At 61.3% G+C, this 57671-nt stretch carries 46 protein-coding genes, 1 other RNA gene and 2 pseudogenes (1 of these 49 running past the window's edge); 36 read left to right on the top strand and 13 right to left on the bottom strand.

Annotated features, from left to right (window positions below; all coding sequences use genetic code 11):
• From RNA01_RS03780 to RNA01_RS03765, 4 genes are all read right to left on the bottom strand, one after another.
• Positions 1-1513, bottom strand: partial view of a thiamine pyrophosphate-binding protein gene (locus RNA01_RS03780; protein WP_147178633.1) — the 5' portion only. The gene continues 140 nt to the left of window position 1, outside the view; only the first 1513 of its 1653 coding nucleotides appear in the window; its start codon is at positions 1511-1513; its stop codon lies beyond the left edge, outside the window.
• A complete protein-coding gene (caiB, locus tag RNA01_RS03775) occupies positions 1510-2712 on the bottom strand; it encodes a succinate--glutarate CoA-transferase (protein ID WP_147178632.1) in 1203 nt (400 codons plus the stop codon). The genes RNA01_RS03780 and caiB overlap by 4 nt, the downstream gene beginning before the upstream one ends.
• A gap of 11 nt (positions 2713-2723) precedes the next feature.
• Positions 2724-3686: a DMT family transporter gene (locus RNA01_RS03770; RefSeq protein WP_147178631.1), complete on the bottom strand. Its 963-nt coding sequence runs from the start codon at positions 3684-3686 to the stop codon at positions 2724-2726.
• Positions 3687-3814: 128 nt separating this feature from the next.
• Positions 3815-4792: an alpha/beta hydrolase gene (locus RNA01_RS03765; RefSeq protein ID WP_147178630.1), complete on the bottom strand. Its 978-nt coding sequence runs from the start codon at positions 4790-4792 to the stop codon at positions 3815-3817.
• 111 nt (positions 4793-4903) lie between these two features.
• On the opposite strand from RNA01_RS03765, the gene RNA01_RS03760 reads away from it, so the two are divergent.
• From RNA01_RS03760 to metF, 5 genes are all read left to right on the top strand, one after another.
• Entirely contained in the window at positions 4904-5158 is a 255-nt protein-coding gene (locus RNA01_RS03760; RefSeq protein WP_147178629.1) for a hypothetical protein, read from the top strand.
• Between the two features lie 123 nt (positions 5159-5281).
• Positions 5282-6931, top strand: a complete 1650-nt coding sequence (ettA, locus tag RNA01_RS03755) for an energy-dependent translational throttle protein EttA (protein ID WP_147178628.1) — start codon at positions 5282-5284, stop codon at positions 6929-6931.
• Positions 6932-7145: 214 nt separating this feature from the next.
• Positions 7146-9440, top strand: coding sequence for a methyl-accepting chemotaxis protein (locus tag RNA01_RS03750; RefSeq protein ID WP_147178627.1), 2295 nt, complete (start codon positions 7146-7148; stop codon positions 9438-9440).
• Between the two features lie 193 nt (positions 9441-9633).
• Entirely contained in the window at positions 9634-10653 is a 1020-nt protein-coding gene (locus RNA01_RS03745; RefSeq protein ID WP_147178626.1) for an ArsR/SmtB family transcription factor, read from the top strand.
• The gene (gene metF / locus RNA01_RS03740) at positions 10643-11557 is read left to right on the top strand and encodes a methylenetetrahydrofolate reductase [NAD(P)H] (protein ID WP_147178625.1); all 915 of its coding nucleotides are present in this window, start codon (positions 10643-10645) and stop codon (positions 11555-11557) included. Before RNA01_RS03745 ends, metF begins: the two co-directional genes overlap by 11 nt.
• Positions 11558-12009: 452 nt before the next feature.
• Here metF and RNA01_RS03735 read toward each other — a convergent pair whose 3' ends face one another.
• From RNA01_RS03735 to RNA01_RS03715, 5 genes are all read right to left on the bottom strand, one after another.
• Positions 12010-12927: a DMT family transporter gene (locus RNA01_RS03735; RefSeq protein WP_147178624.1), complete on the bottom strand. Its 918-nt coding sequence runs from the start codon at positions 12925-12927 to the stop codon at positions 12010-12012.
• Between the two features lie 180 nt (positions 12928-13107).
• Complete coding sequence (locus RNA01_RS03730) at positions 13108-14292, bottom strand: lytic murein transglycosylase (RefSeq protein ID WP_147178623.1); 1185 nt, start codon at positions 14290-14292, stop codon at positions 13108-13110.
• Between the two features lie 215 nt (positions 14293-14507).
• Entirely contained in the window at positions 14508-15293 is a 786-nt protein-coding gene (locus RNA01_RS03725; RefSeq protein WP_147178622.1) for a glycoside hydrolase family 25 protein, read from the bottom strand.
• A 133-nt stretch (positions 15294-15426) separates the two neighbouring features.
• The gene (locus RNA01_RS03720; RefSeq protein ID WP_147178621.1) at positions 15427-16089 is read right to left on the bottom strand and encodes a class I SAM-dependent methyltransferase; all 663 of its coding nucleotides are present in this window, start codon (positions 16087-16089) and stop codon (positions 15427-15429) included.
• Positions 16089-17336 carry a BtaA family protein gene (locus RNA01_RS03715; RefSeq protein ID WP_147178620.1) on the bottom strand — a complete coding sequence of 416 codons (1248 nt, stop codon included), beginning with the start codon at positions 17334-17336 and terminating at the stop codon, positions 16089-16091. Before RNA01_RS03715 ends, RNA01_RS03720 begins: the two co-directional genes overlap by 1 nt.
• A gap of 231 nt (positions 17337-17567) precedes the next feature.
• Between RNA01_RS03715 and RNA01_RS03710 the strand changes: the two genes are divergently transcribed.
• Entirely contained in the window at positions 17568-18941 is a 1374-nt protein-coding gene (locus tag RNA01_RS03710; RefSeq protein ID WP_147178619.1) for a serine hydrolase domain-containing protein, read from the top strand.
• Positions 18942-18988: 47 nt separating this feature from the next.
• Here the strand turns inward: RNA01_RS03710 and RNA01_RS03705 are convergent, their stop codons facing one another.
• The 4 genes from RNA01_RS03705 to RNA01_RS03690 all read right to left on the bottom strand — a co-directional run bounded on the left by RNA01_RS03705 (position 18989) and on the right by RNA01_RS03690 (position 22924).
• Positions 18989-19948 (bottom strand): lytic transglycosylase domain-containing protein, encoded by a 960-nt coding sequence (locus RNA01_RS03705; RefSeq protein ID WP_147178618.1) that lies wholly within the window; start codon positions 19946-19948, stop codon positions 18989-18991.
• A 106-nt stretch (positions 19949-20054) separates the two neighbouring features.
• The gene (locus tag RNA01_RS03700) at positions 20055-20690 is read right to left on the bottom strand and encodes a LysE family translocator (protein ID WP_170253345.1); all 636 of its coding nucleotides are present in this window, start codon (positions 20688-20690) and stop codon (positions 20055-20057) included.
• 49 nt (positions 20691-20739) lie between these two features.
• Positions 20740-21954 (bottom strand): pyrophosphate--fructose-6-phosphate 1-phosphotransferase, encoded by a 1215-nt coding sequence (locus RNA01_RS03695; RefSeq protein ID WP_147178616.1) that lies wholly within the window; start codon positions 21952-21954, stop codon positions 20740-20742.
• Positions 21955-22048: 94 nt separating this feature from the next.
• Positions 22049-22924, bottom strand: a complete 876-nt coding sequence (locus RNA01_RS03690) for a DMT family transporter (RefSeq protein ID WP_147178615.1) — start codon at positions 22922-22924, stop codon at positions 22049-22051.
• A gap of 212 nt (positions 22925-23136) precedes the next feature.
• On the opposite strand from RNA01_RS03690, the gene RNA01_RS03685 reads away from it, so the two are divergent.
• The 30 genes and pseudogenes from RNA01_RS03685 to RNA01_RS03545 form a co-directional block, all read left to right on the top strand.
• Entirely contained in the window at positions 23137-23874 is a 738-nt protein-coding gene (locus RNA01_RS03685; RefSeq protein ID WP_147178614.1) for a J domain-containing protein, read from the top strand.
• Positions 23871-24632 carry an N-acetylmuramoyl-L-alanine amidase gene (locus tag RNA01_RS03680; protein WP_147178613.1) on the top strand — a complete coding sequence of 254 codons (762 nt, stop codon included), beginning with the start codon at positions 23871-23873 and terminating at the stop codon, positions 24630-24632. The genes RNA01_RS03685 and RNA01_RS03680 overlap by 4 nt, the downstream gene beginning before the upstream one ends.
• Positions 24633-24899: 267 nt before the next feature.
• Positions 24900-25424: a lytic transglycosylase domain-containing protein gene (locus tag RNA01_RS03675; RefSeq protein WP_147178612.1), complete on the top strand. Its 525-nt coding sequence runs from the start codon at positions 24900-24902 to the stop codon at positions 25422-25424.
• Positions 25425-25692: 268 nt separating this feature from the next.
• On the top strand, positions 25693-26880 hold the full coding sequence (locus tag RNA01_RS03670) for an FAD-dependent oxidoreductase (protein WP_147178611.1): 1188 nt from the start codon (positions 25693-25695) through the stop codon (positions 26878-26880).
• Positions 26881-26962: 82 nt separating this feature from the next.
• Positions 26963-27361: RNase P RNA component class A (rnpB, locus tag RNA01_RS03665), an RNA gene on the top strand.
• 417 nt (positions 27362-27778) lie between these two features.
• A complete protein-coding gene (mraZ, locus tag RNA01_RS03660) occupies positions 27779-28219 on the top strand; it encodes a division/cell wall cluster transcriptional repressor MraZ (RefSeq protein WP_147178610.1) in 441 nt (146 codons plus the stop codon).
• A gap of 14 nt (positions 28220-28233) precedes the next feature.
• Entirely contained in the window at positions 28234-29259 is a 1026-nt protein-coding gene (gene rsmH / locus RNA01_RS03655; RefSeq protein ID WP_147178609.1) for a 16S rRNA (cytosine(1402)-N(4))-methyltransferase RsmH, read from the top strand.
• A 3-nt stretch (positions 29260-29262) separates the two neighbouring features.
• Positions 29263-29637 (top strand): cell division protein FtsL, encoded by a 375-nt coding sequence (gene ftsL / locus RNA01_RS03650; RefSeq protein WP_147178608.1) that lies wholly within the window; start codon positions 29263-29265, stop codon positions 29635-29637.
• Positions 29637-31388, top strand: coding sequence for a peptidoglycan D,D-transpeptidase FtsI family protein (locus tag RNA01_RS03645; RefSeq protein ID WP_147178607.1), 1752 nt, complete (start codon positions 29637-29639; stop codon positions 31386-31388). Before ftsL ends, RNA01_RS03645 begins: the two co-directional genes overlap by 1 nt.
• A 61-nt stretch (positions 31389-31449) precedes the next feature.
• A complete protein-coding gene (locus RNA01_RS03640) occupies positions 31450-32910 on the top strand; it encodes a UDP-N-acetylmuramoyl-L-alanyl-D-glutamate--2,6-diaminopimelate ligase (RefSeq protein WP_147178606.1) in 1461 nt (486 codons plus the stop codon).
• Complete coding sequence (locus RNA01_RS03635; protein ID WP_147178605.1) at positions 32907-34340, top strand: UDP-N-acetylmuramoylalanyl-D-glutamyl-2,6-diaminopimelate--D-alanyl-D-alanine ligase; 1434 nt, start codon at positions 32907-32909, stop codon at positions 34338-34340. The genes RNA01_RS03640 and RNA01_RS03635 overlap by 4 nt, the downstream gene beginning before the upstream one ends.
• A gap of 24 nt (positions 34341-34364) precedes the next feature.
• Positions 34365-35465, top strand: a complete 1101-nt coding sequence (gene mraY / locus RNA01_RS03630) for a phospho-N-acetylmuramoyl-pentapeptide-transferase (RefSeq protein ID WP_147178604.1) — start codon at positions 34365-34367, stop codon at positions 35463-35465.
• A 7-nt stretch (positions 35466-35472) separates the two neighbouring features.
• On the top strand, positions 35473-36882 hold the full coding sequence (gene murD / locus RNA01_RS03625; RefSeq protein WP_147178603.1) for a UDP-N-acetylmuramoyl-L-alanine--D-glutamate ligase: 1410 nt from the start codon (positions 35473-35475) through the stop codon (positions 36880-36882).
• Between the two features lies 1 nt (position 36883).
• Positions 36884-38038, top strand: coding sequence for a putative lipid II flippase FtsW (gene ftsW, locus RNA01_RS03620; protein WP_147178602.1), 1155 nt, complete (start codon positions 36884-36886; stop codon positions 38036-38038).
• A 6-nt stretch (positions 38039-38044) separates the two neighbouring features.
• Entirely contained in the window at positions 38045-39166 is a 1122-nt protein-coding gene (gene murG / locus RNA01_RS03615) for an undecaprenyldiphospho-muramoylpentapeptide beta-N-acetylglucosaminyltransferase (protein WP_147178601.1), read from the top strand.
• Positions 39163-40575 (top strand): UDP-N-acetylmuramate--L-alanine ligase, encoded by a 1413-nt coding sequence (murC, locus tag RNA01_RS03610; RefSeq protein ID WP_147178600.1) that lies wholly within the window; start codon positions 39163-39165, stop codon positions 40573-40575. The genes murG and murC overlap by 4 nt, the downstream gene beginning before the upstream one ends.
• Positions 40575-41549: a UDP-N-acetylmuramate dehydrogenase gene (gene murB / locus RNA01_RS03605; RefSeq protein ID WP_147178599.1), complete on the top strand. Its 975-nt coding sequence runs from the start codon at positions 40575-40577 to the stop codon at positions 41547-41549. The genes murC and murB overlap by 1 nt, the downstream gene beginning before the upstream one ends.
• A gap of 156 nt (positions 41550-41705) precedes the next feature.
• Complete coding sequence (locus tag RNA01_RS03600; RefSeq protein WP_147178598.1) at positions 41706-42560, top strand: GGDEF domain-containing protein; 855 nt, start codon at positions 41706-41708, stop codon at positions 42558-42560.
• A 225-nt stretch (positions 42561-42785) separates the two neighbouring features.
• A complete protein-coding gene (locus RNA01_RS03595) occupies positions 42786-43712 on the top strand; it encodes a D-alanine--D-alanine ligase (RefSeq protein ID WP_147178597.1) in 927 nt (308 codons plus the stop codon).
• Between the two features lie 20 nt (positions 43713-43732).
• Positions 43733-44632, top strand: a complete 900-nt coding sequence (locus tag RNA01_RS03590) for a cell division protein FtsQ/DivIB (protein ID WP_147178858.1) — start codon at positions 43733-43735, stop codon at positions 44630-44632.
• Positions 44629-45960: a cell division protein FtsA gene (ftsA, locus tag RNA01_RS03585; RefSeq protein ID WP_147178596.1), complete on the top strand. Its 1332-nt coding sequence runs from the start codon at positions 44629-44631 to the stop codon at positions 45958-45960. Before RNA01_RS03590 ends, ftsA begins: the two co-directional genes overlap by 4 nt.
• A gap of 101 nt (positions 45961-46061) precedes the next feature.
• Positions 46062-47822 (top strand): cell division protein FtsZ, encoded by a 1761-nt coding sequence (gene ftsZ, locus RNA01_RS03580; RefSeq protein WP_147178595.1) that lies wholly within the window; start codon positions 46062-46064, stop codon positions 47820-47822.
• 285 nt (positions 47823-48107) lie between these two features.
• The gene (lpxC, locus tag RNA01_RS03575) at positions 48108-49064 is read left to right on the top strand and encodes a UDP-3-O-acyl-N-acetylglucosamine deacetylase (RefSeq protein ID WP_147178594.1); all 957 of its coding nucleotides are present in this window, start codon (positions 48108-48110) and stop codon (positions 49062-49064) included.
• A 300-nt stretch (positions 49065-49364) separates the two neighbouring features.
• Positions 49365-50174: an outer membrane protein assembly factor BamD gene (locus tag RNA01_RS03570; RefSeq protein WP_284727821.1), complete on the top strand. Its 810-nt coding sequence runs from the start codon at positions 49365-49367 to the stop codon at positions 50172-50174.
• 32 nt (positions 50175-50206) lie between these two features.
• On the top strand, positions 50207-51880 hold the full coding sequence (gene recN, locus RNA01_RS03565; RefSeq protein WP_147178592.1) for a DNA repair protein RecN: 1674 nt from the start codon (positions 50207-50209) through the stop codon (positions 51878-51880).
• Between the two features lie 64 nt (positions 51881-51944).
• Positions 51945-53393 carry a phospholipase D-like domain-containing protein gene (locus RNA01_RS03560; RefSeq protein ID WP_147178591.1) on the top strand — a complete coding sequence of 483 codons (1449 nt, stop codon included), beginning with the start codon at positions 51945-51947 and terminating at the stop codon, positions 53391-53393.
• Positions 53394-53508: 115 nt separating this feature from the next.
• Complete coding sequence (locus RNA01_RS03555; RefSeq protein ID WP_147178590.1) at positions 53509-54318, top strand: endonuclease/exonuclease/phosphatase family protein; 810 nt, start codon at positions 53509-53511, stop codon at positions 54316-54318.
• Between the two features lie 90 nt (positions 54319-54408).
• Positions 54409-56826, top strand: a complete 2418-nt coding sequence (ligA, locus tag RNA01_RS03550; RefSeq protein ID WP_147178589.1) for an NAD-dependent DNA ligase LigA — start codon at positions 54409-54411, stop codon at positions 56824-56826.
• A gap of 45 nt (positions 56827-56871) precedes the next feature.
• Positions 56872-57042, top strand: a pseudogene (locus tag RNA01_RS24410) (hypothetical protein); the annotation flags it as partial.
• Positions 57043-57252: 210 nt separating this feature from the next.
• A pseudogene (locus tag RNA01_RS03545) lies at positions 57253-57477 on the top strand (BRCT domain-containing protein); the annotation flags it as partial.
• Positions 57478-57671: the final 194 nt, after the last annotated feature.

The raw sequence follows: 57671 nt of genomic DNA, 5'->3' as shown, positions 1-57671 counted from the left end.
TCTCGCCATGCCCGCCATAGGCGCGGGCGAAGGCGGCGAAATCGGGGTTGGTCAGGTCGGTGGCGCTGACGCGGCCGGGGTATTCGCGCTCCTGATGCATGCGGATCGTGCCGTAGATGCCGTTGTTCACTAGGCAGACGATGATCGGCAGGTTGTAGCGAATCGCGGTGGCGAATTCCTGGCCGTGCATCATGAAGCAGCCGTCACCGGCAAAGCAGATGACTTCGCGGTCCGGATGCAGCGCCTTGGCGGCAACCGCGGCCGGCAGGCCATAGCCCATCGAGCCCGACGTCGGGGCGGCCTGCGTAGCGAAGTCGCGAAAACGATGGAAGCGGTGAACCCAGGTGGCGTAATTGCCGGCGCCATTGGTGAAGATCGTGTCCTCGGCCGTGTTGGCCTCAATCCAGTCCATGATCGGCCCCATGCGGACCGGGCCGGGGCCCTGCGTCGGCGGGGTGGACCATGAGAGATAGGCGGCGTGCATGGCCTCCGTGCGCGTGGCCCAGACAGGATTTTCCGGGGCCTTCAGCGACTCCAGCGCCGTGGTGAATTCAACCGGAGCGGCGCAGATGGCGAGATCCGGGCGATAGACACGGCCGAGTTCGGACGGGTCCGGAAAGACATGGACGAGTGTCTGCGACGGATAGGGGACATCAAGCAGCGTGTAGCTCGATGACGGCATTTCGGAGAAACGGCCGCCGATCAACAGCACGAGGTCGGCCGCCTTGATTTCCTTGGCAAGTGCCGGATTGATGCCGATGCCGACATCGCCGGCATAGGAGGCGTTCAGGTGGTCGAACAGCATCTGGCGGCGGAAAGAGCAACCGACCGGCAGCTTCCATCGGTTGGCGAAATCCTCGAATTCGGTGACGGCCTGCTTGGTCCAGCGCGTGCCGCCAAGAATGGCGATCGGCCGCTTGGCGGAGGATAGCATTTCGTCGAGTCTGGCGATCTGCGATGGGCCGGGATGCGCTTCCACGGGTGAGGCGGGTTTTGCTGCCGGTGCCTCCACCTCATCCAACAGCATGTCCTCCGGCAAAGACAGCACGACGGGGCCGGGGCGGCCGGAGGTGGCGACGGCAAAGGCGCGGGTGACAAATTCCGGAATGCGTCGCGCGTCGTCGATCTCGCCGACCCATTTGGCGAATTCGGTGAAGGCGCGGCGGTATTCGACTTCCTGGAAGGCCTCGCGCTCGCGCATGTCGCGCCCGACCTGGCCGATGAAGAGGATCATCGGGATCGAATCCTGCTTGGCGATGTGCAGGCCGGCGCTGGCGTTCGTGGCCCCCGGACCGCGCGTGACCATGCAGATGCCTGGCTGGCCTGTCAGCCGTCCCCAGGTGTCGGCCATCATCGCTGCGCCACCTTCCTGGCGGCAGACCATGGTCTCGATGCCGCTGTCGCGCAGCGCGTCGAGTACCGCCAGATAGCTTTCGCCGGGCACGCAGGAAACCCGTTCGACTCCATTGGCCTTCAGGGCGTCGACGATCAGTTGTCCGCCGGTCTTTTTCATGTGTCTCTCTCCCTTTCGATCTCTGCCAGTTCGGCGAGAATTTCTTGCTGGTGCTCCCCGACTCGCGGGCTCGGGCGCTCGTAGCGCAGCGGTGTCTCGGAAAGGACGATGGGCGTGCGTACGCCCGGAATGACGTTGCCGTCGGCATCATCCAGTTCGATCCGCAGGCCTCGCGCCTTGACCTGCGGGTCGTCGAACATTTCGGCGATCGAGTTGATCGGGCCGGCCGGCACGGCATTGCTTTCGCAGGCGGTCAGCAGGTCGCGCTTGGCCCACTTCACCGTCTCGGTCGTAACGATGCGGCGGACCTCGACCTTGTTGGCGACGCGGGCCTTGTTGGTGGCGAAGCGCTGGTCTTCGGCCACAGGCTCGATTCCGAGAATTGCGCAAAGCCGCTTGAACTGGCCATCATTGCCGACCGCGAGGATCAGGTGGCCGTCGGCGGTCGGGACCACCTCGTAGGGGCTGATGTTCGGATGGGCGTTGCCGAGCCGGACCGGCGCCTTGCCGGAGATCAGGTAGTTGAGATTCTGGTTTGCGAGTACGCCCGACATCACGTCGAGCAGCGCCATGTCGACGAATTGGCCTTCGCCGGTTCTCATCGCATGGATCAGTGCCGCTTGGATGGCGGTCACGGCATAAATGCCGGTGAAGATGTCGGCAATCGCCACACCCGCCTTCATCGGCTGGCCGTCCGGCTCGCCGGTGATCGACATGAAACCTGACATGCCCTGGACGATGTAGTCGTAGCCGGCAAATTCGGCGTAGGGCCCGTTCTGGCCAAAGCCGGTGATCGAGCAGTAGATCAGCTTTGGATTGATCTTCCTCAGGCTCTCGTAGTCGAGGCCGTATTTCTTCAGGCCGCCGAGCTTGAAGTTCTCGATCACCACGTCGGAGGTCGCCGCGAGCCGACGGACGATGTCCTGGCCTTCCTCGGTCTTCAGGTCTACGGCGATCGAGCGCTTGTTGCGGTTGGTCGAGTGGTAATAGGCTGCCGAGAGGTTTTCACCGTCCTTGCCCTCGACGAAGGGGGGGCCCCAGGCGCGCGTGTCGTCGCCGCCCTCGGGGTTCTCCACCTTGATTACGTCGGCGCCCATGTCGGCGAGCATCTGTCCGGCCCACGGGCCTGCAAGCACCCGGGCCAGTTCGAGAACGCGGATGCCGGCAAGCGGCGGTTTTTTCGACTGCGTATCGGTCATTGAATGTCCTGTCATGGCGCAAGCGTGGCGTTGTCGGAGACTGGCTTCGAGGTGAAGCGGCGTTCCCGCCAGATGATGAAGAGGCCGGAACCGATGATGATGGCGATGCCGAGCCATTTGATCGGATCGGGGAAGTCGCGGAAGACCAGCCATCCAAAGATCGTCGTGGTGACGATCTCAAGATACTGCAGTGGCGCGAGCGTCGATGCGGGGGCGGTGCGATAGGCGTAGACGCTGAAAATGCCGGAAATCGCCGCCGCAAGGCCAACGCAGGTCATCCATGCCATGCTCGTCACATCCGGCAGGCTCGCCGCGAATATCGCCGGTGCGCTCCAGCCGAACAGCCCGATCGCTGCCAGCGAGATAAGCATACCCCAGAAGCCGGTCTCGATCTGCATTGACCAGGGATCCTCGCGATGGGCGAGCTTGCGGGTGAGTATGGCGAAGACGGCGACACACAGGGCCGAGACGGCCGGAAGGAGCGCGATGAAGCCGACCTGCTCGAAGCTCGGCTGGATGATCAGAAGGGACCCGCCAAAACCCACGGCGCAGGCGGTATAGCGGCGCCAACCGATGGTCTCCTTGAGAAAAATGCTGGAAAGCACGGTCAGGATTATCGGTTCGATGAAGAAGATCGCCACCGCGTCGGCAACCGACATGACCGAAAGTGCCGTGACATAGCAGACCACGGAGAGGGCAATGAGTCCGCCGCGCGCGACGTGAAAATGAGTATTGGTTCGCGAAAAACGCGGAACTGTTCGCCGCCAGACGAAAATCGGCAACATGAAGACCATCTGGAAGAAGAACCGCACCGCGGTGATCTGCATCGGTGACGTGGTCTCGGTGGCGAGCTTGGAGAAGATGTCGATGAACGGCGCGATCAGCACCGCTGTCACCATCAGCAACAGGCCGACCGTTACATCCGCGGACGGGGCGGGCAGGGCCGGCGCGGGGCGTCCTTGTGGGGTGGTCATCGCGGGCTTCGCTCTTCTGCGGTGCGGAACGCCGACGGCCGTGCGCTCGCGTTTCTTACGAACAGGATTCTGTTGTTCTATCTATAGCTTCGGCCCCTGCCGCACGCACTTGAATTTCTCTCATGGGATCATTCCGTTTCGGCATCGCCAACCGCTTGCGAGCCAGTGGCGGTGGGGCGTGCTGATACCGCATCGCACCAGTGGATGAAGTCTTGCGTGGCTTCATTTCTGCCTGTCTCGTTCAGCGTTTCGTGCCGCATGCCGGGGTAGATCCGCGTCGTGACAGCGGCGAAACCTGCCTTAGCCAACCGCCTGCCCAGCCATTGCATCGCCCTGGCCTTTTCGGTCGCAGGGTCTTCGGCGCCGCCGACGAGATGGATCGGCATGTTCCTCGGCAGCCGGTCCAGTTGCTCGGGAGTGGCGCCGCGGAATGTCAGCGTGAAGACGTCGCTCCATAGCGAGACGCTGGCATCGAAGCCGCACAGCGGGTCGTTTACATAGGCATCGACTTCTGCCGGATCATGGGAGAGCCAGTCGGCATCGGTCCGGCGATTTGGGATCTGCCTGCCCCAGGCAAGGAAGGTCGCGCGAGGCAGGATGAGGCTCGGCACGTCGGAGCCCTTGAGCATACGCTCGAGCGCCAGCACCCCTTGGGCAAAGCGTCCGGCTGGTCCGGGGTGGAAATTGGAGTTCCAGACGGCTAGGCCGTCGAAGGCACGCGGATGGTCGGTCGCAGTATTGAGCGCGATGAGACCACCCATGGAATGGCCAAAAAGGATCACCGGCAGTCCTGGATACTGCTCGGCCGCGAAGTCGCGCATGGCCAAGGTATCGGCAATTACCACCTTCCAACCCTCGCGTCTGGCGAAGCGGCCGATCGGGGCATCGACAGCTGTCGTTTCTCCATGGCCACGATGGTCATGGGCGAAGACGTGATAGCCCGGGCTTGAAAGAGCCTCGGCAAAACGACGGTAGCGGCGCGAATGCTCGGCAAGCCCATGACAGACGACGACAATGCCTCTTGCCCGGCCGGATGCCACCTCATGGTGGTAGCTGAGTTCAGCGCCCGTCACTGCGACGAGCCGCCTGCTGGTTTCGAATGCCATATCCGTCCTCCCGAGCCCGCTTCAAGGGTTAGATGGCTTCAGCGCTGGCCGCAAAGGAAATATTTAGACCGATCATTCAGAATGCGCCCGATACCAAAAGGGACGGATTTCATGAGCGGCACGAATGCAGACGTGACGAAAAGCCTGCTCGCCTTCACGACGCGCGACCCCGCCGTGCGTCGCCAGGTGCTTGCGCCTTTCGACTATGTCGCGGTATGCCGATTCCCGCTCGATCCAGCCAGTAACGATGTCTCGCTCTTTGCCGCACTGGCCACCGGACAGCCTTGGCCGGGGCTTGTGCCGATACCGGTTTCCACCGCGACGCGATTGCAACTCTACCGGATCGATCACGCGGCGCTGAAATAGGCCGGGCGAAGCTCGCGCAAACCAGAAAAGAGCCTTGTTTCACAGCCTGCTGCATTGCCCCGGCCGGCGCTTTCGCCTACATAGCGGCAAATTCCCTTCACGCCCGCGGAGCAATGCAACACGATGGCACGTCAGTTCATCTATCACATGGCCGGCCTCAACAAGGCCTTCGGCGCCAAGAAGATCCTCGAAAACGTCAACCTGTCCTTCTATCCGGATGCCAAGATCGGTATCCTTGGACCGAACGGTGCCGGTAAGTCGACGGTTCTCAAGATCATCGCCGGTCTCGACAAGGAATACACCGGCGAAGCATGGCTCGCCGAAGGCGCGACGCTCGGCTATCTCGAGCAGGAGCCGCATCTCGACCCGACCAAGACTGTGTTCGAAAACGTGATGGAAGGCGTAGCCAAGAAGACGGCGATCCTCGAGCGCTACAACGAACTGATGATGAACTATTCCGACGAGACGGCCGATGAGGGCGCCAAGCTCCAGGACGTCATCGACAGCCAGAACCTGTGGGACCTGGAAAACCAGGTCGAAATGGCGATGGACGCCTTGCGCTGCCCGCCCGGCGATGCCGATGTCACGAGCCTGTCCGGCGGTGAGCGCCGCCGCGTGGCGCTCTGCAAGCTGTTGCTCTCGCAGCCCGACCTGTTGCTTCTCGACGAACCGACCAACCATCTCGACGCCGAGACGATCGGATGGCTGGAAAAGCACCTGCGCGAATATCCCGGCGCCGTGCTGATGATCACCCACGACCGCTACTTCCTCGACAACGTCACGGGCTGGATCCTTGAGCTCGACCGTGGCCGCGGCATTCCCTATGAAGGCAATTACTCCGCTTACCTGCAGGCCAAGGCCAAGCGTATGCAGCAGGAAGCCCGCGAAGACGCTTCGCGCCAGAAGGCGATTTCCCGCGAGCAGGAATGGATCGCATCCAGCCCCAAGGCACGCCAGGCCAAGTCCAAGGCCCGTATCAAATCCTACGAACAGTTGGTCGAAGCCGCCGAGAATGTCCGTCCCGGCGATGCGCAGATCATCATTCCGGTCAGTGAGCGTCTCGGCCAGGTGGTCATCGAGATGGAGGGAATCACCAAGGGCTATGGTGACCGCGTCCTCATCGACGATCTGACGCTGAAGCTGCCGCCGGGTGGCATCGTTGGCGTTATCGGTCCGAATGGTGCCGGCAAGACGACGCTGTTCCGCATGATTACCGGCCAGGAAAAACCCGATTCCGGCACCATACGCATCGGCGACAGCGTCCACCTTGGTTATGTCGACCAGAGCCGCGACGCTCTGGATGGCAACAAGACGGTCTGGGAGGAAATCTCCGGCGGTGCCGAAATCATCAAGCTCGGTAAGTTCGACATGAACTCGCGTGCTTATTGCGGCGCCTTCAACTTCAAGGGTGGCGACCAGCAGCAGAAGGTTGGCAACCTGTCCGGTGGCCAGCGCAACCGCGTCCATCTGGCCAAGATGTTGAAGGCTGGCGGCAACGTGCTGCTGCTCGACGAACCGACCAACGACCTTGACACCGAAACGCTCGGCGCACTGGAAAGCGCACTCGAGAACTTCGCCGGTTGTGCGATCATTATCTCGCATGACCGCATGTTCCTCGACCGTCTGGCGACGCACATGCTCGCCTTTGAAGGGGATGGTCACGTCGAATGGTTCGAGGGCAACTTCGAGGATTACGAGAAGGACAAGGTTCGTCGCCTGGGCGCGGACGCGCTTAACCCGACTCGGATGAGTTACAAACGCCTGACGCGTTGAATATAACAAAGACAGAAAAACCCCGGTTTACCGGGGTTTTTTGTTGCCTTGCGTCGCCAAGGGTATCCGGCTGGTTGTTTCATCTGCGGATTGCACTGTCGCATAAAGACTATTTCAAGGTTTGCGCAGCATGCTTCCGATCGGAGTGCCATGTCCCTTTTCCGGTCACTCGCCACCGTCATGACGACCTGGAAATATTATCAAGAGGATTTGGATGCGCACTTTACTTGGAACCCTGTCTTTCCGCGCTCTTCTGACCAGCCTTGCGGCAGTGCCCTTGCTGGCCGTACTCGTACTCGGTGGTTGGTTGAGCCTGATTTCCTATCGCGAAAGCGATGAACTGCATCGGGCTACGCGGCTTGCCGACCTTGCCGAGAGTGGCATTGCTATGGGGCTGGCCGGGCCGGCCGAGACCGGTGCCGCTGTGGCCCAGCGGGCGGAGTACCGTGCCCGGACAGACGCGGTGGCGGCCGCGATCGAGGCCAGTTATCGCGAGGTTCTGGCCCAGGGCTACGACGATCCGGGCCTGCAGTCGCTCAAGCGGCTGTACGACGAAAAGCTGTCGCGGCTGGCGGAGTTTCGCGCCAAGACGGATGACGGCACTGCGCCGCCGCTGCTCGCTCTTGAGATCGTGCAGCCGATCGTTGCGTCAAGCTCTGAACTGACCCGTCGCGCCGCCACCCTTTCCGAGGATCATGAACTTTCGGCTGCGATCTCCGGCTATTTCGCCTTTATGCAGGTGAGCGATGCCTACCAGGTGCTCAATCGTCTCGGTCAGGCCTATCTCAAGGCGGGCACACTGGAGCCGCCGGCTTTTGCCATGGTCCAGCGCAGCGACATGCTGCTCAAGACTTTTGGCAAGGTGGTTGATGAAGCCGTGCCGGCCGATCTTGTTTCGAGCCACCGGGCTTACTTCGAACAGCCGACTGGCAAGCGGATCGAAACGCTGCGCCAAGCGATGCTGAAGAATGAGCCCTACACGGCATCGGAGGGCGAACTAGAAGCCTGGATTGCCGCACATGACGACAGGCGTGCCTTCGTCTCCGATTTGATTGCCAAGACTGGCGAACGGATGACGCAGTTGATCGATGAGAAATCGGCCGCAGCCCAGACGCGCTTGATGATTCTGCTGGCCGGAGTGGCTGCTGCGGTGCTGGTCGTCATCGGCCTTGCCGTGGTCATTGCCCGGGTTCTGTCCGGTTCGATCAACCGTATCGGTGAACGAATGAAGTCGCTGGCCGAAGGCGATACACAGAGCGCGATCCCCTATGCCGACCGCCGCGACGAAATTGGTGGCATGGCACGCTCGGTCGAAGTGTTCCGCCAGGCTGCGATTCGCAACGCCGAGCTGGAAGCAAGCGCCGAGCAGAATCGCATGGTCGCCGAGCGCGAGCGTGCAGAGATGCAGGCCCGGGCAGAGGCGGAGGCCGAGGAGCGTCTGAGCCGTGCGACTGGCTCGTTGGCTGCTGGTTTGCAGCGGCTCGCCGCTGGTGATCTCTTGACCGAGATTGAGGAGGAGTTTGCGCCTCAGTTCGAGGCCTTGCGCCATGATTTCAACACATCGCTACGCCAGTTGCGCGAGGTCATGCAGAGTGTCGGCCAGGTTGCTGGCACCGTGACCAGCGGATCAGGCGAAGTCTCGCAGGCGTCGGACAGCCTCGCCAAGCGCACCGAGCAGCAGGCTGCCTCGCTTGAGCAGACTGCCGCTGCTCTGGAAGAGATCACCGCCAATGTCGTGTCCACGTCGAAACGTACGGCGGAGGCCCGTGATCTGGTCGAAACCACCCGCCAGAGAGCGGAAAAGTCCGGCGAGGTTGTCAACAATGCCGTCTCGGCCATGGGGCGCATCGAGCATTCGTCCCGCCAGATCGGGCAGATCATCGGTGTGATCGACGAGATCGCCTTCCAGACGAACCTTCTGGCGCTGAACGCTGGTGTCGAGGCGGCGCGTGCCGGTGACGCGGGCAAGGGCTTTGCTGTTGTCGCCCAGGAAGTGCGCGAACTGGCGCAACGCTCGGCCAATGCGGCTAAGGAGATCAAGGCGCTGATCAGCAGTTCCGAAGCCGCTGTCAGTGAAGGCGTTCGCCTGGTCAACGATACGGGTGAGGGACTTTCATCCATTGCCGAACTCGTCCTGTCGATCAACAGTCACATGGGAGCGATCTCGACGGCAGCGCAGGAACAGTCCGTCGGTCTCGGCGAAGTCAACACCGCCGTCAATCACATGGACCAGGCGACGCAACAGAATGCGGCGATGGTTGAGGAGATGAATGCGGCTGGTGCAAGCCTTGCCCAGGAAAGCGGGAGGTTGGTCGAGCTTCTGTCGCGCTTTCGTACCGGTCATGTCCTGCAGCGAACCGTTCAGGTTGCTGGTGCCGCTGCCGCTCGCCCCACCTCGCGGGCGGCCCCCGAAGCTGCGCGACCGGTGCCGAGCCGAGCCCGCCCCGTGTTCGCCAGCCAGGGTAATGCGGCGCTGGCCCAGCAGGGCGAGGATTGGCAGGAGTTCTGACAATCCATCCTCACTGATCATTTCTGAAAGGCGGCCGTCATGCGCGGCCGCCTTTTTTTGTGGCCGGAAACCTAGGTGCAGATCTTCTGCTGCATTTACCATTGCCAGCGGCGAATGATTTGCTCTTGCATAGATGGCTCAATTGACATAAAGACATCTTTATATCTTGATTGGGTTTGCTATGGCTGACGGCATGAAATTTGGAGTCGATGCACTGGTGGAGCTGCTCAAGGCGGCGGGTGAACCGACGCGCCTTCGACTCCTGGCGCTGCTTGCTGCCGGCGATCTGACTGTGACGGACCTCACCGACATCCTTGGACAGTCGCAGCCACGTATTTCCCGCCACTTGAAGCTACTCACCGAGGCCGGTCTGATCGACCGCTATCAAGAGGGGGCATGGGCCTATTTTCGTCTGAAGCGGGACGGTGACGCTGCGGGGCTCGTCAATACTCTGCTGGCTGCCACGAACGAGAACGATGCCGTGCTCCTGCGCGACAGCGAGCGTCTGGCTGCGGTGAAGCGTGCTCGTGCCGAACGCGCGCAGGAGTATTTCAAGCGCAATGCGTCTGAATGGGACGAACTGCGCCGCCTGCATGTCGATGACACCGCCGTCGAGACCAAGCTGCTTGAACTGGTTGGTCCGAAGGTGGTCGATGCTTTGCTCGATCTCGGCACCGGCACCGGCCGTATTCTCCAGCTTTTGCAGAACAGCTATCGCCGTGCCACCGGCATCGACGCCAGCCGCGACATGCTGGCCGTGGCGCGCGCCAATCTGGACAAGGCGGGCGTGCTCAAAGCCTCGGTCCGCCACGGCGACATTCTTAATCTGCCGCTCGATGCCAACGAGTACGACGTCGTCATTATCCATCAGGTGCTGCACTTCCTCGTCCAGCCTGAACTGGCTCTGGCCGAGGCGAGCCGCATGCTGAAGCCGGGCGGTCGGCTGGTGATCATCGATCTCGCCCCGCACGCCCTCGAATATCTGCGCGACGAGCACGCTCATGTGCGGCTGGGCTTTTCGCGCCAGACCATGGCCGAGTGGCTGGCCAAATACGGTCTGACAGTCGAGCAGACTGTCGACCTGCCGCCGGACGATGCGGCGAGCAAAGGATTGACGGTGACCATCTGGTTGGCCCGCCAGGGCGGCGAGATTACCGCGGAGCAGATCAGCGATACGAGTGTAGTGAAGGGGGAGCAGGAAAATGGCGACTGAGGAGCAAGAGAGCGTGACTACCAGGCGCCTGCGCTTTTCCTTCGAGTTCTTTCCGCCGAAGTCGGAAGATATGGCCGACCAGCTATGGAAGACGGTCGAGGCGTTGTCGCTGTGGACCCCGGATTTCGTGTCCGTCACCTATGGCGCGGGCGGTACGACCCGCGAGCCGACTCTCTCGACCGTGAAGAGGCTCATTAGCGAGACGGCGCTGCCGACCGCGTCGCACCTGACCTGTGTCGGGGCGACGAAGGATGAGGTGCGGCAAGTGGTCGAGCAGTTCCGCTCTGTGGGCGTCAAGCATTTCGTCGCATTGCGCGGCGATCCGCAAGGGGGCATGGGGAGTGCTTATCAACCCTATCCGGGCGGCTATTCCAATGCGGCAGAACTGGTCGCTGGTCTGCGGGAGATGGGTGGTTTCGAGATTTCCGTTTCGGCCTATCCGGAAAAACACCCCGAAAGCCCCGACGTCGCGGCTGACATCGATATGCTGAAGCGCAAGGTCGACAATGGCGCCTGCCGGGCGCTCACCCAGTTCTTCTTCGACAATGATGTTTTCGAGCGCTACCTCGAGCGGGTCAGGGCCGCCGGGATTTCCGTCCCGATCGTTCCCGGCATCATGCCGATCCAGAACCTCACCCAGCTCAAGCGTTTCGCTTCGATGTGCGGCGCGACCATACCGGGTTTCCTCGATGACCGTTTTGCCGGTCTGGACGACCAGCCGAAGGCCCGCGCCGAGGTTGCTGCGGCGGTCGCTGCCGAACAGATCGAGGATCTTGCGCGACGTGGTATCAGCGATTTCCATCTCTACACGATGAATCGTTCTGCACTCGTGACAGCAACGCTTGGCAATCTGGGTCTGCGCCCTAGGGCTTTGGCGGATGATGGAGCCGGCGCAGCGGCCTGATACAGCGACCATCCATGCAATGAAAAAGGCGCATCTCCAATCGGACGATGCGCCTTTTTTCTTCAAACTGGAAAGCTCTGATGGCTTATTCGGGCCTGATCGCTTGCGGATCCTTCAAGGCCTCTTGTTCAACTCATTTCGGTTAGATGAACAGCATCGTTGCGATAAACACAAACGCCGCACCGACGATCAGGACATTGAGAGAGTTTGTAAGTCCCATATCTGCCTCCTTGTGTTGACTGTTAGATAATATGTCGGATTTGTGTCGCAAGGAAAGCGATTAATGTGCTGCACCGCCGTTGAAGATGGTGGAAAACTTGTCGCACCCCCGTTGATTTGTAGAAAAATCAACCGCTTGCTGAAAATCAGCGGTTGTTAATGTTGTTTAACAAGCGTGATCAAGTGGAGGCTTGGCCGGTCCTGATCAATACATGCCGGCCTCGAGAGGTGGTTCATACCGCGCTGCGTTGTGGCCAGCGAACCCTCCCATCGAGGACGAGCAGCGCGACGGCGATCAAAAGCATGCCGGCCAGATCCGTCAGGGTCAGAGTCTCACCGAGGAACAGTGCGCCAAGCAGGATGGCGCTTGGTGGAACCAGGAGAGTGACGAGGGAAGTGTTGGTCGCGCCGGCAAGGGCCATGATACGAAAAAATAGAATATAGCCGAAGGCAGTGGAAAGGAGGGCGAGCGCCAATATGGCGGCGACGGCATTCAGGGGTGGGAAGGGGATCTGCCAGGACTGATCGACGATGAGTGCGGTCGGCAGCATGATCAGCGCGGATGCCGTCAACTGGCCGGTGGCGGTGACCGGTGCCGGCAGGTCGCGGAACCGTTTGCCGTAAGTCGCGGCGAAGCCGTAGGATATTGCGGCCATGACCGGCAGGATCATCGCCCAAAGCGGTATGTCACTTGCCTGAAAAGCGCTTGGCCCGACCAAAACCGCGGTTCCGGCAAGCCCGAGCAAAGTGCCGCCGAGTTTGGCCGGCGAGAGCTTCTCGTCCGCCGTGAGACGGTTGGCGATCAGCATCGTCCAGATCGGCGTCGTGGCATTGAGGATGGCGGCGAGACCGGCGCCGATCTGAGTCTGGCCAAAGAGGATCAGCGTGTGCGGAATGGCATTATTGATCAGCCCGAGCAGCAGGAAGGGTGCCCAGCGCTGCCGCAACGAGCGATAAAGGTCCATCCGGCCGTGCAGATAGAGGTGTAGCGCCAGGGCTGCGATTGACAGGCGCAGAAAGGCAAGCGTCAGTGGCGGCACATAGGGCACGGCGACCCGGCCGAAGAAAAACGATCCACCCCAGATTAGTCCGAGAAGGGCAAGCAGCGACCAGGTCGTGACGTTCAGGCGTTGCTGTGTGGTGGTTGGCATTCGTGGGCTCCAGCTCGAAGACGTGCAGCGAGACATAAGCGCGGCGTGTTCGGCTGACCACCCGAAAAACGCCACCCGGACAATTCCGACTCTTTCGCAGCGACGGTGCTTGTGGATTCCCTTGATCTGCCTGCGGGCGGCGGCAGAAAGCGCCGCCCGCAGACAAGTGGCGAAGGGGCGTCAGAGCGCGTTGAGAAGCGCTGGAGTGGCCCATCCGTCGGCCGGCATGCCGAGGCGCTGCTGTTCCTTCTGGATCGCGATTCGCGTGCCGGAGCCGAGGATGCCATCGATCTTGCCGACGTCGTGGCCGATGGTATTCAGTTTGGTCTGCAGTGCCTTCATCTCCGCGTCGGCGAGACCCGGCTCCGGATTGCCCTTCTGGTAGGGTGCCGCGCCCATCAGGCGGGTGGCGAAATAGGCGGCCGACGTCGTGTAGATGAACGACTGGTTCCACTCGAGATAGATGTTGAAATTCGGATAGGTGATGAAGGCTGGCCCCTTGCGCCCCTGCGGCAGCACGACGGATGCGGGCAGAGCGCCGAATCGGGTGTCACCGTCGCGTGGCTTGACGCCCAGGGCGAACCAGTCCGATGCCGTCATGGTACTGCCGAGGCCGGTCTTTTCCCAAGGCAGATTTTCCGGCAGGACGACCTCCTGGATCCAGGGTTCGCCGCGGCGGAAGCCGAGATGCTCGATGAACTTCGCCGCGGTCAGAATGGCGTCGGGCGAGCTCTTCTTGACATTGATGTGCCCGTCGCCGTCACCATCGACACCGAAGGCGACGATGTCCTTGGGAAGCATCTGGACCTGGCCGATTTCGCCGGCCCAGGCGCCCGTATTGGTCGCCGGATCGAGGTCGCCGTGCTGGACCATGGTGATCAGGTTGAGGAGCTGCGGACGGAAGAGTTCCGGACGGCGGCAGTCATGGGCCAGCGTGACGAGCGCATTGCGTGTGTTGAAGTCGCCCTGTACCGCGCCAAAGTCGGTCTCCATCGCCCAGAAGGCGGTAATGACGCCGGCCGGTACACCGTATTCGCGCTCCGCACGGGCAAAGGCGTCGGAAAACTGCTTCATCTTCTGACGGCCGATGTCGAGCCGTGACTGGCTGACGGTGCGCTGGGAGAATTCAAGGAAGGTCTGCTTGAATACGCCCTGCGAACGGTCGCGGGAGAGAACCTTCTGGTCGATCTGCGCGCCGGCGAGTGCGGCATTGGCAGCCGCAGCGGAGGCGCCGGCGGAGATCGCCTCAGCCTTCACGCCATCGAGAAAGGCTCCGAGATCGCCTCCACACTGCTGCGCGGAGGCCAGCGAGGAGGTGGCGAGAAGGGCGGTGAGGGCAAGAGCGATGCGGGTGGCGGTCTTCATGAGTCATCCTTGCAAGTTTCGGTGATGTTCCGGCGTGCCACGCGAGGAGATACCCCGAACGTGACGGCGCCGTGAAAGGCTAGATGAAATTCGCCCGGTCGCCTGAGGCGGCCGGGCCGAACCGTATCGAAGCGATATTGGCTGACTTTTTGACGAAAGCGAGGTGGACCTCGGAAAACACGCCAATCCGGTGTGTGCGGGTGTGACACCTTCCGTCAGCGCTTCGAAACGGCCGCGACCCAGTTCTTCCAGTTCTTCTCGGTGCCGGCAAAGACGTTGATGTCCGTCTCGCCCTTGATGCCCGGGACAACGCCGGTCGACGTATATTGCCAGAAGGCCCAGCGGCGCTCCGGATAGATTTCCTCCGGATGCTGGGCGACGGCACGGACCCAGAAATGATAGTTTTGGAAGCTGCCCTGCAGATTGTCGCGATGGAAATCGACCGAGGTATAGATGATCGGCCGTTTGCCGTAATAGGCCTCGATCCTGTCCATGAAGCGCTTCATCTCTGCTCGGACCGTCATAGCGCTCGGGCGATAGTTGCAGGTCTTGGACGAATGGTTCCATTCGACATCGAGCACCGGCGGCAGATGCATGGAGGCTTTCGGCACGTTGCTGATGAACCAGTCGGCCTGTTCGTCCGCGGTAGAGCAGAAATAGTAGAAATGGTAGGGCGCTTGCGGGATGCCGGCGGCTGCGGCCTTGCGCCAGTATTCGTCGAAGCGCGGGTCGACCCTGTCTTTACCCTCGGTCGCCTTGATGAAAGCGAAAGCGACGCCGGACTTGCTCACCTTTACCCAGTCGACATCGCCGTTCCATTTCGATACGTCGATGCCATGTATCTTGTGCTTTTGTGGGGTCTTGCCGTCGAAATCCTGCGGATCCGTGTCCTGGAAGCGCGGCGTCTGGATCGACGCCGTTTCCATCAGGTCATAGCTGGCAGAGGTGCAGCCGCTGAAGGTGAGCGTGATCGGCAGGAGCGAGAGAATAAGCCACCGCATGGAATATCCATAAAAACGAATTCTGGGTTTAAGCCCCTGATGCGGCGCGCGCACAAGTTACAAGAGAGGCGCAAACCTCTTTGTGCGTCCATCATCCTTAATTATCGGTTATTTTCAACTGGCCTTATGCAATTCAGATGCGAATCACCGCATGCCAGGCGTAGCCACGCCCGATCGGCTCGAACTCCAGACTCCCCTTGACCATCTCGGCCTTGGCCCCGAGTACCGCCTGAAGCGTCGCGCGCGGGGTCACGTGGAATCGGGCGAGCCAACCTTGCAGCATGCGGCGTGACCAGCCTGGAAGGCCTTCCTGCTGGCCAAAATCGACGATGTGCAGCGATCCACCGGGTCTCAGGGCCGCAAGCGATGCGTCGATCGCTTTCTCCCAATCGGGGATCATCGAGAGCGCATAGGAGATCATGACGCGGTCAAAACCCTCGACGCCGAACACGGTCGGGGTAAAGGCCGTGGCGTCGGCCACCTCCAGCTTCGGCATGACCGGCATGCCACGAAAATTGGCCCTGGCCGAGACTAGCATCTCCGCGGATATGTCGAGGCCGTGAAGCCGGGCCGTTGGATAGATCCGGTGGGCCAGCAACAGATTGCGGCCAGTGCCGCAGCCGACTTCCAACAGGGAGCCGTCGCGCGGCACATCAAGGCGCGCAATCATCCGGTCGCGGCCGAACAGATAGTATTTCCGCGTCAGGTCGTAGATGTGGCGCTGGTAGCGATACATGCCGTCCATGCGCGCGGCATGGTCGCGGTCGAGCTGCGGCTCGGTCGAACCGAGGGCCATCAGGCCTTCCTTTCGTATATGTGGAAGCCGCCGTAGATCGCCGAGCGGTCACGCTTGTTCAGTTCCTCGGAGCGCCCGGCATGGTAGGTCCACTGGTCAAGCAGCGCGTCGGAGAGACGGCCGTCGAGCACGCTCTTTTCAGCGGCGGTGCGGAAGATGACGCGTGCGTCAGGGGCCGCTGTCCGGGTGATTTCGCCCCATAGGTCGTTGAGTTGCGCGTCATTCATCCAGTCCTGCGCGTCCAGCAGGATGTAGCGATCGACGCTTTCGGCGGGCTTCACCTTCAGAAGCTCGGTGAAGTTTGCGTGGTGGACGGTCACGCGGTCGGCGTTGGCGCGGATCGCCGGATAGTTTTTCTCCTGCAGATAGGTCGGCAGCAAACCCTCGTGCGGCTGCGGATAGCGTCGGACAAAGGCCTGCCAGGCGAAATAGTTTTCCTTCAGCGGAAAGTGGCAGGTCAGCTTTTCCAGCCGATGACGAAGCACCGGGGCGATCGTGCCGCCTCCCGAAAGGCTGGCCAGTTCGTCATATTGCTGTGGTGGAATGCCCAGGCCGAAGAGCGAACTTTTGCGACTGGTCATCCAGCGGACCAGCGGCTTTTCAAACAGCGGCGCAATGCGCGTATCGAAGAAGTGGCGCTGATCGCGCAGGGATTTCGTCTCGACGATCTCGGTCAGATCGACGCCATGCAGGCGCGCCATCAGATGACCCGCGCCGATGAAGCGGCCTAGCAGGCCGGTGCGGCAGAAATTGCCGTCGAAGGCGGCGATCCGGCGTTTGCCGTCGATGCGGCGTCGGTTCCAATAGGCGCGCGTGGAGGCGTCCAGATTGGGGGCGATATAGCGGTCGAAGTTGCGGCTGTTGGTGCGGTTCCTTTCGCCGGCGAACTTACGCACGACCGTTTCGTGATCCGGCAGATGGCGGAAGGCGGCGAGTTTGAGCCGATTCAGGGCAACATGATTGGGATTGAGGTCGACCACGTCGATGTGTGACGGATGGCGGGTGAGGTAGGCGAGCATGTTGCAGCCGCCGGAGCCGATCGTCACGATCGAATGGCCCTCGGCCAGCTCCATGGCTTCCATGTCGACTTCCGGGTCCTCCCAGATCTGCGCATAGACAAGTCCGGAAAACAGCAGTTCAAACAACCTTTCCGACAGGCCGTCGCGGCTCAACGGCTTGTGCTGCAACAGGGCATTCTTCAGCTTGTGGTTCTTGCGAAAGCCGGCATCAGGGGCAACATCGGTCATCTTTGTCAGCCATCCATTGAACGTTGATGGCGTGTAGCCGGGCACTGCTACAGTTTGATGACGCGGCCTGTTCGTACGCGCGCGGGCGTTGGTAGAACCCGGCGAACGGCGCTCAGCCTCCAGCGTGCGGTGGATAAAGCGGTGTGCAGGCGCTAAGGCCCGAGGCTTTCTGGCTTTCGCTTGCCGACAATTTTTGCTTGCATGGCCGGCAGTTCGATGGAGGGGAGCCAAATGCGATTGCTGAGGAAGATACTGAAGGGGCTGGCGCTAGCCGTCGTCGTGGTGCTGGCGGGAGCCAGCGGCTGGCTCCTGATTGCTCCCCCGGACCTGCTGCGCGTTGGCACAGGCTACGCTGCGAAAATGGTCTGTTCCAATGCCTTTCTCGCCGGGCGTGATCCGCAGGAGGTGCTGGCGCTCGACGTTCAGGCGCCCGGCCATCCGTTGCTCCGGCTGGTTGGTGTTGTGGTCGATACGGCCGACCATACGGTGACTGCGCGGATGCTCGGCGTCTTCGCCCCAAGCATCGCTGTCTATCGCGAAGGTCTCGGTTGCGCCAGCGTGCCGGATGGAGACGTAAGGGCGGCGATGGCGGTCGGTGTGCCGACAGTCCCGACTTCATCCCAGGTCGATCCCGCCAGCCCCTGGCCACAAGGGGAGGCGGTTGATGCGGCTGACAGACGAATTGCCGCGCTGCTGGCCGATCCGGCCCTCGTCGGTCCTGGCATGCGTGCTGTTGTCGCTGTTAAGGATGGGCGGATCGTTGGTGAGGTCTATGGGGAGGGGTTCTCCGCCTCGACGCCGCTGCTCGGCTGGTCGATGGCCAAGACGGTCACGGGCGCGATCATCGGTCATCTCGTGGTGGATGGCCGGCTCGGCCTCGACGATGATCGGCTTCTGCCGCAATGGAGTGAGGGGCCGCATGCGGCAATCCGTTTGCGCGATCTGCTGGCGATGGAGAGCGGCCTTGAGTTCAACGAGGACTATGGTGATGTCACCGACGTGACCCGTATGCTCTATCTCGAGCCGGACATGGCGGCTTTCAGTATGGACAAGCCGATCGTGGCTAAGCCGGGCGAGACTTTCAACTATTCCTCCGGCTCAAGCGTTCTCTTGTCGCGGATATGGATGAGCAGGCTCCCTGACAAGGCCGCCGCGCTGGCCTATCCCCGCGCGGCGCTGTTTGACCCGCTCGGCATGAGAAGCGCCGTGCTCGAGGCCGATTCCGTTGGTACTTTCGTTGGCAGTTCCTACCTCTACGCGACCGCGCGGGACTGGGCGCGGTTCGGGCAATTTCTGGTCGAAGACGGTGTGTGGAACGGAAAACGGCTGCTGCCGGAAGGCTTTGTCGCGGCGATACGACGGCCGACCGTCGCTTCCGGTGGACGCTATACGGAGATCCAGGCTTGGGATGTCGGGCCGGGCGACGAGCCGGACGAGCGGTTTGGCCTGAATCCCGATACTTTCTGGCTTCAGGGGCACGACGGACAGGTCGTCGCGGTCATGCCATCCGAGCGGCTGGTCGTGGTGCGCATGGGCCTCACGCCTTCAAAGCTCGGCTATCGGCCGCAAAAACTGGTGAAGGCGCTTGCTGACGCGCTGCGCTGAGCGACCCGTATGGCGAAGCTTTGCGTCACGATCATCGGCAGAGGGGCTTACATGAAGCCGGGCTGGAGTACGTGCAGCATGCCTTTGCGCTTTGCGTCGTAATAGAAACCGCGGGCATAATGGCGCACCGCGCCGTCATGGTCCTTGTCGGCGACGAGCCAGGCGCCCTTCAGGTATTTGATCGCATATTTCAGATTGGTTTCGGCATCGAACAAACCAGACGCCGGGCCTTCGTAACCCATCGATTTGGCTGTCGCGTACTTGATCTGCATCAGCCCGTAATGGCCGTTGTTATAGGCTGTCGGCTTGTAGGTGCTTTCGCGATTGACGACGCGGTGGATCAGGGCTTCCGGCACCTGATAGATCGCGGCGTATTTCTTGATGAGCGCGTTGATGACGGTCGGACCTGAGGTCGCAGGCTGGATCGGGTTGATTCCCGGGACCGGGCGGGGCGAGGTGACGTCGAACTGGCTGTCGAGGGCGGACAGCGATGTGGCGGCGGAAGGGGCGGCATAGGCCAGCGCATCGGTGCCCGGTTTGGCCAGCGGAACAATCGCCTGTTGTGCGGTCACCTCGGCTGGCAGGACTGCGGGGTCGGCCGTATCCGTCGACATTGGCAGCGTCGTCACGGCATTCCCGGATGCAGGCATGGCCGCGGTCTGGATGGCGACGTTCTCCTGGCCAGCGGCCATCGCCATCGCGGCAGGCGTCGCCCCGGATGCTGCAAGCGCGACTGCCTTGAAGGTTGGAATCGGGGCGACGGTGGTTGTTCCAGGAATGATTGGCGCAGGAACGACAGGAGCATTAGGGTCAACAGGGGCCGGAAGTGTGCTTGCCGCAATCGCTGCCTGTTGCTGTTGCTGCGTCTGGACGGCAGTGCCAGCGACCGGATTGGCCTTCAGCTCCTGCTTCGCTGCATCTTCCATGCCGCTGGTGCAGCCGGCCAGGGTGGCAAGGAGGACGGCTGCGAGGCCGAGGTGCAATCCGTGGTCTCTTTTCGCGATCATGCCGATTCTTCCGATTTATCCCAAGGCGACAAGCGAAGCGGGCGCCCTCCATGAACATTCAACTGTCATAATGGATGGGCTAAATTGCGGCAAGCTGACCAGGGTGTCAGGCGGCAATCTTGCGATAGCCCGCAGTCACCGAGCCCGACGCGATCAGCACTGGATGGTGACGCGGGCTGGTTACGCCCTTTGGAATGCGCCGGCGCATATGGCTGTGGATGCGCGGAGCGGCAAGTGCCGCGAGGATCCAGATGGAAACAGCGAGAGCAAGGAACACCCCGACAAGCCACAGCGCATGGTCAAGCGCAGGGGCGGGCAAGGGCATGAATTGTGTCAACACGGCGACGGCGAGAACATAATTCCACCGATCGAGCGCGCTTGCCGCGAAGGCATGGCGCATGATTCGCAGCGGCTTGTCCTCCGGCAGGTTGTCGTTGTCCGCCACGGGCGCACGGCTGCCAGGGCTACGCCAGAGGCGGATCAGCACAAAGAGGAGGTAGGCGGGGCCGACCCAGCGCACCGGATCGAGAATCTCCGGGACAATGTCGTCCAAGACGGTCAGCGCCAGCAGCGCCGCGCCCATGACGACAAGTACACCGAAGATCAACGCGGGTAGCGTGGCCAGCACCGATTTTCGGCCCTGTCCCCGTGCGTAACGCACGACAAGCATTGTCAGGCGGTTCGGCGACGCCAGAAATACCACCGAAACAGCGGCGAAAGCCAGCCAGGTCTCAATTGACATCGGTCCTACTCCTCCACCTGAAGTAGCAAGCCAGCTTTCGCCCGTGGCGTCAATTGGCCGGGTGGAATTTCTGGCCCATGTAGTCCATGACCTCATGGAACCACGGGGTGTTGAGATCGAAGGCCTTTCCGCCCTTGATGCGCGGGAACTCGATCGTGCGCAGCCTGCCGCCCTGGTCCTCGTCATGCCCAGTGACGCCGGACACCTTGTTGAGGCCGCTTTCGACGGCCAGATCGACCATGCTCTGGATCAGGCGCAGATCCTCGTAGTTGGCCGGGGCGGAGCGGGCATAATAGCCCGACTTCTGCACCATCGAACGGTCAGCCTTCAAAAGCTTGGCAAAGTGCTTCTGGAACCAGCTGCCGACATTGATCGTGTCGATTTTCACATGGCCGAAGGCGTCGCGCTTGACTTCCTCGCCGGCGGCTTCCCGGTCGGCGACGATTTCCTGGAGGCAGGCGCCTTCCGAGACGAAAAGCGTCACGTAGCCGCTCTTGTCCATGATTTCCTTCAGTCGATCGGCCTCGGCTTCGAGGTCGAAATGGGTTTCCGGCAGGTAGAGGCCGTCGATGTTCTTGAGTTCGGTGTTCATCATCAAGCCCTCGACATATTCATTGTTGCGAGTGCGGTTGATGTAGGCGCGAGCGGTTGCGGCGGTCAGCCAGCCGCAATGGCGGCCCATGACTTCATGGATGACCAGCGTGCGCGGTGCGGCGCTCTGCTCGTTGGAGACGTGGTCGAAGAAGCGGGCGCCGACTTCGGCGGCCGTCCAGGCACCGAGGGTCTGCTTGATCGGCACAACGTCATTGTCGACGGTTTTCGGCAGGCCGACGACGGTCAGGTTGTAACCGTTGGCGCCAAGGTAGGCTGCAAGGTCAGCCGCTGTCGTGTTGGTATCGTCGCCACCAATAGTATGGAGGATGGTGACCCCGTCCTCGGCCAGGCGCTCGGCTGCAATCCGCAGCGGATTGTCGCCTTCCTTCGTCAGACCGCGCTTGGCGCAGTCGGCGGCATTGGTCAGCTTGACACGGCTGTTGCCAATCGGGGAGCCGCCGTAGCGGTGCAGGAGGTGGGCCTTCTCGCGCATCTCCTTGGTGATCTCGATGCTATCGCCGAGCAGCACGCCCTGATAGCCGGAGCGATAGGCTATCATTTCGATCTCGGGCGCGATGTCGGTATAGCGCTCGATCAGTCCGCCAACAGCGGACGAAAGGCAGGGCGCCAGGCCTCCGGCGGTCAACATTGCAACTTTCTGTTTGGCCATCGATCCTCCTTCGGCACCGCCTCGGGCACCGTTGTCATTCAGCTTTTCCGGGCGAATGGATGCGACAGTCGGAGGAGGGTGTAAAGCGAAAAGTTCAGGAAATACGGGCCTTTCGCCCCAGCCACACAACGAATGCCACGGCAACGGCGAATATAATCGTTTCAATGCCGATATGTTCGCCGAGCAGGATTGTGGAAAAGAGAAGCGTGACGAAAGTCTGCATCAACTGGATTTGCGCGACGCGTGAAATCCCGCCGATCGCCAGCCCGGCATTCCAGAAGACGAAGCCGCCGAACATCGACAGCAGGCCGTGATAGGCGAGGGCGCCGATCGCCGCATGGCTCGGGGATGTCACCCCGATTGAGAAGGTCAGTGCCGCGCCGGTGAGTGACAGGGGCATCATGATGACCAGGGCCCAGGAAATGACCTCCCGGCCCGACAGCCGGCGTGTGAGCCGGGCGGAGAGCACGTAGCCGAGCGAAGCGGAGATGACGGAGGCGACAAGCCACAGATCGCCGCTCCCGATCTGAAAGCCGCTCTGGCGGGCGGAGAAGGCGACCACCAGCGCCGCTCCGGCGATGCCGCAGAACCAGAATAACGGGCTCGGCCGTTCGCCGTCGACGATGATGGCGAAGATGGAGGTCAAGAGGGGCAGCAGGCCGAGCACAACCCCGCCATGGGCGGCCGGCAGGCTCTGCATGGCGATGGAGGAGAAGATCGGAAAGCCGAAGACAAGACAGAGGCCAGCCAGGAAAAGAGCCGGAAAGGCGCCTTTGGGCCAGCGCTTGCCGAGCGCGAACAGAGTCATTCCGGCTACGGCCGAGGCGATGACCGCGCGCCCGAAGGTGATGAACAGCGGGGAGAATCCGGTGAGCGCGATCCGCGTCATCGGCAGGGTGAGCCCGAAGATGGTGACGCCGATAGCGCCGAGAATGAGCCCGAGCGCGGGTGAGGAGATTGCCGGTTTCATGCGGGCTCCGCTGGGAGTAAGGGCGCCGGTGGTCGCATGAGCGACAGGAATAGTCCAAATCAATCCGAGAGATGGCCGATGGGCGCCGATGCCGCCGGTATGGTCATTCCCCTTGCGGATTCAGCATTTCGCAACCGAAGGTGAAGAAAGTTTAATGTCGCAGGAGGCCGGCTCGGCTTGCTTTTCGCAGCGATATTTGGTCAAGCTCTTTCATGATTTTCGATTTCGCCTGCGAACAGATTTCGTCGTTGTGGGATCGTCTGCTGGGCGCTATCGGCGATGCGGCGGGCAGTGTCCTGTCGGGTATGGTCGAGGCGGTGCGCACCGTCTTCGAAGGTGACCCGGAAACGCGGCGTCGTGTTTCTTTTTCCGTGGCAATCATCGCTCTCTCCGCCAAGATGGCGAAGGCGGACGGTGTGGTGACCACGGCTGAGGTCGATGCCTTCCGCAGCATTTTCGATTTTCCTGAAGCCGAGGCGAAAAACGTTGCTCGCCTCTATAACCTCGCGCGCCAGGATGTCGCCGGTTTCGAAGCCTATGCCGAGAAGCTTGCCAGGCTATGCCGCACTTGCGACAGTTACTGTCCGGTGCTGGAAGACATCATTGATGCGCTGTTCCACATCGCCAAGGCCGACGGTCTGGTGCATGAGAAGGAAATGGACTTCCTGTCGCGTATCGCGGAGATCTTCGGCATATCCGAGGAGCGTTTCCAGGCGATCATCGAGCGGCACGTCCATCTGGACGGCGATCCCTACGGGGTACTGGGCGTTCAGCGCTCCGATGATTTCGCCACGATCCGCAAGCGCTATCGCGCGCTTGCGGCAGAGCATCATCCAGACCGGCTGCACGCCCGTGGCGTGCCGTCGGAATTCCATGCGGTCGCTCATCACCGTATGGCCAAGCTTAATGCCGCTTATTCGGCGATCGAGAAAGAGCGCCGCGCCGCATGAAGCCATTCATCGCCGATTTCGCCGGCGCCGACGTCCGGCCATCGCCCAATCATGGCGAGCGCGTCGGCGGATGTCGGCCCGACATGATAATTCTGCACTATACCGGAATGGCCGAGCATGACGGCGCGCTCGCCTGGCTTTGCAATCCGGAGAGTCAGGTCTCAAGTCACTATTTCGTTCACGAGGATGGTCGCGTCGTTCAGATGGTGCCGGAGGAGCGGCGCGCCTGGCATGCGGGAAAGAGCTTCTGGGCGGGCGAGAACGACATCAATTCCCGTTCAATCGGTATCGAGATCGCTAATGCGGGCCATCCGGCCGGATTGCCGGTTTTTCCTGATCGGCAGATCGAAGCGGTCATCGAATTGTGTCGCGATTGCGGCCGCAGGCTCGAAATCGCTCCGGAACGGGTGTTGGCGCACTCCGATGTGGCTCCGATCCGCAAGGTCGATCCGGGTGAAAATTTCCCTTGGGGACGGCTCCATTCGGCGGGCGTCGGCCATTGGGTCGAGCCAGTGCCGGTGCAGGGAGGGCGGTTCTTTCACAAGGGCGACCATGGTCAGCCGGTAGAAGCCCTGCAGTCGATGTTGTCGCTCTACGGCTACGATGTTGATATTACCGGAGAATATTCCGAAAAAACCGAGGGAGCCGTGGCGGCTTTCCAGCGTCATTTTCGCCCTGAGCGGGTCGATGGGATCGCCGACATGTCGACCATCGAGACCCTGCATCGCCTGCTATCAACGCTGCCGCGATACGCCTGAAATCAGGGGGCAAAGCGATCGCCTTTTGGGCGGCCGCTATAACGCGCGAAACCGCAATTTGTTGCATTGCCACATCAATTCCCAATTTCACGGCTCTAAAGAACCCACTGAACGGCGGCACAACAGCCTGTTTTGCGGGCGGTGATCGCAAATATCAACGATGAGCGCAGGTGCGGCGCCTGACCGGTAAGCGGTGGGCGAACGGAGAAGATTTGCGTCCTTCAAGGACGTCCGCCATGCCCTACTGGTTCGGAGACTGACTTTTTTATGATGAAGCGAATTGTTGCTGCTGCGGCATGCCTAGGTATTCTTTTGTCCTCGACGATCGGCGTGTCTGCCGGCGGGGAGGCGACCACTTTCAGGGCCAAGCTGAAGACTGTGGAGCGCGAGGCGGGATATCCCGTGGCTCCCTCCTTCTCGAAAAGCCCCTATACACAGATCATCTCCAAATACGCGAAGTCCTACGGTGTGCCGGTGGCGCTTGCCCATGCAGTCGTGCGGGTCGAGAGCAATTTCAATCCCAAGGCCCATGGCAGTGCCGGCGAGATCGGTCTGATGCAGATCAAGCCGTCAACGGCACGGATGATGGGCTATTCCGGTTCGGCCAAAGGACTCTACGATCCGGAGACCAATATTCGCTACGGCATGAAGTACCTGTCGATGGCGCATGAGCTGGGTAACGGAAAAACCTGCACCACCATCCTCAAGTACAATGCTGGTCATGCGGCCAAGCGTATGAACCCGGTCTCCAAGCGCTATTGCGGCAAGGTGCTGGCGCTGATCGCCTCGTAGTCTCAAGGCGGGCCGGGAGTGTTGTGTTTTCCGGCCGCCCTTTCACAGGCCGGCGGTACGTTGCGGCGCGGACAAGGCAGCTGGGACGCTTCAGGATGTTCAAGTGAATCCGATGACCTCCGTGAGTGCGGGTTTGTCGAAGGTGAACGGCCTGGTGCCGATCTTGCGATGGAATTCACGTCGGGCGCCCTTCAGAGAGTGATTCCGTACTTGTCGACAAGGCCTTGATCTGGAAAACCTATCGTCGGCGCTGCGACAGGGGACAGGTATGGCTGAGAGGTACAGGTACATCATTATCGGCCGAGGCATGATGGGAGCGGCGGCGACCCGCCACCTTGCCGGGAAATCGGACGGTGTGGCACTGATCGGTCCTGACGAACCGAAGGATCTCGCCCGGCATACAGGCGTGTTCGCCAGTCATTACGACGAGGCCAGAATTACCCGCACGATTGATAGTGATCCAGTCTGGGCGCTGCTCGCCAAGCGCTCGATCGCCCGTTACGGCGCGATCGCCAAGGACAGCGGCATAGACTTCTTTGACGAGACCGGTTGCCTGATGGTCGGACCGAAGCGTGGAGGGGGTGATCCCTATGTCGCTGACATCTGCGATGCGGCCGAGCGGGTGGGGGCCGATGTCGCACTGCTCGGTGCAGCCGAGCTGGCCGACCGTTTCCCTTATTTCTCCCTGGGTACCGGCTGCGAGGGCGTCTACGAGGCGGCCGGCGCCGGCTATGTCAATCCGCGTCGTCTGGTCGAGGCGCAATCGGTGCTGGCGCGCAAGGCTGGCGCGAAGGTGATTTCCGAGACTGTCGTCAGTATGCGTGAGATGGCCGATGGCGTGCTGGTGGCGACCTCCGAGGGGCGGGAGGTCATCGCCGATAAGGTTCTGGTGGCGGCGGGTGGATTTTCCATTGCGGAGAATCTCTTGCCGAAACCTGTCGATCTGTCGGTCTTTGCACGCACCGTCGCCTTCTTCGAGATCGCGGACGATGAACTCGTTCGCTATGCCGGGATGCCCTCGCTGATTCACCAACCCGACGAACCGCTTGACCATATCTACCTGCTGCCGCCGGTCCGCTATCCGGACGGCAAGATCTATCTCAAGATCGGTGGCGATCCGGACGACTATCGGCTGGCCAGCGAGCCCGAGATCCGCGCCTGGTTCAGAAGCGGGGGGCGGCAGGGTACGCGAGATCACCTCAAGCGAATCATTGGGGGACTTATTCCCGCCCTTGCCGCCGCTCCGCTCAGCATGGCGGCTTGCGTCACAACGTTTACGCCGACCGGTTATCCTGCCATCGGCTTTGCCAGTGACCGCGTCGCGGTGCTAACGGGCGGCTGCGGCGCTGCGGCCAAGAGTTCCGACGAGATCGGCCGATTGGGCGCCGAACTGCTGCTCGGAGGAGACCTTGAAAGCGATGTCTACGGTGCGGTGTTCGAGCCCGCCTTCCGCTGATCGTTCACCATCCGCGAATGGCCTTTCGTGGCGCACCCGTTTTTTGTGGCAATCGCCGGGTGTCTCGTTTATGCACGCGGTGCCAGTTGGCCGGGCAGCCGCGCTTTACCAATGCCGAAAGGCGGTAGGGTGAGGAAAGTCCGGGCTCCACGGAAACACGGTGCCGGATAACGTCCGGCGGGGGTGACCTCAGGGAAAGTGCCACAGAAAGCAAACCGCCTCGCTTGCGAGGTAAGGGTGAAAGGGTGGGGTAAGAGCCCACCGCGTCGCTGGCGACAGGGACGGCACGGTAAACCCCACCGGGAGCAAGACCGAATAGGGATGACGCGGGTCGCGCGCAAGCGCGGCCACAGCCTGTTTCCGGGCCAGTCATCCGGGTGGGTTGCGTGAGGCAGCGTGCAAACGCTGTCCCAGATGAATGGCTGCCACGTTCCGGGAAACCGGGGCCATACAGAACCCGGCTTACAGGCCAACTGGCGTTTTTTCTTCGAGGCTCGGTGCTGTGCGCCGCCTTGTTCAGCGAAAAGCGCAATCCTTTGAAAAGGCGCCGCAATCGCGGATCGCCGGCGTTCGGATTCGCTTCGGTTCGAGCGTGAGAAGGCGTTGATGCGACAGGCGTTTCTAACCATTCGTTAAGCCTAACCGCTTATCAATATTCGAATCCCTTGCGGGGTTGTGAAGCCTCTGTCCCATTGACGCCCATATATTCCCATGTTATCCCATAATCGTACCGTTGAGGGGTCGATCAAGGCTCCGGAAATCGCAGTCGAAAGCGGATCGGTCGCCGGGGCTCAGGTGTGGCTTTCGGTTCTCGGTGTCGGTTCGGCAGTACGAGTGGCGTTGAGTTCGCGGAGGCGGTCGGGACGCCTTCTGGCAGAAGGGAGTGCGGTCGATTGTCATGAGCCGCTTCCTGTCCAATGCGATAAACAGGATCGATGCGAAGGGGCGGGTTTCCGTACCTGCGGCGTTCCGTGCTGTTCTTGCTCAGCGCGATATTCAGGAGCTCTACTGCATCCAGGATTTCGTCTTTCCGGCCATCAGTATCGGTGGGCCGGAGTTGCTGGAGCGCTACGAGCGGCAGATTTCGGTGGAAGATCCGTTTGCGCGCGAGGGCAACGAGATGTCGCTGCTGGTTCATGGTGGCGGCGTCTTCATGAAGCTCGACGCCGAGGGGCGTCTTATGGTTACGGATTTTGTTCGGGGCTTCACCGGTATCACGACGGAGGTCTGCTTCGTCGGGCGATCGGATCATTTTCAGCTTTGGCAGCCGCAGGCGTTTCACGAGGCGCAGGCGGCGGCAAGGGAAGGGCGCAGGCTACGGGGCCTGCAAACTTCATAATACGGGGAAACGGAATGGTGGCGAATCCAGGCGGAGGTTCTTCTGATGCCGGTGGCGGACCGGTTCGCCACATTCCGGTCCTCCTTGCCGAGGTTCTGGCGGCGCTCGAACCGGGTGCGGGCAAGGTTATTCTCGATGGTACTTTTGGTGCCGGCGGTTACACGACGGCGATCCTGAGGGCGGGTGCTGATGTCGTCGCGCTTGACCGCGATCCGACCGCTATTGCCGCTGGGCAGGCGCTTGTCGCGGCGCATGGTGGCCATCTGACGCTCCATCACACGCAGTTTTCTCATCTGGCGGACTACGCCCCGGAAGGCGGGCTTGATGGTGTCGTGCTCGATATCGGTGTGTCCTCCATGCAAATCGATGAGGCCGAACGCGGCTTTTCCTTTCAGAAGAACGGGCCGCTCGACATGCGCATGTCAGGTACCGGTGTTTCCGCCGCCGATGTGGTCAATCGCGCCAAGGTCGGCGATCTCATCCGCATTTTCGGCTTTCTTGGCGAAGAGAAGCAGGCCGGGCGTATCGCTCGCGCCATTGAGAAGCGGCGGGCCAAGGAGCCTTTCCAGACCACGCGCGATCTCGCCGGGCTGATCGAAATCGTCACTCCGCGTAAGGCCAAGGACAAGATTCATCCGGCGACCCGCGTCTTTCAGGCGCTGCGGGTCTTTGTCAATGACGAACTCGGCGAGCTTGCGCAGGCGCTTTTCGCTGCCGAACAGTCGTTGAAGCCCGGCGGGCGGCTGGTGGTTGTCACCTTCCATTCGCTGGAGGACAGGATTGTCAAGAAATTCTTCTCCGAGCGTTCCGGCAAGGCCGCCGGCTCCAGGCATCTGCCGATGGTACACGAGCGGGCGGCAACCTTCGAGCCGATTGGCAAGCCGATGGTCGTTGCGAGCGAGGCAGAAGCGGAGATCAATCCGCGGGCGCGCTCGGCCAAATTGCGGGCGGGATTGCGAACCATCGCGCCGGCCGAGCGCCCCGACATGTCGATCTTCGATCTGCCGGATCTCGCAAGCCTCGAAAAGATCGGAGTTTGACCGATGATTAGGCCCTTCGATTTTTTGCTGATTGGTTCCATGGCCGCAGCTGCGGCCGTTACCTACCAGATCAAACATCACACCGATAACAGACTCGAGGAGGTCCGGCGCCTCGAAGCCGAGATCAAGCTCGAGAAGGATACGATCGACCTGCTCAAGGCTGACTGGGCGCTGTTGACCCAGCCTAACCGGTTGCAGCGCCTGATCAATGTCTATGGCGAAGAATTGCAGCTCCAGCCCACCGCTCCCGAACAGTTGGTGCGTCCGGTCGAATTGCCGATGCGGAAGGATCAGCTGCCGAAGCCGGAAGTGGCTGAGGGTGGGCAGGGCAAGGATCCCGTCAAGGATCTCATCACAACCGGATCGGTGAGGCGCTGATGACTTTCCTGTCACGAATCATGGTGTTGAAGAGCCGGGCGCATTTCTCGACCGATGTGCAGCGCGGCGGGGCGACGATCAACGGTGCCGCCTTCACGGGGACCGGCAAGCGCAAGGCGGAACTCGCCCGCAAGCGTGTCGGCATGATGATCGCCGGTTTCGTCGTGGCCTATGCCGTCATTGGCGGTCGTCTCGTGCAATACGGTTATGCCCAGCCGGAAGTGACATCGAGCATTCTGCCGGCCGATCGACTGATGGCGTCGCGTCCAGACATCCTGGATCGTAACGGCGAGGTTCTTGCGACCGACATCCGCACCGTCTCGCTGTTTGCCGAACCGCACAAGATCGTCGATCCGGACGAGGCGGTCGAGAAACTGGCGACCGTGCTCACCGATCTCGACATCAAGGGTACATACAAGAAGCTCTCCAACCCCAATTCGCATTTCCAGTGGCTGCGCCGCCAGCTTACCCCCAAGCAGCAGAGTCAGGTGCTGGCGCTTGGCATTCCGGGGATCGGCTTCAGGCCGGAGAAGCGTCGCTTCTATCCCGGCGGCACGACCGCTTCGCACATCGTCGGCTATGTGAACATCGACAATCGCGGCATGACCGGGATGGAGAAATATATCGATAACCAGGGCCTTGCGGACCTGCGCGCCCTCGGCATGACGAGCGACACGCCGCTCGAACCAGTCAGGCTGTCGATCGATCTGCGTGTTCAGAACATCGTCCGTGACGTTCTGGTGCAGGCGCTTGACAAGTTCAAGGCGCTCGGTGCCGGGGCTGTGGTGCTCGATGTCCACACCGGTGAAGTGCTGGCCTTGGGGTCGTTGCCGGACTTCGACCCCAACAATCCGGCTGCGAGCGCGCAGGAAGGCTGGCTCAACCGCATGACGAACGGCACGTTCGAAATGGGGTCAACCTTCAAGACCTTTACTCTTGCGATGGGCCTGGACGAGGGCAAGGTGTCGATCAACGACAGCATCGACGCCCGCTATCCAATCCGCATCGGTGGCTTCACCATCAAGGATTTCCACGGCAAGAACCGGTTTCTGACGATTCCTGAGATCTTCCAGTATTCTTCGAACATCGGCACCGCCAAGGTCGCGGATCTCGTCGGAACCGAAAACCACAAGGAATTTCTCACTCGGCTCGGCCTCCTCACCAAGGTGCAGACTGAACTGCCGGAAGTGGCAATGCCGTCGCAGCCACGCGAATGGAAGAAGATCAACTCGATCACCATTTCCTTCGGACACGGCGTGTCGACCACGCCGTTCCAAACCGCGGTTGCGGGGAGTGCCATGGTCAACGGCGGCAAGCTCATCGAGCCGACCTTTCTGCCGCGCACCCGCGAACAAGCCGATCTGGTCGCCAAGCAGGTCATCCAGCCCGCCACGAGCAAGAACATGCGCTATCTGTTTGAGGTTAACGGCGTCAAAGGCTCCGGCCGTAATGCGCGCGTCGAAGGCTTCAACGTCGGCGGCAAGACCGGCACCGCCGACAAGGTGGTCAACGGTCGCTACGTCCGCGATAAGAACTTCAACGCCTTCCTCGCCGCTTTCCCGATTGATGATCCGAAATATGTGGTGCTCACCTTCATCGATGAGCCCAAGACCGAAAAAGGTAACGGCGCCGCACTGGCCGGCACCTCGGCCGCGCCCATGGCGGGTGACATTATCCGCAGAAGCGCCGCAATTCTCGGTGTAGAACCAAAATACGGGGAAGACGGTTCAGCCTTGCTCGTTTCTTATTGAACGAATTTCAATTCAGGCGGCGATTCGTGAGAACCGCCACCCAGCAGTGGATGAATGACCGATGTTGTTGCGGGAACTGGCCGGCGCGGAGTTTCAGGATCAGATAGACAAGCTCGGAGCCGAGGTCGGCGCCATCGACATTTCTGGCCTTTCTGCCGATAGCCGCAAGATCGAAAAGGGCATGTTGTTCGTCGCGCTGGCCGGCACCAAGGCCGATGGAGCCGCCTATGTCGCCGATGCTGTCGCACGTGGTGCTGCCGCCGTCGTTGCCAGTCATGCGGTTGAAGTTTCTGCACCAGTGATCGTGGTCGGCAATCCGCGTCGCTTTCTTGCCCTTGCTGCGGCGAATTTCTTCGGCCGCCAGCCGGAGACAATGGTCGCTGTGACCGGAACGGCCGGCAAGACGTCCGTCGCCTCGTTCACGCGGCAGATCTGGGCGGGGGCGGGCTATGCCGCAGCCCAGATCGGCACGACCGGCGTCATTTCGCCGACGCGCAACGATTACGGTTCACTCACCACACCCGATCCAGTCGGTCTGCACCGCCTGCTTGCTGAGCTTGCCGACGAAGGCGTGACCCATGCGGCCATGGAAGCCTCCAGCCACGGCCTCGACCAAAGCCGGCTTGACGGCGTGAAGCTCGCTGCCGCCGCATTCACCAATCTCGGCCGTGACCACATGGACTACCATCCGACGGTCGAAGCCTACATGGCCGCCAAGATGCGGCTGTTCGACACACTGCTGCCCAAGGGGGCGCCGGCGGTGATCTTCGCTGACGATCCCTGGTCGGCCGAGGCGGTCCGCGTCGCAACCGAGGCCGGACACAAGGTGCTGACTGTCGGCCGTAACGGCGCCTTCCTCACATTGAAACGGGTCGAGCATTTCCGTCACAAGCAGGTCGCCGAAGTGCACTTTGGCGACGAGATCTTTGAGGTGCATATTCCGCTCGCCGGCGATTTCCAGGTCGCTAACGCGCTGGTCGCCGCAGGCCTCACCATCGCCACCGGTGTGCCGGCTGCAGCGGCGATGAAGGCGTTGGAGACGCTTCAGGGGGCGTCCGGCCGTCTCGAACTGGTGGGTCAATCGAAGGCCGGGGCGCTTGCCTATGTCGACTATGCCCATAAACCGGATGCGTTGGAAAACGTCCTGACCTCGGTCCGGCCCTTCACCACCGGCCGCGTTATCGTTGTCTTCGGTTGCGGTGGTGATCGTGACAAGGGCAAACGTCCGATCATGGGCGAGATCGCCTGCCGGCTCGCTGACATCGTCATCGTCACCGACGACAACCCGCGCTCGGAGGTTCCGGCGGTTATCCGTTCGGAGATCATGGCAGCGGCACCCAAAGGCATCGAGATCGGCGACCGGGCGCAGGCAATCCGCGCCGCTGTGGCCATGCTGTCATCGGGAGACACGCTGATCGTGGCCGGCAAGGGGCATGAGGAGGGCCAGACGGTTGGGAGCGTTACGCTTCCGTTCTCGGATCATACCGAATTGCGCAAGGCTTTGGAGGAGTTCGAACATTGACCTTTCTTTGGACGGCGTCGGAGATGATCGAGGCCATGGCGGGGCGGCCTTTCGGCACACTGCCCGCCGGGATCACCGGCATATCGATCGACAGCCGGACGATCGCACCGGGCGAGGCTTTCTTTGCCATCAAGGGTGATCGGGTGGATGGTCATGACTTTGCCAGTCTCGCGATCGCCAACGGCGCCTCGCTGTTGATCGTGTCGGAATCAAAACTTCCGGCGCTTGGTAGGCTGACCGTGCCGATGATCGTCGTCGATGATGTGCTCGGCGCGTTGCAGAAGCTGGCGCTCGCGGCCCGTGACCGCTGTTCCGCGACGATCATTGCGGTCACCGGTTCGGTGGGCAAGACGACGACTAAGGAAATGCTGCGGCTGGCGCTTGCGCCGTCCGGCAAGGTGCATGCTGCCGTCGCCTCGTTCAACAATCACTGGGGCGTGCCGTTGACGCTCGCCCGGATGCCGGTCGACACGCGCTATGGCGTGTTCGAGATCGGCATGAACCATCCCGGCGAAATTGCGCCGCTGTCACGGATGGTCCGCCCGGACGTGGCGATCATCACGACGATCGCGGGGGCTCATCTCGGTAATTTCAATAATATCGAGGAGATCGCCGCAGCCAAGGCGGAGATCTTCGAGGGCGTCGCACCCGGTGGGGACGTCATCCTCAATCGCGACAACAGCCAGTTTGATTTCCTCGAGCGGGCCGCACTGGCTGTCGGGATCGAACATATCCACAGTTTTGGTCAGCACGCCAAGGCGGAGTTCCGGCTTGATGAATTCGACGGAGCGGCCGAACGGTCGACGGTCTGGTTCTCCCACGGCGATGACACCCGTGAAGTGGTCATCGGTGCGCCGGGCCGGCACATCGCGGAAAACGCGATGGCGGTACTTGGCACTGTGTCGCTGGTTGGCGCGGATCTTGACGCGGCAATCGAGGCCCTTGCCGGCCTATCCGCCGTCAAGGGCCGCGGCGCGCGTCACCGCCTTGCGATCGGCGGCGGAAGCTTCACGCTGATCGACGAGAGCTACAATGCCAATCCGGCTTCAATGCGGGCGGCGATTGCAGTGCTCGCCGCCGCCCAGCCGGACGGCGAGGGCCGTCGGATCGCCGTGCTCGGCGATATGCTGGAAATGGGGACGTTCGCGGCCGAGGTCCACGCTGATCTGGCAAGTCCGCTGCTGGCAGCCGGTATCGAGCATGTCTGGCTCGCCGGTTCGGAAATGTCGGCGCTGCGCGATGCTTTGCCCGATAGCGTGCACGTCGAGTATCGCGCGACGACCGATGAGCTTGTTGAGTTCGTTACCGGTGCGGTCAAGGCTGGAGATGTGGTCATGGTCAAGTCTTCACTGGGCCTGGGCTTCGGCAAGATCGTTTCGGCTCTTCTTGACAAGTATCCGGCATTCCCCGACACGGGGCGCCAAATTTAATCCGGGCTTTTGGAAAGGGCTCCAATGCTGATCTGGCTTGTGGAACTTGCGGACAAATTTCAGTTCTTCAATTTGTTCCGTTACATCACGTTCCGCACGGGAGCTGCGCTCCTTACCTCCGCTCTGGTCGTTTTCCTCTTCGGCCCGGCGATGATCGCTTCGCTCCGCGTCCGTCAGGGCAAGGGACAACCGATCCGTGCCGATGGGCCTCAGACCCATTTCAAGAAAGCGGGAACGCCGACGATGGGCGGGTTGATGATCCTCGCCGGTATCGTCGTGTCGTCGCTCTTATGGGCCGATCTCTCCAGCATCTATGTTGTCTCGACCTTGCTCGTTACCCTCGGTTTCGGTGCGATTGGCTTCTATGACGACTACCTCAAGGTCACCAAACAGACGGATAAGGGTTTCTCGGGCAAGGCGCGCCTCGGCCTCGAGTTCGTCATCGCCGGTATTGCCGTCTATTTCATGATGACGACGGCGCTCAACTCGGGACCACAGGGTTCGACGTTCGGCTCGTCGATTGCCTTTCCCTTCTTGAAGGACTTCTCGATCGACCTCGGATTGTTCTTCATCGTCTTCGGCGGTTTCGTCATCGTTGCTGCCGGCAATGCGGTCAATCTGACGGACGGTCTCGACGGGCTTGCCATCGTGCCGGTGATGATCGCGGCCGCTTCTTTCGGCATCATCGCCTACCTCACCGGTAACGCGGTCTTCTCCAACTACCTGCAGATCAATTTCGTTCCCGGCACAGGCGAACTGGCAGTGGTGCTAGGGGCGGTGATCGGGGCCGGCCTTGGATTCCTGTGGTTCAACGCCCCGCCGGCCGCCATCTTCATGGGCGACACCGGGTCGCTGGCGCTCGGTGGGCTTATCGGTTCCGTTGCCGTCGCCACCAAGCATGAGATCGTCATGGCGATCATCGGCGGCCTGTTTGTCGCCGAGACGCTGTCGGTCATCATCCAGGTCGGCTATTTCAAGCTGACCGGCAAGCGCGTTTTCCTGATGGCGCCGATCCATCACCATTTCGAAAAGCTCGGCTGGACCGAAAGCCAGGTGGTGATCCGTTTCTGGATCATCGCGGTTGGCCTCGCCATGCTCGGCCTTTCGACACTCAAGTTGAGGTGAGGGGGAGATGATTCCGGCAACCACCTTCAAAGGCAAACAGGTCGCGTTATTCGGTCTCGGCGGCTCGGGCCTCGCCACCGCGAAATCGCTGGTGGCCGGCGGTGCCGACGTGGTCTGCTGGGACGATAATCCCGACAGCGTCGCCAAGGCCAGGGCTGAGGGCATTTCGACCCAAGACCTGCGTGGCATCGACTGGAAGTCTGTCTCGACGCTGGTGCTTTCGCCGGGCGTGCCGCTCACTCACCCGAAACCGCACTGGTCTGTCGATCTGGCGAAGGCCGAAGGCATAGAGGTTATCGGTGATGTCGAGATCTTCGCGCGCGAACGTCGGGCGCATGCGCCTGATTGCCCGTTCATTGCCATTACCGGCACCAACGGCAAGTCGACCACGACGGCATTGATCGCCCACATTCTTCAGTCGTCCGGCCGTGACACGCAGCTTGGCGGCAATATAGGCCGGGCCGTGCTGACGCTGGATCCGCCGAAGGCCGGCCGTTTCTTCGTCGTCGAGTGCTCGTCCTACCAGATCGACCTGTCGCCGACGCTTGATCCGACCGCTGGCATCCTGCTCAACGTGACGCCCGACCATCTCGATCGCCACGGCACCATCCAGCACTATGCCGACGTCAAGGAGCGGCTGGTCGCCGGCAGCGGCACGGCCGTCATCGGCGTGGACGACAGCTACTCGGAACTGATTGCCGACCGCGTGGAGCGGGCCGGCGGTACGGTTACGCGCATCTCCAAGCGCCAGCCGCTCGCTGACGGTTTTTATAACGACGGACATCGGATCATCGAGGCCCATGGCGGAGGGGCATCGGTCATTGCCGATCTCAACGGTATCCAGACCTTGCGCGGCGCGCACAATGCGCAGAACGCGGCGGCGGCGATTGCCGCGTGCCTCACCGTTGGCGTTTCGCCGGATGAGGTGAGGGCCGGGTTGAAATCCTTCGCCGGCCTCAAGCACCGGATGCAGCCGGTCGGCAGGCGTGGCAACGTCGTGTTCGTCAACGATTCGAAGGCGACCAATGCCGAGGCGGCGGCGCCTGCGCTGTCGAGCTACGAGCGGATTTACTGGATTGCCGGCGGCCTTCCGAAGGAAGGCGGGATCGCAAGCCTTGCGCCTCTTTTCCCGCGGATCGTCAAGGCCTATCTGATCGGTGAGGCGGCGTCCGCCTTCGCCGCGACGCTGGGCACTGCCGTGCCTTACGAGATCTCGGGTACGCTCGCCCAGGCCGTGGCTCACGCAGCAGCCGATACGGCAGCGGAAGAAAATCCGGTTGCCGTGATGCTATCCCCGGCTTGCGCAAGCTTCGACCAGTACAAGAACTTTGAAGTCAGAGGTGATGCCTTCGTTGGTCACGTCGCGGCCCTCGACGGTGTAACGATGCTGGTCGACGTGCCAACAGGAGGCAACTGACATGGTAAGCCGTGTGGAGAGAGGCCCGGTCGCCGACTGGTTCTGGACGATCGACCGCGTATTCATGATCACCTTCATCCTTCTGATGGGGATCGGCTTCATGCTCTCCTTCGCGGCCTCGCCCGCCGTTGCTGAGCGCCTCAATCTCGACAGTTTCCATTTCGTCAAGCGCCACGCGGCTTTCATGCTGCCGGCGCTTGGCGTGATGATCGGGCTTTCCTTTCTGACACCGCGTCAGGTGCGCCGTACGGCCATGGTCATCCTGGCGGTTTCGCTGCTAATGATGGTGGCCGCACTGTTTTTTGGTGTGGAGGTCAAGGGCGCCCGGCGCTGGATCACCATCGCCGGACTTTCGATCCAGCCGTCGGAATTCATGAAGCCGGCCTTCGTCGTGATCTGCGCCTGGTTGTTCGCCGAACATGCGCGCCAGCCGGAAATTCCCGGTAATCTCTTCGCCATCATCCTGTTTGGGATCGTCGCGGCTCTGCTCGTCTCGCAGCCTGACTTGGGGCAGACCATTCTGACCTCCGCCGTCTGGGGTGGGATGTTCTTCATGGCGGGCATGCCTTGGCTGTGGATCACCCTGCTCGGTGGCATCGGTGTCGCAGGCGTGTTCGGTGCATATCTGACCTTGCCGCACGTCGCCGGCCGTATCGACCGCTTCCTGACCGGGGAGGGGGACACCTTCCAGGTCGATACCGCCCGTCAGGCGATCATCCGCGGCGACTGGTTCGGCCAGGGGCCGGGCGAGGGGATCGTCAAACGGATCATTCCCGATAGTCATACTGACTTCATCTTCTCCGTCGCTGCGGAGGAATTCGGCATCTTCTTCTGCATGGTTCTGGTGTCGATCTTCGCTTTCCTGGTCATCCGCGGCCTGAGCCACGCCTACAAGGAGCGCAACGACTTCAACCGTTTTGCTGTGGCTGGTCTGGTGCTGCTGATCGGCATCCAGTCGATGATCAATATCGGCGTCAATCTTGAGTTGCTGCCGGCCAAAGGCATGACGCTGCCGCTGATCTCCTACGGCGGCTCATCAATGATCGCGATCTGTGTGACCGCTGGTTTCATCCTGGCCCTGACGCGTCGGCGGCCTGAAAAACGAGCCCAGGAACGCAGTTTGTTTCGTGCCGCCCACAGCGTTCCGGCGGAGTAAGAGATCATGGCCAAAGGCGTTATCCTGCTGGCTGCCGGTGGTACCGGCGGCCATCTCTTTCCGGCCGAGGCGCTGGGTCACCTGCTCGCCGAGCGCGGCTATGCCGTGCATCTGGTGACAGACAGCCGCGCCGAGCGTTATGCCGGCATGTTCCCGGCCGATGCGATCCACACGGTCGCTTCCGCGACCATCGGCTCGAAGAGCCCGATCGCTGTCTCCAAGGCGCTGCTTGCGCTGTGGAAAGGCTATCGTCAGGCAAAGCAGTTGATCCGCCAGTTGAAGCCGATGGCGGTGGTCGGTTTCGGCGGCTATCCCACGCTGCCGCCATTGTGGGCCGCCGCCGGGCTTGGTGTGCCGACGCTGGTGCACGAACAGAATGCGGTGATGGGCCGTGCCAACAAGGCGCTGGCCTCGCGGGTCAAGGCGATCGTCGGCGGCTTCCTGCCCGAAGGCGGGACCTTTGCCGACAAGACGGTGGTGACCGGCAATCCCGTACGCCCCGCCGTGATTGCGGCCTCATCCGTGCCCTATGCGCCTTCGCAGCCGGGTCATCCGTTCCGACTTGTCGTGTTCGGCGGCAGCCAGGGTGCGCAGTTCTTCTCCTCCGCGCTGCCTGATGCCATCGCGCTGATGGACAAGGCACTGAGGCGCCGCCTGTCGGTTACACAGCAGGCGCGGCCGGAGGACGAGCGGAAGGTCAAGGACCTTTACGAGAAGCTAGGGGTTCCGGCCGAAGTCTCCCCCTTCTTCAACGATATGGCGGCGCGCATCGCGGCCGCTCATCTGGTGATTTGCCGCTCCGGCGCCTCGACTGTGTCCGAACTGTCCGTGATCGGTCGGCCTTCGATCCTCGTGCCTTATCCCTACGCCCTCGACCACGATCAGGCGGCCAATGCGGCGGCCCTTGCGGCGGCGGGTGGCGCGAGCGTCATTGCCCAGTCGGAGCTTTCGCCCGAACGATTGGCGCAGCTGTTGAGCAGCGCCATGCAGGAGCCGGATAGGCTTGCCACGATTGCATCGGCGGCCAAAACAGCCGGAAGGCCGGATGCAACACGCTTGCTCGCCGATCTCGTTGAGGCTATTGCCGCAGGCAAGGATATTGCTCACGCGAAGGGAACCAATTCATGAAAATGCCGACGTCCATCGGGCTCGTCCATTTCATCGGTATCGGTGGGATCGGGATGAGTGGCATTGCCGAAGTGCTGCACAATCTCGGCCATCGGGTCCAGGGTTCGGACCAGGCCGATGGCGCCAATGTTCAGCGCTTGCGTGCCAAGGGCATTGAGGTTTTCGTTGGCCACAAGGCCGAGAACCTTGGCGAAGCCGAGGTCGTCGTGGTTTCCACCGCGATCAAGAAGGGCAATCCGGAGCTGGTCGCTGCCCGCGAGAAGCTGTTGCCGATCGTGCGCCGGGCCGAAATGCTCGCCGAGCTGATGCGCTTCCGCAACGCGATCGCCATTGGCGGCACGCACGGCAAGACGACGACCACCTCGATGGTCGCGGCGCTACTGGACGCCGGCGGTCTCGACCCGACCGTCATCAATGGCGGCATCATCAACGCCTACGGCACCAATGCGCGCATGGGTGAGGGCGAGTGGATGGTGGTCGAGGCTGATGAGTCGGACGGCACCTTCCTCAAACTTCCGGCCGAAGTGGCGATTGTCACCAATATCGACCCCGAACATCTCGACCATTACGGTAATTTCGACGCGGTCCGCGCCGCTTTCCGCCAATTCGTCGAGAACGTGCCGTTCTACGGATTCGGCGTGATGTGCCTCGACCATCCCGAAGTGCAGGCGCTGGTCGGTCGGATCGAGGACCGTAAGGTCATCACCTATGGCGAGAACCCCCAGGCGGACGTACGCTATTCGAATGTCCGCCTCGAGGGCACGCATTCGATCTTCGACGTGGAGATCCGCCGCCGCCGCACCGGTCGGGTGTTCAATTTCAAGGACCTGAGGCTGCCCATGCCTGGTCGTCACAATATCGCCAACGCCTGCGCCGCGATCGCAGTCGCCAACCGCCTCGATATTGCCGAGGAGGCGATCCGCAAGGGACTTTCGTCCTTTGGTGGCGTCAAGCGTCGTTTCACCCTTACTGGTGAGTGGAATGGCGTGCAGATATTTGACGATTACGGTCATCATCCGGTTGAGATCAAGGCGGTGTTGAAGGCGGCGCGCGAGGCATGCAAGGGGCGGATTATCGCTGTCCACCAGCCGCACCGCTATTCTCGACTTTCGAGCCTGTTTGAGGATTTCGCCAACTGCTTCAATGATGCCGACACGCTGATGCTCGCGCCGGTCTATGCGGCGGGCGAGGATCCGATCGAGGGCGCCAACGCCGAGGCCCTGGTCGAGCGGATTCGCTCCGGCGGACACCGCGATGCGCGTTATCTGGCATCGCCCGATCAGCTTGCACCGATCGTTGCGGGCATTGCCCAACCGGGCGATTTTGTGATTCTGTTGGGTGCGGGTAACATTACCCAATGGGCGGCAGCCTTGCCGCGGGAATTGGAAGCATTGTCGGGAAAGTCGTAATGAAGCAAGTGGATGGGGAAAAGCTACTGGCCTCGCTGGGGCCGGGTGTAGATCAGTTGCGCGGACGTCTGACGCCCAATGCGCCGATGGACCGGGTGACATGGTTCCAGGCGGGCGGTCTTGCAGAGCTGATGTTCCAGCCGCATGACACGGACGATCTCGTCACTTTTCTGAAGCTTCTGCCCGAGGAGGTGCCGTTGACCGTGGTCGGCGTCGGCTCCAATCTACTCGTCCGCGATGGTGGTATTCCGGGCGTTGTCGTGCGCCTTTCTGCCAAGGGGTTTGGTCAGGTCGAGCTTGCCGGCGAAAACCGGATCCGCGCCGGCGCGATTTGCCCGGACAAGCATATCGCCGCCATGGCGATGGATCATAATATCGGTGGCTTCCACTTCTACTACGGCATTCCCGGTTCGATCGGTGGCGCGGTGCGCATGAATGCCGGCGCCAATGGCGGCGAAACCGCCGAACGGCTGGTGGAGGTCGAGGCCGTCGACCGCAAGGGCAATATCCATGTATTGACCAAGGCGGATATGGGTTACAGCTACCGCCATTCGTCCGCGCCGGAAGGACTGATTTTCACCAGTGCTCTGTTTGAGGGCTATGCTGGCGACAAGGCTCAGATTCGCACTGATATGGACGCCGTGCGGCACCATCGCGAGACTGTACAGCCGGTCAAGGAAAAGACTGGCGGCTCGACATTCAAGAACCCGGCGGGCCATTCGGCCTGGGAACTGATTGACCAGGCCGGCTGCCGTGGTCTGATGATCGGGGGCGCGCAGATGTCGTCCTTGCACTGCAATTTCATGATCAATATTGGCCATGCCACAGCCTATGATCTCGAATATCTTGGCGAAACCGTACGCCAGCGCGTATTTGAACATTCCGGGATCAAGCTCGATTGGGAAATCAAGCGTCTCGGTATCTTCATGCCCGGTCGCGAGGTCAAGCCGTTCCTCGGAGTGACGACCGAATAGGGTTGAGAGGAAGCGGGCAAGACCCGCTTCTTTTCGTTTCCATACAGTAGTCCTTGCGTTTGGATGACCGTCGCGGTGCAAACCGCTCGCGACTTGAACGCATGTCAAATTGTTAAGCGACTCCGCCTATGATTTTGCGGGTTTCCGGAGACGCTTATGAGAGATGCAACGAAGAACTGGATTGTCCGCCAGTTGACGCTCGGCGAGTTCTCCAGCCGCCGCGCGGTGGTTTCTCGCGCCGTTTGGATGGCGGCGAAGATCGCCATGCTGGCCTATGGCATGAACATCTGTGCCCACCTTGGTCTGGTTTCCCTCGGTCTGCTCCCCTACGATCTTTGGCCCGCTCTGGTCATCGCCACAGTGCTGACTCCGCCGGTTTCATTCATGGTTGCAGTTGTAGCCTATTCCGTAGTCGGTTTCGCGGTCTATGATCTTGCAGTCTCTCGCGCCGAGTTCGAACGGATCAGCCGGATCGACATGTTGTCCGGCTTGCTCAACCGCCGGGCATTCCAGCGGGCGTTCAACGATGCAGGCGGCGATGCTTCGCTCGTTCTTTTCGACATAGACCGTTTCAAGGCGATCAACGACACCTTTGGCCATTCGGTTGGGGATGACGTCATTGCCGCGGTGGCCGACGTCATCCGGGCGGGCTTTACGCAAGATGAGGTCTGCGCCCGCATTGGCGGGGAGGAGTTCGCCGTACTGTGGTCGAGCGCAAGGGTGGAAAGCATCGCCGAACGTGTCGAGCAAGTGCGTGAACGGGTCGCAGCACTTGAAATCCCGTGTGGGGCGAAGCGTGTGAGTGTGACCATCTCGGGTGGGATCGCTGATTTGCCCCACGGCCGCAGCTTCAATGAGATCTTCTCCGAAGCCGATCGCGCACTCTATGTCGCCAAGGCGAGCGGGCGCGACAGGATTGTGCGCCACCGCGACATCGACTCGCTGGCGAATGGTGAGATCGTCATGCCGAAGGCTCTCGTCCTCTCTGCAGGCGCTCGGCTTGCCGGCTAAGGCTCTTGCCGCAGAAAAGCCATAAAGTCTATTCGTCTCAGGGCTTTACGCGGAGAGTTTCTCGCCGTTTCCGTCAAAAAATCCGTCGGCTGACGCGCCCGGTTAATAAAAGTAAACACTTCATTAACCTTAATGTCGTCTAACTGATGCAAAGGACAGCGCCTCTCTGGATGAGTTCGTCGGCGCCAGTGTCCGGTAGTCGGTTCGCGATGTGCGGGGGCGTTGATGAGTGGCAAGCATGTAGCTGTCCTGATGGGTGGGCTTTCGTCTGAGCGGCCGGTGTCGCTTTCCTCCGGGGGGGCGTGTGCGGAGGCCCTTGAGGCGATTGGGTATCGCGTCACGCGTATCGACGTCGATCGCAATGTCGGCCGGGTGCTTGCTGAGCTTCGTCCCGATGTCGCTTTCAATGCTCTCCATGGGCCGTTCGGTGAGGATGGCACCATTCAGGGTGTGCTGGAGTATCTCCAGATCCCCTACACGCATTCCGGTGTGCTTGCTTCGGCTCTTGCCATGGATAAGGGGCAGGCGAAGATCGTTGCCGCCAATGCTGGTGTGCCGGTCGCTGAGGCCAAGGTCATGTCGCGTTTTGACATCGGCAATGAGCACCCGATCTCGCCCCCGTATGTTGTGAAACCGGTCCGCGAGGGTTCGAGCTTCGGTGTTGTGATTGTGCGTGAGGATATGGCTCACCCACCGCAGTCTCTGGCCTCGAACGACTGGCGCTATGGTGATCGCGTCATGGTCGAGCACTATGTGGCAGGTCGCGAGCTGACCTGTGGCGTCATGGGCGACAAGGCGCTCGGTGTGACCGAGATCGTGCCTCAGGGGCACAGCTTCTATGATTATGATTCCAAATATGTCGCGGGTGGCTCTTCGCATGTGCTTCCGGCGGAAATTTCACCGAAAATTTACCAAAAAATACAATCATTGGCCCTTAAGGCCCATGAGGCGATCGGGTGTCGCGGAGTGAGTCGTTCGGACTTCCGTTACGACGATCGTTTCTCCGAGGATGGTGAACTTGTCTGGTTGGAGATCAACACCCAGCCGGGCATGACTCCGACCTCTCTGGTGCCTGAAATGGCCGCTCATGCCGGCTTTGCTTTTGGTGAGTTTCTTCGGTGGATGGTGGAGGACGCGTCTTGTTTGCGGTGAACGGCGATAGATCTGCGGATATGGGGGCGCGCTTCGGTGCTGTCTCCGCTTCTGCCGGTGAGGGGCGTGTTCTGCCTCGGCCGATGCGTCGCGTCGTGCGTTTCGTGGTTAGTCTGTGTTCCGGCCGGGTCGCCATTCCGGCGCATGCTGGAAAGCTCTCGTTGGCTGGATTCTACTCGGCTGTCGCGCTCTGCGGCATCGTTGTTGGCGGTCATGGTCCGGCTGTCGTCCAGGCGGTGACGACCGGTGCGGGTTTCGCGGTCGAAGATATTCATGTCTCCGGCAATGAGCATACCTCGGAGATCGATATTCTTCAGCTTCTCGGTCTCGATGGTTCGACCAGTCTGCTCGGTCTTGATATTGCCTCGGCCCGTGCGGCGCTCGCGGGTCTTCCTTGGGTTGAATCGGCCGAAGTTCGCAAGGTTTATCCACGTGCAGTCGAGGTGGTGCTGCGTGAGCGGCAGGCCTACGGCATCTGGCAGCATGGCACCGAGCTCTCTCTGATCGAAAAGTCCGGCAGTGTCATCGCGCCGCTGCGCGACAATAAATATTCATCGCTGCCGCTTTTTGTTGGCCGCGACGCCGAGACCGCTGCGGCCGCCGTCGAGGCCGACTTTTCGAAGTTTCCGCAGATCGCTTCGCGGGTGAAGGCCTTCGTGCGGATCGCCGGACGTCGGTGGGATATCCATCTCGACAACGGCGTTGTCGTAAAGCTGCCTGAAGAAGGTATCGCGGTCGCGCTCGAAAAGCTCTCGCGTCTCGATGCGGAGGAGCAACTTCTGTCGCGTGACATTACCGCCGTCGATCTTCGTCTGCCCGACCGCACCGCCATCCAGCTGACGCCGGAAGCGCAGGCGCGCCGTCTGGTGAAGCTCGAAGAGCGTCGGAAGATGCTGAAAAAGGCCGGGGTGAACATATGAGCCTGTTCGGAAGCTCCCATTTCGGCCTGCCGCGCATGAAGCCGCTTTCGTCGAAGCGCACGCACGTGGTTTCCGTGCTCGACATCGGCTCGACCAAGGTCGTTTGCATGATTGGCCGTTTGACCCCGTGCAGGGAAAGCTCGGTTTTGCCGGGGCGAACCCACAATGTCGAGGTTATCGGTATTGGTCATCAGCGCTCGCGCGGTATCAAGTCGGGCGTGATTTCCGATCTCGATGCGGTCGAAAGCGTCGTGCGGCTTGCAGTGGATGCAGCGGAGCGGATGGCTGGCCTTACCGTCGAGAGCCTGATCGTCAACGTGTCAGCCGGACGTATCGCTTCCGACGTTTATACTGCCTCCATCGACCTGGGTGGGCAGGAAGTCGAAGCTGGCGACCTGAAGAAGGTCCTCGTCGCCGCCGGCCAGCAGTCCCAGGGCAATGATCGCGCTGTGCTGCACTCGCTGCCGACAGGCTTTTCACTCGACGGCGAGCGCGGAATTCGCGATCCACTGGGCATGTTCGGGGATGTCCTCGGCGTCGACATGCATGTGGTGACCGCCGAGCGGGCAGCTCTGCGCAATCTGGAGCTTTGCATCAATCGGGCTCATCTGAGCGTCGAAGGTGTGGTTGCCACGCCTTACGCCAGTGGACTTGCCGCCTTGGTCGATGATGAGGTCGAACTTGGCTGTGCCGCCATCGACATGGGCGGCGGCATGACGACGATCTCGGTCTTTGCCGAAGGCAAGCTCATCCATACGGATGCGATCAGCATCGGCGGCCATCACGTGACGACCGATCTGGCACGTGGTCTTTCGACCCGCATCGAGGATGCCGAGCGGCTGAAGGTCGTGCACGGTTCGGCGCTCGCCAATGGTGCCGATGAACGCGACGTGGTTTCGGTTCCGCCGATCGGTGAGGACGAACAGGATCAGCCGCTGCAGGTATCAAAGGCGCTGCTGACGCGAATTATTCGCGCTCGCATCGAAGAGACTCTTGAACTGTTGCGCGATCGGATTCAGAAGTCCGGCTTCTCGCCCGTTGTCGGCAAGCGAGTCGTCCTTACGGGCGGCGCCAGCCAGCTGACCGGCATGTCTGAAGCGGCTCGCCGTATTCTGGCACGCAACGTGCGAATCGGGCGCCCAATGGGTGTCGCCGGCCTCCCGGCCGCGGCCAAGGGTCCCGCTTTTTCGACCGCAGTCGGATTGATGATTTATCCGCAGGTCGCCGATCAGGAAACGCATGCTGGGCAGGGCGGTTTGTTCTCGCCTTTCGGCAACGGAAACAGCCGGATAGCCCGCATGGGTCAATGGCTGAAGGAAAGTTTTTGAATTGCGTCCAGGCCTGCCGCTTTCGGTTGAGCCTGGGGCGCGACAGTTGAAATGACAATGGCCGGCGTGGCGCTGTGGCCGGAGAAAGAAGGAAGTCTGAAATGACCATCAAGCTGCAAAAGCCAGACATCACCGAGCTGAAGCCTCGGATTACCGTATTCGGCGTCGGCGGCGGCGGCGGCAACGCTGTCAACAACATGATCACCGCCGGTCTGGAGGGGGTCGATTTCGTCGTCGCCAACACCGACGCGCAGGCCCTGACCATGACCAAGGCCGAGCGCATCATCCAGCTCGGCGTCAGCGTCACCGAAGGCCTTGGCGCCGGCTCGCAGCCGGAGGTCGGCCGCGCCGCCGCTGAAGAGTGCATCGACGAGATCATCGATCACCTGAACGGTACTCACATGTGCTTCGTCACCGCCGGCATGGGCGGTGGCACCGGTACGGGTGCGGCTCCGGTCGTCGCCCAGGCTGCACGCAACAAGGGCATCCTGACTGTCGGCGTGGTCACCAAGCCGTTCCACTTCGAAGGCGCGCGCCGCATGCGTCTCGCCGAGGCCGGCATCGAGGAACTGCAGAAGTCCGTCGACACGCTGATCGTTATTCCGAACCAGAACCTCTTCCGTATCGCCAATGACAAGACGACGTTCGCTGACGCCTTCGCTATGGCCGACCAGGTTCTCTACTCGGGTGTCGCCTGCATCACTGACCTGATGGTCAAGGAAGGCCTGATCAACCTCGACTTCGCCGACGTCCGTTCCGTCATGCGCGAGATGGGCCGTGCGATGATGGGCACTGGCGAGGCTTCTGGCGAAGGTCGCGCGATGCAGGCTGCGGAAGCGGCTATCGCCAACCCGCTGCTCGATGAAACCTCGATGAAGGGTGCGCAGGGCCTGCTGATCTCGATCACCGGCGGTCGCGACATGACGCTCTTCGAAGTCGACGAAGCCGCGACCCGTATCCGCGAGGAAGTCGATCCGGACGCCAACATCATCCTTGGCGCCACCTTCGACGAAGCGCTCGAAGGCCTCATCCGCGTGTCGGTTGTCGCCACCGGTATCGATCGCGCCGCCGGTGCCATGGCTGCGCGTGACTCCGTTTCGTCGGCAAAGCCGATTGTCCGTTCCTCCGCGGCCGTGGCTTCTGCTCCGGCCGCAGTGCAGCCTGCAATGACGCAGGCACCCAAGACCATCGACCCGGTGGCAGAAACCATCCGTTCGGCCGAAGCTGAAATGGAACGTGAACTCGAAATCGCCATCGCTCGCCAGCCGGCCGTCGCACAGCAGCCTGCTGCTGAGCCGGAATTCCGTCCGCAGAGCCGGCTGTTTGCAACGCCGGCTGTTGCCGAAGCGCAGCCTGCCGTCCGTACTCCGGTCGAGCCGGCTCCCGCTCCGGCGATGACCCGTCCCGCTCCAACCATGCAGGCAGCACCTGCGGCAATGCACGCTCCGGTCGCTCCGGCCCCGGTTCGTCATGAAGCCGTTGCTCCCGTTGTCCGTCAGGCGGCCGAGCCGGTGCGCATGCCGAAGGTGGAAGACTTCCCCCCGGTACTGCGTGCCGAAATCGATCATCGTACTCATCCTGCGGCTCCAGCTGCCCAGGACGAGCGTGGTCCGATGGGCCTCCTGAAGCGGATCACCAACTCGCTTGGCCGCCATCAGGACGAAGAACCTGCCGCCGACATGACCGCTTCTGCACCGGCTGCGGCCGCACCGCAGCGACGCGCTCTTTCGCCGGAAGCCAGCCTCTATGCGCCGCGTCGCGGCCAGCTCGACGACCAGGGTCGCGCCACGCCCCCGTCGCGTTCGAGCAACGAGGACGACCAGCTGGAAATCCCGGCCTTCCTTCGCCGCCAATCCAACTGATCGAGCGCTTTCAGTGATCAAGGGCCCGGGTCTTGCGACCCGGGCCCTTTGTGTTTCAAAGAGCTGCGCAGCCGACGGTTTCGTGTGCGTTTTCAACGGGGTTTTTTCGTTACATTGCGAAACGAACAGTGATTTGGCAGGACGGCGACCGGTCCGTATGTATGGGCTCGAAAGCGGGAAAGGCGGTCAGGGCCGCATGATTCTCCGCCGCGCATATGACAAGAGCAGTGGCATCATAATTCGGCGTATAGGCCGTGGCGCGCTGCACCGATAAAGGCAGTTTTTATGGCAATCGCATTGCTGGGTTTCCAGACCACCATCGCAGCTCCCCTCAGCCTGACGGGTATCGGCGTTCATTCCGGACGCTCCGTCACCATCAACATGCTGCCGGCCGATGCTGGAACCGGGATCGTCTTCGTGCGCCAGCACGACGATGGCAGTACGAGCGAGTTCAAGGCGGTATCCTCGCAGGTCGGCAATACGGATCTGTGCACGGTCCTCGGCTTTTCGCCGGCCCGCTCTGTCGCCACCGTGGAGCATGTCATGGCGGCTCTTTATGCGCTCGGCCTCGACAATCTGGTGATTGAGGTCGATGGGGCCGAAATGCCGATCATGGACGGCAGTTCAGAAGCCTTCATCGAAGCGATCGAGCAGGTCGGCATCGTCAATCTCGGCGTCAAGCGTCGCTATATTCGTGTGATCAAGCCGGTCCGGATCGAAGCTGGGGCTTCCTGGTCGGAGTTCCGTCCCTATGACGGTACGCGCTTCGAGGTCGAGATCGACTTCGATACGCCGCTGATCGGCCGCCAGAAGTGGGAAGGCGACCTCACGGCTTCGACCTTCAAGGCAGAGCTTTCGCGCGCACGCACCTTCGGCTTCATGCGTGATGTGGAGCGTCTATGGGCGGCCGGCTTCGCTCTTGGTTCGTCGTTGGAGAATTCGGTCGTCATCTCGGACGACAACACGGTCATCAATGTCGAAGGTTTGCGTTACGAGAAGGACGAGTTCGTTCGCCACAAGACGCTCGACGCGGTGGGTGATCTTGCTCTTGCCGGGGCACAGTTCATCGGTTGCTATCGCTCCTATCGCGGCGGCCACAAGATGAACGCCAACGCGCTTAAGGCTCTGCTCAGCGACCCGACCGCCTATGAGGTCGTTGAAGCACCGGCGCGCAGCCTCAAGGTGCGCCCGCGCGAATTCGTGGCGGTCAATGTGCCGGAATTCGCGCCCTGGTCGGCGTGATCGTCGAATTACCTCCAAGCTAGGGCCGGGGCGTCGAAACCTCGGCCTTTTTTTGTGCCGTGTGGTCTTCGCGGTGTTTGCCGGCGCTCGGGCTTTGTGGCTATTTCTCGCAAAGTCTGACGGCCGCCACAAAAATGCGTTAAATCGCCATCATTGCGTTGCTCTCGTACTGCTTTTATGGCTAGAAACGCGTGTTGAAAGCGCCGGTTTTCTAGCGCCGCTGCAATCGGGAACTGTCGAATGAGTCATCTAGGGTCGGTCGTTGTGAATAAAGCCGCGCGTATTGCCAGTATATGTGTGATGATGACTGTATCCGGGGCGTTGCTGACGGCGTGCCAATCCGATCCGGACATCGATATCACCAAGCTCGGCATCGAGACTGATCCGCCGGAAACGCTCTACAATCAGGGCCTGGCCAATATCAAGGCCGGTAACATGGCTGAGGCTGCGCGCAAATTCGATGCGATCGATGCGCAGCATCCTTTCTCGGACTGGTCGCAAAAGGCCTTGGTGATGAGCACCTTCACCAAGTACCGTCTGGCGCGTTATACGGACGCCGTGACAGCGGGCAAACGCTATCTCAATCTTTACCCGCGTGCCGAGGATTCGGCTTATGTGCAGTATCTCGTCGGCCTTTCGTACTGGAAGCAGATCGCCAATGTGACGCAGGACCAGAAAGCGTCGATGCAGACGATCGAAGCCATGCAAAAGGTGGTCAACGACTTCCCGGACTCGGAATATGTCGACGACGCGCAGGCCAAGATCCGCTTCGCCCGCGACCAGCTGGCTGGCAAGGAAATGCAGGTCGGCCGCTATTATCTGGAACGCAAGGAATATCTCGCCGCCATTACCCGCTTCCGCGCGGTGGTCGAGAAATACCCGAACACCAACCAGATCGAAGAAGCGCTGGCGCGACTCGTCGAGGCCTACTTCGCTATGGGCGTGGTGCAGGAAGCCCAGACCGCCGCGGCCGTATTGGGTCACAACTACCCCGACAGCCAGTGGTATGCTGATTCCTACAAGCTCCTGAAGTCGGGCGGTCTCGAGCCGCGCGAGAATTCCGGTTCGTGGATCGCAAGGGCCGGCAAGAAGCTTCTTGTCGGGAGCTGAGCCTTCTTTCTTAGACGCGAGATGAGTTGCCTATGCTGGTCCAGCTGTCGATCCGCGATATTGTTCTGATCGAGCGGCTGGATCTTGCTTTTGAGGCCGGGCTTTCCGTGCTGACGGGCGAGACCGGCGCGGGCAAGTCGATCCTGCTCGACAGCCTTTCACTGGCGCTCGGCGGTCGCGGCGATGGTTCGCTCGTGCGCCATGGCGAGGACAAGGGTCAGGTGACGGCCGTGTTCGACGTGGCCATGAGCCATCCGGCCCGGACCCTTCTTCGTGGCAATGGTGTCGATGATGATGGCGACCTGATTTTTCGCCGCCTTCAGTCCGCCGATGGCCGCACGCGTGCCTATATCAACGACCAGCCGGTCTCGGTGCAACTGATGCGTCAGGCCGGCCAATTGCTCGTCGAGATACATGGCCAGCACGACGACCGGGCTCTGGTCGACACCGACGCGCATCGCATGTTGCTTGATGCCTTCGCCGGCCTGTCCGATGAGGCGGTCGGCCTTGGCGAGAGCTATCGGCGCTGGCGCGAGGCGGACCGCGTTCTCAAGGCCCACCGCGCGCGGGTCGAGGCGGCGGCGCGCGAAGCGGACTATCTGCGAGCCTCGGTCGAGGAGCTGGAAAAACTCTCGCCCCGTGACGGCGAGGAGGACGATCTCGCTGAGCGCCGCGCGGTCATGCAGAAATCGGAGCGGATCGCCGGCGACATCGCCGAGGCCTCCGAATTTCTCAACGGCCATGCCTCGCCGGTGCCGCTGATAGCTTCGCTGGTGCGCCGGCTGGAGCGCAAGAGCCACGAGGCGCCTGGGCTACTCGAGGATACCGTGCAGCTGCTCGATAGCGCGCTCGACAACCTGTCCAACGCGCAGATGGAAGTCGAGGCGGCGCTCAGGCGCACAGAGTTCGATCCGAACGAACTGGAGCGGGTCGAGGAGCGGCTGTTCGGCCTGCGGGCCGCCGGCCGTAAGTATTCTGTTCCCGTCGCCGAACTGCCGGCGCTGGCCGAGAAGATGATTGCTGATCTGGCCGATCTCGACGCCGGTGAGGAGAAGCTCGGTGTGCTGGAGGCGGCGGTCGTCGAGGCCAGGGCTCATTTCGATCAGCTCGCCCGTGCGTTGTCGGCGAAGCGGCAGAACGCGGCTTCTGTGCTCTCGGACGCGGTCATGGCCGAACTCCCGGCGCTGAAGCTGGAGCGGGCACGGTTTATGGTCGAGGTAACCAGCGATCCGACTGCCGCGACCGCTGAAGGGATCGATACCGTCGAGTTCCATGTCCAGACGAACCCCGGCACGCGGCCGGGTCCGATCATGAAGGTCGCATCGGGCGGCGAGCTGTCGCGCTTCCTTCTGGCGCTCAAGGTGGCGCTTGCCGACCGCGGCTCGGCACCGACGCTGGTCTTCGATGAAATCGACACCGGTGTTGGTGGTGCCGTGGCCGATGCGATCGGCCAGCGTCTCAAGCGGCTCTCCGCCAAGGTGCAGGTGCTCTCCGTCACCCATGCGCCGCAGGTTGCCGCGCGCGCCGCGACGCATTTCCTCATCTCCAAGGGGCCAACCGGTGAGGGCGGCGAGAAGATCGCCACCCGCGTGGCGACGATGGAACCGGAACACCGGCGCGAGGAAATCGCCCGCATGCTTGCCGGCGCCTCGGTCACGGATGAGGCGCGGGCTGCTGCGGCCCGCCTGCTGTCCGGAGAAAACTGAGGCTCGGCGAACCTTTCACCGCACGATTGCATTCAGGGCCGAAACCTGTTTCCCTCGGTGCACGATGTTTGAAATCCTGTCCTCCTATTGGCCCCATATTCTCGCTATCCTGTCGGTGACGATGGGGACTGTGGCGGCGATCCATGCCGCCATGACAAAGCGCGAGGTCCGCTCCGCTCTGGGCTGGGTCGGCGTTATCGTGCTGTCGCCACTGCTCGGCGCGCTGATCTACGCGATTGCCGGCGTCAATCGCATCCGCCGCAAGTCATTGATCTCCCGGCGGTCGCTGCATCTCGACGAGCTTTGGCGGACACTGTCTCATTATGAAGTGTCGCGCGATGAAGTTGAGGCACAATTTGGCAACCGTATGGCCGGCTTGAAGATCCTCGGCGACCGGGTCGCCAAGCACGCGCTGTCTTCCGGCAATCGGATCGACCTGCTTGGCTCGGGAACGGAAGCCTATGCGGCCTTCTGCGCGGCGATCGACGCAGCTGAGCGCAGTATCATTCTTGAAACCTATATTTTCGATCGGGATGCGGCGGGCGAGCGGGTGGCCGACTGCCTGATCGCAGCCAGGAAACGCGGCGTGACCGTGCGGGTTCTGGTCGACGCCGTCGGCGCTCGCTATAGCGTACCGAGCATCCTCGGTTACCTCGCCAACGGTGGCGTCACAGTCGCTGCCTTCAACGGCAAGGTCGTTGCGGGGCTGAGGTTGCCGTATGCCAACCTGCGAACCCACCGCAAGATCCTGGTGGTCGATGGTACCATGGCCTTTCTCGGCGGTATGAACATTCGTGCCGCGTTCGAAGGCGATGCGGCGGCGCGCGATACGCATTTCCGTCTGAGCGGCCCGGCTGTAGCCGACATCTTTGCCGTGGCCGCCGAGGATTGGCATTTCGAGATGGGCGAGATCCTCAACGGGGAGGTCTGGAATATAGCCCCGTTCTCTGCCGAATCCGGCACGCCGAGCTTTGTGCGAACCGTGGTTTCGGGTCCGGACAGCAATCTCGAAACAAACCACAAGATACTGATGGGGGCGTTTTCGGTGGCGGAAAGGTCGATCCGTATCATGTCGCCCTATTTCCTGCCGGACAATATCTTGCTTGGCGCGCTGGCCACGGCCGCGCGACGGGGTGTGACTGTCGATGTTGTCGTGCCGGCCCGCAACAATCTCGCGATTGTCGGCCACGCCATGGCGGCCCAATTCGACCAAGTCGTCAGGGATGGCAGTCGGATCTTCAGGGCGCAGGGGCGGTTCGATCATTCCAAACTCATCACCGTCGATGGCCGGTGGGCCTTCGTTGGCTCTTCCAATCTCGATTCGCGTTCGCTCAGGCTTAATTTTGAGATCGACATGGAAGTCTTCGACACCGACTTCGCCGCGATGATTGATCGACGCATCGATGGCGCCCTCGAAGGTGCCGAAGCGGTCTCGCTCAAGGAGCTGTCGCAGCGTCCGTTCGTTTTTCGTCTGTTCAACCGTATCCTTTGGCTCGGTTCGCCCTATCTGTGACGGAGACCTGTGCTATTGAACTCCTGTCACCATCGCCGAACAGGCGTAAGATTCGCCTGTTCATCTCCTGTGCTTCAGCGCAAAGCGGCGATGGGGCGGGGCGCACGGATGTGACATGACCAGGAATAATCTCGCTTCGGCGGCGATCGCCGCGATCAAAAACCGGTCCAACCGCATTCATAACCCGCTGATGCGGGAAGAGCGGGACGGCTCCATGTTGGTCGCCTCCTACAATGTGCATAAATGCGTCGGTACCGATGGCCGCTTCGATCCAGAACGGATCATCGAGGTCATCCGCGAGATCGATCCCGATGTGATCGCCTTGCAGGAGGCCGACCAACGTTTCGGCGAGCGCTCGGGACTGCTGGACCTGCCACGGCTCAGGCTTGAGACTGGGTTGATGCCAGTGCCGGTGCTGCACAAGCCGAAATCGCATGGCTGGCGCGGCAATGTGCTGCTGTTCAAGGAGGGCGTTGTGCGCGACGTCCACCAGATCGCGTTGCCGGGGCTCGAGCCGCGCGGCGCGCTGGTTGCCGAAATCGACCTCGAGGCGCGTGAGGGGCTGCGAATCATCGCCGCCCATCTGGGGCTCTTGCGCTGGGCGCGCCGCCAGCAGGCCGATACGATCCTGGATATCATCGGCCGTCGCGAGGAGCGACCCACACTATTGATGGGCGATTTCAACGAATGGCGGCTCGGTCCCGGTTCCGCACTCACCCGACTTGAATCGGTGTTCGGTCCGTTGCCGGCGCCGATCCCCAGCTATCCGGCCGGCATGCCCGTCTTATCGCTCGACCGGATCATGGCCAACCGCGCCGACCTGATCGCCGAAATGGCGGTGCACGATACGCCGCTTGCCCGCAAGGCCTCCGATCACCTGCCGCTTCTGGCCAAGATCGATCTCGGCGCCGGCAGTCTGGGTTGACCGTTGGCCGTTGGCAGTTGCCGCCGACGGAACGCTTTTCATTTGGCAAAATTCGGCTAAGACCGTCCGGTCTATTTCGGAGCAGGCGCCATGGCAGAACATTCTATTGCAGTCGAGGATTTGACCGAGGAGCAGGCCAGGGCAGAACTCGCTCGACTGGCCTCGGAGATCGCCCGTCATGACGCGCTCTATCACGGCAAGGACAGACCGGAGATCTCGGACGCCGACTATGACGCGCTGAAACGGCGCAACGACGCGATAGAAGCGCGGTTCCCTTCACTCATCCTGCCTGAGAGCCCGTCGCATCGCGTCGGCGCTGCGCCCTCCGAGACCTTCCAGCAGGTCGTCCATGCCCGGCCGATGCTATCGCTCGACAACACCTTTTCCGATGAGGACGTCGCCGATTTCGTCGCTTCGGTCTATCGCTTCCTCGGTCGTTTGCCGGATGATTCGATCGCCTTTACCGCCGAGCCGAAGATCGACGGGCTGTCGATGTCCCTGCGGTATGAGAATGGCCGTCTCGTCAACGCGGCGACCCGTGGCGACGGCACGACCGGCGAGAACGTCACCGCCAACATTCGCACCATCAAGGAAATCCCGCAGCAGCTGCCAGCGGGCGTTCCGGCTGTGGTGGAGGTGCGCGGCGAGGTCTATATGGCCAAGAGCGACTTCCTCGCACTCAACGCCCAGATGGAATCGGAAGGCAAGCCGACCTACGTCAATCCGCGCAATACCGCGTCGGGGTCGCTCCGCCAGCTTGACCCGAAGGTGACGGCCAGTCGCAATCTGAGGTTCTTCGCCTACGCCTGGGGCGAGATGTCGGACATGCCGGCCGACACGCAGATGGGCATGGTGGAGACGTTCCGCGAGTGGGGCTTCCCGGTCAATCCGCTGATGAAGCGGTTGAACAGCACTGCCGAACTGCTCGACCACTACCGCCAGATCGGCCTGATGCGCGCCGATCTCGACTATGACATCGATGGCGTCGTCTATAAGGTCGACCAGCTCGACCTTCAGGAACGCCTCGGTTTTCGCTCCCGCTCGCCACGCTGGGCGACGGCCCACAAGTTCCCGGCCGAACAGGCCTTCACCACGGTCGAGGCTATCGACATCCAGGTCGGTCGTACCGGCGCGCTTACCCCCGTGGCGAGGCTGGAGCCGATCACGGTCGGCGGCGTGGTGGTGACCAATGCGACGCTGCACAATGCCGACTACATCAACGGCATCGGCAATTCCGGTGAGCGGATAAGGCCGGTGGATCACGATATCCGGGTCGGCGATACGGTCATCGTGCAGCGGGCCGGCGACGTCATTCCGCAGGTGCTCGACGTTGTGCTGGAGAAGCGCCCGGCGACAGCAGTCCCTTACGAGTTCCCGACCAAATGCCCGGTCTGTGGCAGCCATGCAGCGCGGGAGGAGGGAGAGACAGTATGGAGATGCACAGGCGGACTCATCTGCTCTGCCCAGCAGATCGAGCGGTTTCGCCATTTTGTGTCTAGAGATGCCTTAGATATCGAAGGTTTCGGAGAGCAGTACGTCGAACTGTTCTTCAATGCCGGATTGCTGAGGACGCCTGCTGACATTTTCAGGTTGCATCTTCACGCTGACACCATAAAAAGGGTAGTGTTGGAATATCGTGAGAAGCTTCAGAAAGAGCGTGAAGAGCGAACGGGCAAAGCGCGGAAAAAAATCTCCGCGGAGCAAGATCGCTCTTTCGAGGGAATGGAGAAGTTGTTCTCTGCAATTGAACGAGCGCGACGAGTTTCGTTGGATAGGCTCATATATGCGCTAGGTATTCGGAACATCGGCGAGGTGACAGCTAAAGCGCTAGCTAGGCGCTACGTGACACCAAAAGCGTTGATTGACGCTGTTTTCTTGGCTGCGCGGGGCCGGCCGGGACATGATTGGTACGCTCTGTTCTCCGTAGATGGGATTGGTGAGGTCGCTTTGGACAAGCTCTTGGGCTCAGTGGGGCCTGATACTCGACCGGGGTTGGCACTGTCGCGAAAAGCTTGGTTGGCGAGTATTGGCCTCAATAAGCGTCAGAAGGAGAAGCTTGTTGCGCGCTTTGGCGATGTTGATTCGCTATATGATGCGGTTTGTGAAGCAAAGCGAGCGTCTCCGAGTGTCGCGTACAGGGATTTTTCCGGCGTCAAAGATGTCGGCGAAGTAGCTACAGAGTCGCTAATTGAGTTCTTGGCAGAACGGCATAATGAAGAAGCTCTGAATGATCTCCTGTCCTATTTGGACGTTTTCTATGAGGTGCCAATTGCTGTCAGCACAGAGATTTCAGGAAAAATTGTAGTCTTTACAGGTAATCTCGAAAAGATGACGCGCAGCGAGGCAAAGGCTACCGCCGAGCGTCTTGGGGCGAAAGTGTCGAGTTCAGTATCATCGAAGACTGACCTTGTCATTGCCGGACCCGGAGCCGGATCAAAAATGGCTGATGCTCAGAAATACGGAGTGAAGATCATTTCTGAAAACGATTGGTTGGCTCTTATCGGATAAGTACTGCTATGCTCTTTTTGATCTACTCTGAGATGTAGGGTCAGCATGTCCGAAGTTGAATTTGAACCGGGAGGGGAGAAAAGAGTTGTAGGTCGCTATACGGTCAAGGGAAAGTCCGGAATATATGCTTTGGAATTTTGGATAGACGCCGGTATGCTCAACGCGTCGTGCAGCTGTCGGGCAGCGGTAATGCATCGCTTGTGCCGGCACGTTAAGGCTCTTCTAGATGGAGTTCCTGACGATCTACTTGACGGTAACCTCAACATTCTCACTTCGTTCAGAACGGTTCCTGCCATTCTGTTTATGAATGAACGCCATGAGCGTGGCATCAGTGGGGATTGGGCGCGGGCTATTGCCGCTTCAGAATGCAGCACTGGTGGCCGTGTGTCTAACGCCAACCAAGCACCTAAGAATGGCGATATCTCGTTATCGGGAAAGACGCTTGTCTTCACCGGCTCGCTGGAGAGATTCACACGCGACGAGGCCAAGGCAAGGGCCGAGAGCCTGGGTGCCAAGGTGGCGGGTTCGGTGTCGAAGAAGACCGACTATGTCGTGGCCGGTGCGGACGCCGGTTCAAAGCTTGCCAAGGCTCGTGAGCTGGGTGTGACGGTCATGACCGAGGACGAATGGCTGGCGCTGATCGAGGGGTGACGATCGCGTTGGCGCGGCTTTCAATGTCGATGGCGAGACGGTAGCGCCTCCGGCGCTCCATACCGGTGGTCTCTATGGGAAATTCCGGAGGTTCCGCTGCCGGAGTGAGAAGTGGCAGGGGCGAAATAGAAAAGACCCGCGCATGGGCGTTGCGCGGGTCTTTTCTATTGGATCGGGCGTGGCTCAGATTCAGC

Origin of the sequence: Paenirhizobium naphthalenivorans (genome assembly GCF_007992095.1) — a bacterium.
Lineage (GTDB): Bacteria > Pseudomonadota > Alphaproteobacteria > Rhizobiales > Rhizobiaceae > Allorhizobium > Allorhizobium naphthalenivorans.
The sequence above is the reverse complement of the archived record's forward strand: the minus strand, read 5'-3'. Positions and strand labels throughout refer to the sequence as shown.

Coding starts and splice junctions, on each gene's coding strand:
- ftsZ (WP_147178595.1), top strand. CDS start 46,062: ATGACCATCAAGCTGCAAAAGCCAGACATCACCGAGCTGAAGCCTCGG.
- metF (WP_147178625.1), top strand. CDS start 10,643: ATGGCGACTGAGGAGCAAGAGAGCGTGACTACCAGGCGCCTGCGCTTT.
- ftsL (WP_147178608.1), top strand. CDS start 29,263: ATGATTAGGCCCTTCGATTTTTTGCTGATTGGTTCCATGGCCGCAGCT.
- murB (WP_147178599.1), top strand. CDS start 40,575: ATGAAGCAAGTGGATGGGGAAAAGCTACTGGCCTCGCTGGGGCCGGGT.
- RNA01_RS03725 (WP_147178622.1), bottom strand. CDS start 15,293: ATGCGGTGGCTTATTCTCTCGCTCCTGCCGATCACGCTCACCTTCAGC.
- murG (WP_147178601.1), top strand. CDS start 38,045: ATGGCCAAAGGCGTTATCCTGCTGGCTGCCGGTGGTACCGGCGGCCAT.
- murD (WP_147178603.1), top strand. CDS start 35,473: ATGATTCCGGCAACCACCTTCAAAGGCAAACAGGTCGCGTTATTCGGT.
- RNA01_RS03720 (WP_147178621.1), bottom strand. CDS start 16,089: ATGGCCCTCGGTTCGACCGAGCCGCAGCTCGACCGCGACCATGCCGCG.
- RNA01_RS03710 (WP_147178619.1), top strand. CDS start 17,568: ATGCGATTGCTGAGGAAGATACTGAAGGGGCTGGCGCTAGCCGTCGTC.
- RNA01_RS03570 (WP_284727821.1), top strand. CDS start 49,365: ATGATGACTGTATCCGGGGCGTTGCTGACGGCGTGCCAATCCGATCCG.
- caiB (WP_147178632.1), bottom strand. CDS start 2,712: ATGACCGATACGCAGTCGAAAAAACCGCCGCTTGCCGGCATCCGCGTT.
- RNA01_RS03675 (WP_147178612.1), top strand. CDS start 24,900: ATGATGAAGCGAATTGTTGCTGCTGCGGCATGCCTAGGTATTCTTTTG.
- RNA01_RS03750 (WP_147178627.1), top strand. CDS start 7,146: ATGCGCACTTTACTTGGAACCCTGTCTTTCCGCGCTCTTCTGACCAGC.
- RNA01_RS03645 (WP_147178607.1), top strand. CDS start 29,637: ATGACTTTCCTGTCACGAATCATGGTGTTGAAGAGCCGGGCGCATTTC.
- murC (WP_147178600.1), top strand. CDS start 39,163: ATGAAAATGCCGACGTCCATCGGGCTCGTCCATTTCATCGGTATCGGT.
- RNA01_RS03760 (WP_147178629.1), top strand. CDS start 4,904: ATGAGCGGCACGAATGCAGACGTGACGAAAAGCCTGCTCGCCTTCACG.
- RNA01_RS03640 (WP_147178606.1), top strand. CDS start 31,450: ATGTTGTTGCGGGAACTGGCCGGCGCGGAGTTTCAGGATCAGATAGAC.
- RNA01_RS03690 (WP_147178615.1), bottom strand. CDS start 22,924: ATGAAACCGGCAATCTCCTCACCCGCGCTCGGGCTCATTCTCGGCGCT.
- RNA01_RS03680 (WP_147178613.1), top strand. CDS start 23,871: ATGAAGCCATTCATCGCCGATTTCGCCGGCGCCGACGTCCGGCCATCG.
- RNA01_RS03685 (WP_147178614.1), top strand. CDS start 23,137: ATGATTTTCGATTTCGCCTGCGAACAGATTTCGTCGTTGTGGGATCGT.
- rsmH (WP_147178609.1), top strand. CDS start 28,234: ATGGTGGCGAATCCAGGCGGAGGTTCTTCTGATGCCGGTGGCGGACCG.
- RNA01_RS03670 (WP_147178611.1), top strand. CDS start 25,693: ATGGCTGAGAGGTACAGGTACATCATTATCGGCCGAGGCATGATGGGA.
- RNA01_RS03735 (WP_147178624.1), bottom strand. CDS start 12,927: ATGCCAACCACCACACAGCAACGCCTGAACGTCACGACCTGGTCGCTG.
- RNA01_RS03745 (WP_147178626.1), top strand. CDS start 9,634: ATGAAATTTGGAGTCGATGCACTGGTGGAGCTGCTCAAGGCGGCGGGT.
- RNA01_RS03590 (WP_147178858.1), top strand. CDS start 43,733: ATGGGGGCGCGCTTCGGTGCTGTCTCCGCTTCTGCCGGTGAGGGGCGT.
- RNA01_RS03600 (WP_147178598.1), top strand. CDS start 41,706: ATGAGAGATGCAACGAAGAACTGGATTGTCCGCCAGTTGACGCTCGGC.
- RNA01_RS03730 (WP_147178623.1), bottom strand. CDS start 14,292: ATGAAGACCGCCACCCGCATCGCTCTTGCCCTCACCGCCCTTCTCGCC.
- RNA01_RS03555 (WP_147178590.1), top strand. CDS start 53,509: ATGACCAGGAATAATCTCGCTTCGGCGGCGATCGCCGCGATCAAAAAC.
- RNA01_RS03700 (WP_170253345.1), bottom strand. CDS start 20,690: ATGTCAATTGAGACCTGGCTGGCTTTCGCCGCTGTTTCGGTGGTATTT.
- lpxC (WP_147178594.1), top strand. CDS start 48,108: ATGGCAATCGCATTGCTGGGTTTCCAGACCACCATCGCAGCTCCCCTC.
- mraZ (WP_147178610.1), top strand. CDS start 27,779: ATGAGCCGCTTCCTGTCCAATGCGATAAACAGGATCGATGCGAAGGGG.
- RNA01_RS03765 (WP_147178630.1), bottom strand. CDS start 4,792: ATGGCATTCGAAACCAGCAGGCGGCTCGTCGCAGTGACGGGCGCTGAA.
- ftsA (WP_147178596.1), top strand. CDS start 44,629: ATGAGCCTGTTCGGAAGCTCCCATTTCGGCCTGCCGCGCATGAAGCCG.
- ettA (WP_147178628.1), top strand. CDS start 5,282: ATGGCACGTCAGTTCATCTATCACATGGCCGGCCTCAACAAGGCCTTC.
- recN (WP_147178592.1), top strand. CDS start 50,207: ATGCTGGTCCAGCTGTCGATCCGCGATATTGTTCTGATCGAGCGGCTG.
- ftsW (WP_147178602.1), top strand. CDS start 36,884: ATGGTAAGCCGTGTGGAGAGAGGCCCGGTCGCCGACTGGTTCTGGACG.
- RNA01_RS03695 (WP_147178616.1), bottom strand. CDS start 21,954: ATGGCCAAACAGAAAGTTGCAATGTTGACCGCCGGAGGCCTGGCGCCC.
- ligA (WP_147178589.1), top strand. CDS start 54,409: ATGGCAGAACATTCTATTGCAGTCGAGGATTTGACCGAGGAGCAGGCC.
- RNA01_RS03770 (WP_147178631.1), bottom strand. CDS start 3,686: ATGACCACCCCACAAGGACGCCCCGCGCCGGCCCTGCCCGCCCCGTCC.
- mraY (WP_147178604.1), top strand. CDS start 34,365: ATGCTGATCTGGCTTGTGGAACTTGCGGACAAATTTCAGTTCTTCAAT.
- RNA01_RS03560 (WP_147178591.1), top strand. CDS start 51,945: ATGTTTGAAATCCTGTCCTCCTATTGGCCCCATATTCTCGCTATCCTG.
- RNA01_RS03705 (WP_147178618.1), bottom strand. CDS start 19,948: ATGATCGCGAAAAGAGACCACGGATTGCACCTCGGCCTCGCAGCCGTC.
- RNA01_RS03595 (WP_147178597.1), top strand. CDS start 42,786: ATGAGTGGCAAGCATGTAGCTGTCCTGATGGGTGGGCTTTCGTCTGAG.
- RNA01_RS03715 (WP_147178620.1), bottom strand. CDS start 17,336: ATGACCGATGTTGCCCCTGATGCCGGCTTTCGCAAGAACCACAAGCTG.